This window comes from Erythrobacter sp. YT30, from assembly GCF_001542875.1.
Taxonomy (GTDB): domain Bacteria; phylum Pseudomonadota; class Alphaproteobacteria; order Sphingomonadales; family Sphingomonadaceae; genus Erythrobacter.
In genome coordinates this window covers 1-55,808 of record NZ_LMAF01000002.1, presented here as the reverse complement: position 1 = coordinate 55,808, position 55,808 = coordinate 1, and the positions used below count along the sequence as shown (strand labels likewise).

Genomic DNA, 55,808 nt, shown 5'->3' with positions numbered 1-55,808 from the left:
CTGATCATTGGTGACGACGGTCGCGCCGATTTCGTTGCGAGCCGTGTCCGCATCAGCACAACCGCGCAGGCCTTGCACGAATGCGCCGAATTGGTTGATCTTTGCTTCTGCCTGTTCTTGCGTGATGTTGGGTTCAAAGCCGATAGAAATCTGCTTGAGGCTGAGCACTGCATCATCAGGATTGGCCATCAGAACCTGGCGCTTGTTGCGCAGGTAGATGATCGAATAACCGCCGGGGATTTCAATCGGACCGTTGAGTTGGCCCGGCTGCATACGCTGCGCCGCGTTGGAGAGCGCCGCAGGTAGGAGGCCAAGCCGAACCCAGCCCAGATCGCCGCCGACAGCAGCGGTTGAGGCTTCAGAGAATTGGCGTGCATAAGCGACAAAGCTACCGCCTGCCTGCAATTGCTCCATGATCCGGGTCATGTTCTGCAAGACCGCTTCGCGATTTTCGCGCGTCGCGTTCATGTAAATCTCGCCGAGGTGATATTCATCCGTGCCGCGCGATTCTTCGAGACGGGCGAGATATTCCTCAACCTCTTCCTGGCTGACATTGATGAAAGGCGTCACATTACGCCGCAGCAGATTTTCCCACGCGATCTCGCCTTCGATCTGACGCTTGAGCGCATTGGATGACGAGCCGATCGATTCCAGATATTCGCCCATCTTTTCAGGTTCTGAGCCGAAATTCTGGGCTGCGAGCTGGTTGTACGTCTGATCGATTTCAGAGCGCTCAACCTTCATTTCGAGCGCTTCTGCCGCCTGAATCTTGAGCGTTTCGTCGATCAAATTGCGCAGCACCTGAAAACGCAGGCGCTGCAATTCCTGTTCGGACACTTCGTTCTGCGCCGCCGACGTGACGAGCGCCACGCGCTGTTCGATATCTGTGCCGGTGATCACATATCCGTTGACCACTGCTGTTGCGCTGCGCTGGTTTGGGTTTTCCGCACCGTAGATCGTGATGTTTTCCGGAATGCCGAGCGGATTATCGATGCTGGGTGTACCGGCTGTCTGCGCGCTGAGAGGCGCGGGCGAGACGGCCGCCGCAGCAAGTCCAGCCGCCATGCAGCCAGCCACAAGTCGCGAAGAAATCTTCTTAGAAAACACGTTCAAACTCACTGAAAACAATCCCGTTTTATTCCTCAAAGGCGCGGCATGACCCCTCATCACCGGCCAGATTTTGTCTTTGTTGCTGCGCATCTAAAATGCATCGCCTGAACCCGCGCTGAGCGCATTTTGGCGATTAGAATGCTGCGTTTACGTGCGTCTTTTAACCAGTTTCGTCTCGTGTGCCAATTGATCTGCCAATAATCTGTGCAGACCGCGTGCTCCGCAATAGGGCATCAAAATCCTAAATTACGCAGGGCAAAGAACAGCTGGTAGGAATTGCCGCGGGCAGCATCACCAGCGGTGATGAAGTCGCGGCGCCACGTGAGCCCGAATTCTATGCAATCATCCTGATACGCGATCCCCAACCGCGTGCGGATCGGTTCAAACCCGTCTGGCGAAAAGGTGGGGTCTTCTTCGGCCTTTGTGAGGTTGAATACTCCTGAACCAAAGGCTGACCAATTGCGAGCAAAGGCCACGCGGACGGCGGCGCGAACTTCCTCCCGGTCTTGCAAATCCTCAACCGTTTGAATGTCGCGATTGAGCCGCAGATAGCCGACTTCTGCATAAGTGCGCTGGTTTCCGACTGTGGCGTCAATTTCATTGCGGCGGATTGTGAAATTGTCTTTATCTAGCCGGAAACGGTGGGTTAACTTCACAAAATCGCGAAACCGAACCTGCGTTCGTCCAACAAAATCTGAAACCCTTTCAGATAGGCCGGTGCCATCGGGAAAGATGTCTCTCGCGGCATCCACGCGGTAGGATTGTCCGATATTGGTATCGACCCGCCAGCCGGGCTTTTGAAGCTGCCAATCCACGCCCCAGGTTATGCGCGTGCCATCTTCGACCCGGTCATATCCTGGAAAGCGATTGAGCGAGAACAGATTGGAATCCTCCAGATCAATCGCTCGCGCATCCTCATTGGGAACGGCGAGATTGCGGATAGAGGGGCTGGCAACGACTTGGACGCGCGGTGTCAACACCTGTGTTCCGCCAAAGGCCTCGCCAACGAAAGGCCATTCGATATCAATCGCTGCCAGGCCTATGGCGCGTCCGGTCCAACCTTCATTGCCGCGGTAAACCTCTGTGATTGTCGAGAGCGTGTCGCTGGTGTGGTAGACATCGCCGCGCACCAGAGCGCTTAACGTCACGACCTGGCCAAGATTGGTGAGCCGTCGCAGATCCCATTTCGCCCCGGCAAAGGCGCGCTGCGTGTCCTGCCCGTCGGTGCGCAGCAGGCTGAGTGTATTTGCCTGAAATTCAAGCGTGCCGCCAAGAAGCGGGTCATCAATCCGGTGGCGATAATCAATCGCAGGAATGGCAACCGGGATCTGCCCCTGATCGGCATTGATCCTTAGCGTCTGCGTCGCCCAACCAGCGATGGATAGATAGGAATCGTCGTCGATGCGCTCGGTGTTGATCGTCGAGCGCAGTCGATCATCGCGGCTTATATCATAACGGCGAAGGAATGTTCGGTCACTTGCGAGACGGACCGAGGCGGTCGTGCTCCATTCGGGGCTGAACTGGAACCGGCCATTGGCAAACAGATATCCACGCGCATCGCTTTGCGTATCGGGAACGCCGGTGAAGTCCGTGACGCGGCTGCTTTCGGTTAGGAATCCGGTAACCTGATATGCGCCTTTGTCCGTCAGATGGCGCCACTGCGCAGACACCATCGGTGACACTTCCGAAAAGACATAACCGCGCACGGTCAGGTCCTTGTTGTTCGCGAGCCGCCAATAGTATTCACCCGACAATTCGACGCCGTTCACATTGGTTACGCGAACATCGGGCACCAGAAATCCCGAAACGGCTTGCCCGTCGGTCCTGATGGAAAGACCCGGAAGCGGAAGGATGCGCGCGCCGAACAATTCGAGCATGGCACCACGAAAACGGACTTTGCTGTCGGTAGGATCATAGGTCACTCGGTCAGCGGTAATCCGCCAACTGGGATCCTTGTCGCATCCTTCTTCATCGCTGACAGCGCATGCTGTATACGCTGCATCGGTCAGAATGATTGTCTCATCCTCGCCGCGCTCGCCTGAACGTGCCGCCAATCGTCCGCCTGCACGTAAGGCGAGCAGCAATTCCGACATCGCGCCCGCCTCAAACTGGTCGGTCAACTCAATCGTTTCGGTGAAAAGCTGGTTTCCGCGATCATCGACTAGGCGGATCGAACCGCGCGCAAGTATCTGGCCTGTCTGGCGATTCCATTCGACTTCATCGGCGCGAACCGAGCGATCATCATTGCGTAAAACGACATTTCCGCGCGCCGTTACGACATCATTTTCGCTATCGTAGGAAAGCTGGTCGGCTTCAAAAGCAATGGCGCGGGCCGGGTCTGTCGCTTCTAGGATCGGGAGCGGGGTTTCAGTCGGTGCGTTTTCTTGTGCTGCCGCCTCTTCCTGAGCGTGAACGGGCGCGGTGATCGCAGCAGATAGCGCAGCACAAACGGCTATGGCGCTGCCCGCTTTCACGCATCGCACAGCGTGACCCCGTGCAGCGACCTTGAAACCTCCCGACATGGCTTGCCTATTGCACCGCTCGTGCGTAATCGCAATCGCCATTGCGAGAGCTTCCCATCATGCAGCGATAACTTGCGTGTTTGGCTAATAATTCAAGATCGATTGGCACTTATCGCTGCCTGATCGAAAGCAGGAGTATTCATGCATATCACCTTCACCCAGTCCGCACCGGAAAAGGTTCGCCTTCACGTGCGTATCGTCAATTCAGGCGCGGATCTGTCAGATCTGGATCCTGCCTTGATCGATGGCGCGAAAGCCGCCCGTTTTAAAGGCAGTCCGGGGCAGGTGTTTGAAGGTTTCGAAATGAATGAGGGAGTCCTGCAACGTACGGCTCTTTCGGGGGCAGGCGAAGTGGATGCTGACAAGCGCCGCTTGAATGTGGAGCGTGCAGGCGCTGCCTTGACTGCAAAGTACCTGACATCCGGCGAAAAAGAGTTGGTTCTTGATCTGAGCCATGCAGACCTTTCAGGCGAAGAGGCTGCTGCCGCTCTCTTGGGACTGCGGCTGCGCGCATTCCGTCATGATATGTATCGGACCAAGCTTGCCAAGGACAAACGCGCCACGCTCGAGAAAGTCCATGTGATTGGCGTGCCTGCAGAAACTGAAGCAATGTGGGCTGATAACGAAGCAATTGCGAAAGGCGTTGAGTTAAGCAAGCGACTTACCAGTGAGCCTGCGAATATCCTTTATCCTGAGACATTTGTCGAAGTGTGTGAAACTGCTTTCGAGGGGACGGGTGCCGAAATCACTGTCCTTGATGTTGAGCAGATGGAAGAGCTTGGCATGGGCGCGCTGCTCGGCGTTGGGCAGGGGTCCGTCCGGCCTTCGCGCATTCTTGCGATCAACTGGAAGGGCGGCAATCCGGGTGACAAGCCGACAGCAATTGTGGGTAAGGGCGTGACTTTCGATACAGGCGGTATCTCGCTTAAGCCGCCCGCTGGCATGGAAGACATGAAGTGGGATATGGGCGGCGCTGGTGCGGTTGCGGGCGGTATGCTTGCGATTGTTGGGCGAAAGGCGAAAGCCAATGTTGTCGCAGTGATGGGGCTTGTCGAGAACATGCCTGATGGCAACGCGCAACGCCCAGGCGATGTGGTCACGTCCATGAGCGGGCAAACCGTCGAAGTCATAAACACCGATGCCGAAGGGCGGCTGGTCTTGTGCGACGCGCTGCATTGGACTCAGGAAACCTTTGACCCTGCGCGCATTGTCGATCTGGCGACGCTGACTGGGGCAATGATTATCGCGCTCGGTCATGAACATGGCGGGCTGTTCGCAAACGATGATGAACTGGCTGATCAACTGCTCGAAGCAGGCGCTGCGACAGGTGACAAGCTGTGGCGGCTTCCATTGGCCCCTGCCTATGACAAGCTGATCGATTCGCCGATCGCCGACATCAAGAACGTAGGCCCGCGCGGTGCCGGCTCGATTACGGCCGCGCAGTTCCTTCAGCGCTTTATCCGCAAAGGCACGCCATGGGCGCATCTTGATATCGCGGGCATGGTCTGGGCGGATAAACCCGGCCACAGCTGGGACAAGGGCGCGACCGGATTTGGCGCGCGTCTGCTTGATCGGTTTGTTGCACGGTTCGAAAGCTAAGAAAGGGCGCTCACTATCCCCAAGATGCGCAAGAAATCGGACTTGCCCAGCAAGATCTGTGAGACTTGCGGGCTGCCTTTTACATGGCGCAAGAAATGGGCGCGCGATTGGGAAAACGTGCGATACTGTTCGGAGCGGTGTAAGAGAAACAAGAGTAAGGATGCTTAGTGCGCCGACGGAGCTATCACGAAAGAGATGAAACTCGATTTCTGGCAACTCTCACGCGATCCCGCTGACAAAGTCACCGCCTTGATTGCAGGGCGTGTGCTAGGCCAAGATGAGCGCCTTCTGGTCGTGAGTTCCGATGCCGAGCAGCGCGACATTATCGCCCGCAGTCTTTGGAGCGCTGGGCCGACAAGCTTTCTTGCCAATGGCGAAGCGGGAAGCGCTGGGGCTGAACGTCAGCCTATTCTGCTATCTGATACGCCGGAGCCCGCGAATGGGGCTACTCATGTGATCTTTGCCGATGGCAAATTCCGCGACACGACTGGATTTGAACGCGCGTTTCTCTTGTTTGACGATGCCACATTGCAAGCGGCCCGACAGACATGGAAAGCGCTCGAGGATCGCGATGGGCTTGAACGCTCGTTCTTCCGTCAGGATGGCGGTAAGTGGGTGAAGGTCGCCTGAGGAGCGACACCAAAATCGCCGCTTGCCCTCGGCAATCGAATGCGTGATGATCACGCGCGAGATTGGGAGGAACGTTTTGATGCGCGCACTTATAATAGCTGGACTTGCCGCGGTAACCCTTGGTGTTGGCGCATGCAGTTCGGAAAAGTCGGGCACCTTCACCGATGGCGATGGCAATACCGGCGAATACACCGTGGACAGCGAATCCGGCGAAACAGCAGTAACTGTCGAAACGGGTGAAGGCACTGCCACAATGCGTTCCGGCACAGATGTACCGGTTGATCTTCCTGGCGGTTTCACCATCTACCCTGGCGCGAAAGTCGCGTCGAATACCATCGTCAGCCACGGTGAGGGGGAGGGATCGATGGTGATACTCGAAACCGACGCAACGCCAGCCGAGCTTGCCGAATTCTATGGCGCACAAGCGAAAGATGCAGGCGTTGAGATCCAAATGGACATGACCACGGGCGACACGAAAATGCTGGCTGGCGAAACCGCGGAAGGTCTGGTTTTTTCATTGAACGCAACCCGGCAAGGCGATCTGACGACAGCTCAGGTCATGGTCGGCGACCAAATGGGTCGCTAGGCCCCACAAGCAAGCGCCGCAGCGCGTCCCCTCTTGCGATGAGGCTCGCAGGCGGCTAAGCGCGCGCCGCAATCACAACTTTCTGCCGTTCGTGCGCGCTTCGGTGCTCAATCGGCTTTTCATCTCAAGGAATTCACTATGGCGGTCACCCGCACCTTTTCGATCATCAAACCTGATGCCACCAAGCGCAACCTAACTGGCGCTGTCACCAAGATGCTGGAAGAAGCTGGTCTGCGTGTCGTTGCATCAAAGCGCATCCACATGAGCCGCGAACAGGCCGAGGGCTTTTACGCGGTGCACAAAGAGCGCCCTTTCTTTGGCGAACTGGTTGAATTCATGATGAGCGAGCCGGTTGTTGTGCAGGTTCTCGAAGGCGAAGACGCCGTAAAGCGCAACCGCGATGTGATGGGTGCAACCAATCCAGCCGAAGCTGAGGAAGGCACCATCCGCAAGGAACACGCTCTGTCGATCGGCGAAAACACCGTCCACGGATCGGACAGCGAAGAGAACGCAGCGATTGAAATCGCGTTCTTTTTCAACGACGACGAAATCGTCGGGTAAGTGGATTTGCCGCGCGGCTCCTAAGCGGCGCCGCGCGCCTCCATCAATTGTGCGTCGAACCGGCTAAGCTGTTCGGCGTGACCATGATGCGCGCTGCTTTCGCTCGATTGCATTGCTGCGCGCATGGCGGAGCGCGCCTCGGCAGAAAGCTCCATTCCGAGCTCTCGATAAGCGCGCGCAATCTCCCGTTCCCAATCAGCTGTCAGATCATCGAATGCGAGCCGGGCAATTGGACCGTTCCAGTTGTTAAGCGCTGCCTCACGTCGCTCATTCCGTAAAGCAATCTTGCGCTCGTAAAGCGCGGTGATCGCATCGAGATTACACTCATCTGATTGTATCGCCATTTGATTGGCAACGAGAGATACCGCGCTCTTAAGCACTGCCTCCTTGTCACGTTCTGCCACAACAACACGCGCATCGGGGAACAGTTTGAGCAGGCACGCCAAGTCTTCAGAGAATTGCGGTGCTTTCATTACGCGCGGGCGGTGCGCGCATTTCCTGTGCGCAGCATCGGTGCGCAAAACTCTTTCAAGCTCGCGATAGACTGGTTCCGGATCGCGTGCCTCGCTGAAGGCTGAGTAGCTTGGAATATGCCATTGCGATTCGTAAATGGAATGATTGAGCGCGCCTGCCAGCCACGCCAATTCCTCTTCCACTTCGCCGCTTGCCATGGGGTGGATCGATTGCAGCCAGGGATTAAGCGTCTCAAGCATGAAGAGATCAGCCCTGCTTTTGATCTGCCTCAGATCTGGAGTGCGGGGAACCGGATGCCAAGCGTCGCAATACCGCGTATGCGAATGCGCGGGATCGGCGGCCAGCAGCTTGTGAATACGGGTCGTTCCCGATCGCATATGGCCGATAATCAGTATCGGCGGCGCAATCTGAGTGTGCGCAAGATCGGGTTCGCGCTGCCAGAAATCACCGAACGACAGCCTCTGCGCGACCACTCGCGTAAGCTGGCCAAACGCCATTGCGCGGCCCAGGGGATTGAGTTTCGCCTCCGAATTGATCGCTTCGCAAAGCTTGCTGAGGCGGAGGCGAAAATCTTCGATTTCGCTTTCGCTTCGTTGCGCGGTCTCAGCATCGATTGCGCGCTCCGCGGTCTTGATCCCGGCGGATTTGGCCGCGGCGAGCCACACGGCTTCAGGCTCTACCGTGGCCTCGGGAAGCCAGCCTCGATCCCACGCCTTGCCCAGAAACCGGTTTGCACGGTCTGCGAACTTTCCGCGTGCCAGCAGATGATCTCTCGCGATCATTTTGCCCATGGACTCAGTCCCTCCTCATCCAAGAGGGTATTGAATCAGAACATGTCTGCCGCATCAAGCAGTTTTGTAAGCCGTTTTGGAGCGACCGAGCGCCAGCTGCGAGTGAGCCATTCTTCAACATGGCCCCAGTCTAGTCCGCTGCGGTTTAAGATAATGCCAACCCAGCCGCTTGCGCCATAAAAGGCCGGCTTGAAGTAGATGTCAGGCTGATTTTCGACGAGATTCAGCAATTCATCCATTCCGCTCGTTCTGACGAGAAGCGCAATGTGATCGCTGCCGTGATGCCGATCTGCGAAATAGGCGAAGAATTTGCCCGATTTATCGCCGCCCACTCTGAACCCGGGCGAGCCGTGGCTTTCGCGCTCGTGGGTTTCTGCCAGAGCAAGTGCCAGATTGCGGACTTTTTCTAGCAGGAAATCGGGATCATTCCCGCGTGATAGGTAATCGTTGACCGCGCGCGGAAATAGCTGGTGCTCAGCAATTCGCACCCGCATCGCAAGCGTGTCTGGCGTATCATCGGGCGCAATCGCGACCTTGACCTGCGCGATGACTTCGCCTGCGTCTAGCTCCGGCGTGACAACGTGGACGCTGGCCCCGCCATGGCCATCGCCCGCCTCAATCGCGCGCTGGTGCGTGTCGAGGCCCTTGTATTTCGGCAGAAGCGAGGGGTGGATGTTGAGGATGCGCCCCTGCCAACGCTCTACGAACCCATCCGACAGAATGCGCATGTAGCCAGCGAGGATGATCGCTTCAGCGCCCGCCTCCCTGGCCGCCTGCTCCATCGCGGCGTCTTGTTCTTCGCGCGAATGGCCCTTGTGTGAGTGGGCGAAGGTTTCAATTCCCTCGAGCGCCGCCAATTCAAGCCCCTTGGCATCGGACTTATTGCTGGCCACCAGCACAATTTCGAATGCCGAACTGTGCTGGCGACTGGCATAAAGGAGCGCTGCCATATTGGTCCCGGTGCCCGAAATGAACACCGCTACAGGCACGCGTTTCGCACCCTGATTAGCCATGGTGAACGGCTTCAAAAGCCTCGCGCGCTGACCATGTGCCACGTGATCCGCGAACGGTGCAGCCCGTCTTGCCCTGTGTGATCGAGCCGATGGCAAACACAGTTTCGCCTGCCTTTTCCAGCCGCTCCGTTACGGTGGCCGCATCATCGGCGGAAACCGAAATCACCATGCCAACGCCGCAATTGAATGTGCGCGCCATTTCCTCCGGCTCGATACCGCCTTGCCCTTGCAGAAATGCCATAAGGCGCGGCTGATCCCAGCTATCGGCATCCACTACGGCATGCGCGCCACCAGGAAGAATGCGCGGGATGTTTTCAAGCAGCCCGCCGCCCGTGATATGCGCAAGCCCATGTACGAGACCATCGCGGATAAGGGGCAAGAGGCTCGCGACGTAGATACGCGTGGGTTCGATCAACGCATCGATCAGCAAACGCTCTGGATCGAACAGTGCAGGGCGGTCCATTTTCCATCCAAAATCCTCAGCCAAGCGGCGCACCAGCGAATATCCGTTGGAATGCACGCCTGATGAGGCGAGGCCAAAGAGCACATCGCCGGGAGCCACCTTGTCTCCTGTCAATTGTTCTCCGCGCTCTACCGCGCCGACGCAAAATCCAGCTAGGTCATAATCGCCCGCCGCATACATGCCCGGCATTTCAGCCGTTTCTCCGCCTATCAGAGCGCATCCTGCCTGCTTGCAGCCATCGGCAATGCTGGCGACAACCCGCTCTGCAATCCCGTTTTCCAGCTTTCCGGTGGCGAAATAGTCTAGAAAAAACAGCGGCTCTGCGCCCTGGACGATCAGATCGTTTACACACATCGCGACGAGATCAATGCCGACCGTATCGTGCCGGTCATAATCAATCGCAAGCTTCAGCTTGGTGCCAACACCATCATTCGCGGCGACCAGTAGCGGGTCTTTGTACCCTGCCGCTTTCGGATCGAAAAACCCACCAAATCCGCCAAGCTCGCTCGTCGCTCCGGGGCGGGCGGTGGCTTTTACCAAGGGCCCGATTGCTTTCACCAAAGCGTTGCCAGAGGCGATCGAAACGCCTGCATCTTCGTAGGTATAACCAGTTTTTGAACCGCTCATGCGCAAGGCTTTACTCTTTCGCGCTTGGAATTCCACTTCGCATTGGGCAATAGAGCCACCGTTTCCCCAATGGCGACGTTTTTTTCCTTTTTTGCACCCGATGCACCCGCAGCGAAATCAGTATTTCGTGCGCCGCGTGTGAGCGCGCGTTGGATAGTCGCGACGCTTATCGCGCTTGGCCTTTTGGGCGGAGCCTACGCCATCGTGCTTGCTCAGGTGGGAGGGGAGCGGGGAATTGCACCCACTGCATCCAGTTCGGACATCGAAGTTCGCAATATCAAGGTGGATGAGCGCGGCGACGATGCCGAAGACGCTCGCTCCAAAGCGTGGCGCGATGCGCAAAGGCAGGCTTGGAAGCGCGTCAACGGTCCTCCGATCTCCGATGGACAATTGAGCTCCATGGTCTCGGCCATCGTTATCCAGCGCGAACGCGTAGGGCCAAAGCGGTATATCGCGACACTCGGCGTGATCTTTGATCGGCAAAGAGCTGGACGGTATCTGGGCCGGGGATCGCAAGCGCGTGCGTCTGCGCCGATGCTGCTGATCCCCGTTACTGCAAGCGCTGGGACTTACACAGCGTTTGAGCAGCGCAATCCCTGGCAACAGGCGTGGGCTGACTTCAACCCCGGCACCAGCCGCATCGATTACGTCCGTCCAAGCGGTGCGGGGAGCGATTCGCTTGTGCTGAATTTCGGCCAGACTGGCAGGCGCAGCCGGGCATGGTGGCGCAACACTCTCGATCAGTATTCTGCTGCGGATGTGCTGACGGCGATAGCACGGCTTGAGCACCAATATCCTGGCGGACCGATTTCAGGCACTTTCGTTGCACGCTACGGCCCCAACAATACTGTGTTGGAAAGCTTTCGACTGGAGTCAGAAGGGCCCGACGCTCTCCCTGATATGCTGGGCGAGGCAGTCGAACGTATGGACGGCATTTTCGAAGAAGCTCTAACAGCGGGCAAGCTGAGGCCGGATCCGACCTTGAGCTTTGGTGGGAGCGGTCAGGTGGATCCTGCCATCGCGCGTCTGGTCGAAATCGGCCGTGCGATCCGCGCCCGCGATGCCGCCGCACGCCGCGCTGCAGAAGGTGGCGAGGATACGCAAGGTAGTGAAGGGGGAGAAGGCACTCAGCCAGCCGGCCCGCCCGCCGCCGCGCCGAGCAGCTTCACCGTCCAATTCGCAACTCCTGATGCTGGAAGTTTTGACACAGCGATCTCGTCCGTTCGCGCAGCACCCGGTGTAGGCGGTTTGAGCGTCACGAGCACAGCGATCGGCGGCACTTCGGTAATGAGTGTTCGCTTTACTGGCAGCATCGATCAATTGGCAGCAGCGCTCCGCGCACGCGGTTTCAACGTGGTGCAAGGCGCAAACGCGCTCGCGATCAGCCGCTAGGGTGCTGGAAAGCCCCGATAATGGCCAAGGCTGCTCCTGACATTTCTCAAATTGCTCTCCCCTTGGAGATCGCCGCCAATGGCGCGGAACGGCGTATTGTCATCGGCAATGCAAACCAGGCTGTGATCGAAGCGTTGAGCGAGCCTTCACGATGGCCGTTCCACACCGCCGTGCTGACAGGGCCACCACGCTCGGGCAAATCCCTTCTTGGCCGATGGATGGCAGGGCAAGGCGTCACCGTGATCGAAGCCGCTGAAAAGCAGGATGAAACAGAGCTGTTCCATCGGTGGAATGCGAGCCAAGAGGGCGGATCCAAGGCGGGAGAGCCTTTACTGCTGATTGCTGACACTATGCCGTGGGAGATCAAATTGCCCGATCTAAAATCTCGGCTGGGCGGATCGATGCAACTTGAACTGGGCGAACCCGATGACGCCATGGCGGCAGATTTGATCGAGGCACTTGCAAGCCAGCGCGCGCTTACTCTCGCGCCGGGGGCAGCGGATTATCTGGTTCCACGGGCCAATCGCAGCATTGCAGAGCTGGAGCGATTGGTTGCGACAATCGATCGCATCAGCCTTGAACGCGCCGTGCCTGCCACCATGTCGGTGTGGAGGGCTGCACTAGAAGCCCTGCAAGGGCCAGAGCAGAAACGTCTGATTTAGCCCCTGAAAGAACATCGATATTTGCATTTCGATGCAATTGATGGGAGGAAAAGAGCATGTTTGACCGGCTCAAGAGTTATCTGGACTCTGTGCACGCTCGCGATCCTGCACCGCGTTCGCGCTGGGAAATCCTTTTATACCCAGGTGTTTGGGCTCTTGGACTGCACCGGATCGCGCATTGGCTGTTCGAGGCCAAACTCTATTTCCTCGCCCGCATGGTGAACCACACGTCACGGTTTTTGACCGCGATTGATATCCACCCGGGCGCGACCATCGGCAAAAACTTCTTTATTGACCATGGCTTTACCGTGATTGGAGAAACGGCTGAGATCGGTGATAATGTGACGATTTATCAATGTGTTACCTTGGGCGGAACCAACCCCACCAATGGTGAGGGCGGTAAACGTCACCCGACGCTAGAGGATAACGTGATCGTCGGATCAGGCGCGCAGATCATTGGACCCATCAAAGTCGGGGAACGCGCACGTATTGGTGCAAGCGCTGTCGTTACAGATGACGTGCCAGCGGGTGCCACCATGGTCGGCCTCAAAGCGCGATCAACGCTCGTCCCGGCTGAGGAATGGATCAAGGATTTCATTCCCTACGGTACGCCGAATTGCGAGGATGCCGAGGGCAACAAAGTCGATTGTATCGAAAAACTTGAAGGCGAACTCGCGGCTATGAAGGCTGAAATTGCGGCTTTGAAACAGGCGCAAGTCGCACCGACCGATCCGATTGTTGCATCCAAGAAAAGCGGGACGGCTGATTGATGGGGCCTAATCCGGGCGCATCGGGTCAAGTTGTTGCATTTCCTGCTGGCCGTTCAGGCCAAGTCGGATTTGAACGCGCCGAATTGCAACGCATCCTCGATCTCTATGGCCGCATGGTGGCAGCTGGCGAATGGCGCGATTATGCGATGGATTTCACCAAGCAGGCAGCCATTTTTGCTGCCTTTCGCCGGACATCCGAAAAGCCGCAAGCACAGCTCGAAAAACGTCCCGCCCTCCGCAATAAGCAAGGCATGTGGACGCTATTTGGTGAACACGGACAGGTGCTGAAACGAGGGCATGATCTTTCCAATGTGCTCGCACCCGTCGAGCGGCGCCTCTTGAAAGCGGTCGATCTGGATTAGGCCGGGTTAGCTTTGGATCAGCTCAATACGCCGCGATTTGGCTTGCGCGTTCGATCCGTTCTTTGTGCGCTAGGATACCGATCAGGCCGCCGCCGACGATCACATCAAAGCCCGCGCAAAGCGGAGGATACCAGTCTGCAACGCCCGTATGTGGGCCAACAAATGCATCATACAGGCTATGCAGGAAAATGGCTACGCCGATTGCGGGCAGCCAGCGGCGCATTGCCAAGAGCGCGCCGCCAAAGAACACGCCTGCGACCATAACTTCAAAGACTACATCGGTAAGGTCGCCTGAAACGAGGTGGGCGCCGATATAGATCGAAAGCATCGCGCACAGCACTATTACGCCCTGCGCTGCGATGATTCTGGATGACAGCCGTGCACAGATGGCAAGGAAGCTTGCTCCCAAAACCACTCCGATAAAGGCTGCCAACCAGTAATCCATCGTTAGGATGGTTAAGCGAAATTAACCACGAGCGCTAGACGGTCCTGTACCAGTTACTTCCTGCATGGCTTTTAGGATCGCGCCCGATTGTTCGCTGCCCGATTGTGGGGCGACGAGGTTGGTGAACGAGCTGATCTTGTCCCAGTTATCAGCAAAGCCTTCGACGGTGCGTTCGCCATCTGGCAACCACACTGCATCATTCATCACGACCCATGACGAGTGGAAACCGCCAGCACCGGCGCCAACGATTGCGTTGGTCGGGCTATCTTCGCTGACGAGGAAAAGCGCTGCCGGGACCACGTTTTCAGGGGCAAACAGTTTGAAAGCTTCTTCGGGGAAGAGATCTTCGGTCATACGTGTGCCGGCAACTGGCGACAGCGAATTGACGCGGATGTTGTACTTAGCGCCTTCGAGCTGAAGCGTCTTCGTTAGGCCAGCAAGGCCCAGTTTGGCAGCGCCGTAGTTAGCCTGACCGAAATTGCCGAAAAGACCCGTCGATGATGCTGTCATCAGGACACGGCCATAGCTTTGCTCACGGAAGGTTTCCCAGCACGCCTTTGTGACAAATGCAGAACCGGTAAGGTGCACTTTGAGAACGAATTCGAAGTCTTCCGGGCTCATCTTCGCGAAAGTCTTGTCACGAAGGACGCCCGCGTTGTTGATGAGGATGTGAACGCCGCCCCATTTTTGTTTGGCATCGGCGACCATTTTTTCCATTTGATCGTATTCGGTGACAGAGCCGCCGTTGGCCATTGCTTCGCCGCCAGCTGCTTCGATTTCGGCAACCACTTCGGCGGCTGCATCGGATGTGCCCGTGCCATCGCGCGAGCCGCCCAGATCATTGACGACGACTTTCGCGCCGCGTTTTGCGAGTTCAAGCGCATAAGCTTTGCCCAGACCGCCGCCTGCGCCGGTGACAATCGCGACCTTATCTTTGAAATCGATGCTCATGAGACAATCCTCTTCGTATTCTGAGTGGGGGTGCGCGCTTTACGCGAGCGTAAACGTAAACTGTGGGCGCTGCGTGGCACTTTTACATGAGCGATGCAACCGCGCGATTGCGCAATTCGCAATGCCGTAGGGTTAGTTGCCGCTGTGAAGCTTGAGAGCAGCAGGAATCAATTGATCCAGCGAATCGATCACTGCATCCGCGCCCAATTCTGACGGAGGCTTGTCACAATATCCATACGCCGCTGCGATGATCGGCACATTGGCTGCTTTGGCGGCTGCGACATCATAGGTGGAATCGCCGACAAACAGCATCGTTCCACCGCCACATCGTCTGTTGGCTTCAATCACGGGTTCGGGGTGAGGTTTTGACAGGAACCTGCCGTCCGCATTTTTGCCCATGCTGTCCCCGCCGATCACCGTTTCGAAGGGCTCGAGAAAATCGAGCTGGGAAAGGATGGAGCGTGCAAACTTTTCAAACTTGTTGGTGACGACTGCGACTTTGATCCCTTGAGCAGAGAGCTCAGCCACCACTTCGCGTGCGTGGCGATATGGCTTGGAGTGAACTGCGTTGTTCTCTGCGTAATAACGCAACATGCCTTTATAGAGTGCGCGAAAATCATCGCCTTCCAGCCCGCCAGGGATACCGCCTTGGGCCTGGACCGCCTGAGCAAGCATCGCTTTCGCGCCGCCGCCAATTAGATCTTTGGACGTGTCCACCGGAACTGGCCGATATGCGCCAAGGCTGAGCGCATGGTTCACCGCTTCACCCAAATCGCGGAACGTATCTAGCAGTGTGCCATCGAGATCAAAGCCGACACAATTGTATGGAAAATCAGTCATCGAAAATATGCGTGGGCTAACAGACTTAAGATCGCAAGCATTTGCTGCGGCGCGCTCGCTTCGATAGAACCGGCGCTAACAAATTGACGGACGGATTTGCCTTAATGACCGATTTTGCTGCCATCATTCTCGCCGCTGGCAAAGGCACGCGCATGAAAAGCGATCTGCACAAAGTGCTGCACCCCATAGCGGGTAAGCCGATGCTGCATCATCTGCTCGATAGCTTTGCTGCTTTGGATCCGCAGCGCACGGTTGTTGTGGTGGGTGATCGGCGCGAACAGATTGATGCCGCGCTGGAAGAGCGGGATGTGGTGACGGCCCTGCAAGATCCGCAACACGGCACCGCGCATGCGGCACTGCAGGCGAAGGAGGCCCTCCGGGGGTTTTCGGGCAACATCCTTGTGACATTTGGCGATGTGCCGATGGTAACAGGGGAGACGGTGCAGCAGCTCGTCGATGCGCTTTCCGGCGGTGCAAAGGTGGCGGTGCTCGGTTTCCGCCCCGAAGATCCGCTAGCCTACGGCCGCATTATTGCAGATGATAATGGGCTCGTTCGCAAGATGGTCGAATTCAAGGATGCAAGCGATGAAGAGCGCGGGGTAAACCTCTGCAATTCCGGACTGCTGGTTGCGCATTCGGACGATATGTGGCCGCTCCTCGATGCGGTTGATAACAACAATGCGCAAGGCGAGTATTATCTTCCCGATGTCGCAACCGGCGCGATTGCGCGCGGCGACAAAGTTGTTGTGGTCGAATGCGAACCGGACGAGGTGGCTGGCATTAACAGCCGATCAGAACTCGCTGCGGTTGAACGGCGTTGGCAGGCGGCGCGGCGAGAAAAGGCAATGGCGGATGGCGCTAGCCTGCGCGCGCCGGAAACGGTGTTCTTTAGCCATGACACCGTGCTGGGACGTGACGTCACCGTCGAACCGCACGTAGTGTTTGGTCCCGGTGTGACCGTTGCTGATGGTACCCATATCAAGGCCTATAGCCATATTGAAGGAGCGACCCTTGCTGCCGGCGTTCAGGTCGGCCCGTTTGCGAGGCTACGCCCCGGCGCTGTCATGGAAGAAGGCAGCTTTGTCGGCAATTTCGTCGAGATGAAAAAGGCGACTTTGGGCCCGGGAGCAAAGGCAAGCCATCTCTCCTACATTGGAGATGCGAAAGTTGGCGCGAATGCCAATATCGGTGCGGGTACTATCACGTGCAATTACGACGGCTATTTCAAATACCAAACGGTTATCGGCGAGCGTGCATTTATCGGTTCGAACTCGGCCCTTATAGCCCCTGTAAACATCGGAGCGGATTCCATCGTTGCTGCCGGATCGACAGTTAGCCGCGATGTGGGCGATGGTGAACTGCGCATGGTGCGCGCAGAGCAGCTTGTAAAACAGGGCTGGGCCGATCGCTTTCACGACACCATGAAGCGCAAGAAGGCTGCGCAGGCGAAAGAGACTAAGAAGGACGCGTGAGCGATCCTGACGATCTCACCTGCTGGCTTTGCGGGCGACCGTTTGAAACGCTAATCCAGTGGCATCACACCGTTCCGAAGTCGAAGAGGGGAGGCGAGACAGTTCCAGTCCACCCCATCTGCCACAAGGCAATTCATACGAACTACACCAATGCTGAGCTTGCCCGGATTGGCGATGATCCAGAGCTTGTCCGCGCGCATCCAGCGATTGCGAAGTTCGTGAAGTGGGTCGCCAGTAAGCCGCCCGATTTCCATGCGCCAACGCGGCGATAGCCAGAATTCCGGGAACCAATCCGTCGCGTAGCTGCTCATAAATAGAATAGCAGGAGTGCGCGCAATGGGTGTGAAGACATGGATCGGTTTGGGATTGGGCGCAATCGCGCTGGGCGTTGCTGCTGTCGCCTATGCGCAATATCGGGATATTGAAGTGCTTGACCACACAGTCGTAAAATCGGAAGATGAGTTCGAACTGCGTGAATACGAACCCATGATCGTTGCTGAAGTCACGCATTCCGGATCGCGACAGGAGGCCAGCTCGCGCAGCTTTCGAAGGCTTGCTGCGTATATCTTCGCTCAGGATCGGCCCGAGGGCGGGGAGAAAATCGAAATGACATCTCCCGTTTTGCAGGATCGCGTCGATCAGAACGAGAAAATCGCGATGACATCGCCTGTTCTCCAGAATGAAACCGAGGTAGACACATGGCGCATGCGCTTCGTCATGCCATCCAAATTCACGATGGAGACCCTGCCAACGCCGCCCGAGGATATAACTCTAAGTAGTGTTCCCGCTCGGCGCGTTGCGGCGGTGCAATTCAGTGGCAATGGAAGTGCCAATGATCTGGCAGATATGGAAAAGCTGCTTTCCGATTGGATCTCGAGCCAGAACCTGACGCCCAAAGGCGATTTCGAATACGCTTTTTACGATGCGCCCATGGTGCCTGGGCCGCTTCGCCGCAATGAAGTGCTTATCGAAGTTGCTGAGGACGCGGCTGACTGATTGGACCTACCAGGAAGGCCAATATAGGGGGTAGCCAGCCGCGCTGTGCCTCAGGCGCGCTCGAGGGTGTTAGCGCGATCTGTTGTTTCGATGTTGGCAACGCCGCATTCGCGTTCCCATTGTTCGAACTCACTACGGCTCAAGAGATACCGGTCACGCGCTTCGTGAAAGCTGATGGCGCGATCGTGAACTGCACGCACGACGTCTGCTTTACGCGTTTTTGACCAGTGGACCTTGTGGCTTTTTGGCAGGCCATAGCTTTTGATGACTTCAGCCATCGACATGTGATTGGGGTACGTCATTTCATATTCTCCTTCGTTGGCCCCCGTGCCGTGAACGATTTCGTGGGAACGCATTTAACCAGAGCCTGCCAAACATGGTTAATTTCGCTTTAATGACGCCCCCCGTGCTTTGCCTGCGATGAAGTGAGGGTAAACTGTCGAATAATTTTACATCTGAACGAAAAAGGCCCCGGCGCGCGTAACGCCGAGGCCCGATTTTTCGTTGTTATCTTAGGAAGTTAACCGCCCTCACGCGCATCCATAAGACGCCGCATCAAGTATACATATTGCAATGCCTGAAGCTTTGCGCGCTGCTCATTATCAACCCCGCCAGAGTGTCCTCCGGTCATATCTTCAAAGTAAAAATAGGGCTGGCCAAGTTCCTTAAGACGCGCGGCCCCTTTGCGGGCGTGAGCGGGGTGTGTGCGGTCGTCAGCGGTGGATGCCCAGAGGAACGGCGTGGGGTAGTCAACGCCTTCCACAATCTTCTGATATGGCGAATATCCTTCAATCCATGCACGCTGTTCCGGGATGCGCGGATCACCGTATTCACCAATCCACGATGCGCCTCTGCCGATCAGGTGGTAGCGCAGCATATCGAACAGCGGGATCTGCACAATGGCAGCGCCAAACAGATCAGGACGCTGGGTAAATGCGGTGCCGACCAACAGTCCGCCTTGAGACCCCCCTTGAATGCCTAGGTGTTCTGGAGAGGTGAATCCTCGCTCAACCAGATCCTCACCCACAGCGATAAAGTCATCCCAAGTGCGCTGCTTGTTCTCACGGATGGCTGTTTGGTGCCATTCAGGACCGAATTCACCGCCACCACGTAGGTTTGCGAGGACATAGGCACCGCCCCGCTCCAGCCAAAGCTTGCCCGTTGTGCCAAGATAGCCGGGGAGGCGCGGTATCTGGAAACCGCCGTACCCGCTCATAAGGACGGCGGTGTCGCCAGTCATCTCCATGCCGGCAGGCTTGACGATGAAATAAGGGATCTTGGTCCCATCCTTGCTCACCGCTTCGTGCTGTTCGACATCCATACCCGCCGCGTCAAAATAGGATGGCGATGTCTTCAGCACCGCCGGAGCATCGCTCCCATCGGTGTAATAAAGCGTGGTGGGGTTGAGGAAATCCGTCACCGTGAACATGATCTGCTCGCTCTCAGTGGAGCTTGCTGCAATCCCTACGGTTGCGTTGCTTGGCAGGTCCACTTCCTCACTTACCCACGCGCCGTCTTCGAAGTTGAATTTCAAGACCTTGCCGACGACATTGTCGAGCATTCCCACATACAAGGCGCCCGCTGTGATCGCGCCGCCGCGTTTCGTCTGCCGCTCGCCCGGTGCCCAGACGAGTGTTTTTGCCGCTGCATTGGGGTCCTTTTTCCATTCGGCGAGATCAGCCGCGATTAGGCTGTCGGCAGGGAATGTCTGATCGCCCACGGTCCAATCGACATCAGTCGTGAACAGCATGTGATCATCGACAATGCCGTAAAGCGAAGCCTTCAATGGCATGTCGAGCTTCACCCACTCAAAGTTTTCAGGATTGAGCCAGTAATTCTCACGCTCATGGAAACTGGTGCCGCGAAAGGCTGTGGTCGCGTGAATTTCTCCCGTTGCATCGCGCACCAGCGTTGCACTGGCCCATACATCGCTTGGTTCGCCGCGATAGATCTCCTTGGCCTCGGAAAGATCGGTACCACGCTTCCAGGCGCGCGTGGTGAAAGGGTATTCGCTGTCCGTCAGCGTGCCTTCACCGAAATCACGGCTTACGAATAGCGTGTCTTCATCGACCCATTGGATGCCGCCCTGGCTTTTTTCAGGCAGTTCAAATCCGCCTTCGACGAATTCGCCGGTGCTCGTATCAAACTCACGCATGATGGTCGCGTCTTCACCGCCATCGCTCAATGCGATCATGCATTTATTTAGAGCAGGCGGCAGACAGGTTGAACCCTTGTAAACCCATTCCTTGCCGTCCTTTTCGGCAAGCGCGTCGACATCGAGCAGGATTTCCCATTCAGGATCATCAGTCTGGTAGCTTTCAAGCGTCGTGCGTCGCAGCAAGCCCTTGGGATTTTCTTTGTCCTGCCAGAAATTATAGAGGCCATCGGGGCGAAAGCTGACATAGGGAATGCGATCTTCGCTGTCGTAGATCGCGAGCGCTTCAGCTTTCAGTTCTTCAAAGCGCGGATCCGCTTCGAGCACGCCGAGCGTGCGCTCGTTTTCCGATTCAACCCAGGCGAGCGCTTCATCGCTGCGCGCTTCTTCTAGCCAGATAAACGGGTCTTGTTCAGGCCCAGGAACGCCATCATCCGCGGCTGCTTCCAATTCGGTTTTGTCAGAGTGATTGTCGGCGGCGCTAGCGGCGCTCGTTGCGGTAATGCTCATGGCGGCTGCCAGAGCGATTTTGGACGTGAAGTTCAAGTGGTCTCTCCCCGGAGGATGGAATAGTTGCGTTTTGCCGGGGAAGGGGGCGTTTGTGAAGGCGCTTTTGTGGCGGACGGGAGTGAGTTTTTCTCAAGGTTCAACGCCAGGAAATAACGCAAAGTATTCTCTGTGTGGATCGGGCTGCTCAATCGCATAAAACGCTCCGCCATAGGCCGCAACGATAAGCGCACCGGCGATGGGGCCGATGGCAAGAGCATAGCCGTGCCAGCGGCGCGCGCCTCGAAAGTGAAGAGCTGAAATCAGATGGGTCACGAGCGCGATCACTGCAAACATGTAGTAGGGCGCAAACCCAAATCGCAGAGGGTCAAGGACGAGCGTTCCTGCCGCCCAGTAGAAATTCGTATCAAGGGCGGTGCCGGTGACAATACCTAGCCGGGTGGATAAGGCAGCGCTGGTGTGCATGACGATGAAAAACGCCAGATAACAAGCGCTGAGAAACTGCGCGCGGTGCCAGAAATCCTTGCGTTTACGTCGTCTGATCTGTCCGAGCAGCTTGAACCCGACCGCTACTTGCGCTGCCAGCGCTACTACAAGGGCGATCTCGACCGCAGGAATGCGATACACCGCGCGGCCCCATCGCAGCACTTGGTCCTGCGCGTCGATCCCGGCGATTGCGGCAAGGTGTGCCGAGAAATGAACGGCCAGGAAAACTCCGATCAGGATAGCGATCCTTTTGTGCGCTTGCTTCGCCGCGAGGGACATGGCAGTTCTCCTTAATCGGATATATATTATCCGGATAAAGAATGTCCGATTAAGGAGTCAAGCGTGCAGATCGCGAAAGGCGTAGAATGGACCACTCACATCTGCACAGTGATTGCCCTGCTACCGCCGGGTAGGGGCCTTGCTGTGGATGTACTTGCTGACTTTTTCGAGGTTCCTTCGGCCTACCTGTCAAAGCAGATGCAATTGCTCCGCCGGGCAGGAGTGGTGGAATCGGTGCGAGGGAAGAGCGGGGGATACCGCCTAGCAAAGACACCTGATGATATCACCCTGCTCGACATCGTGCTGGCGATTGAAGGACCTAAGCCGGCTTTCCGCTGTACTGAAATTCGCCAAAACGGCCCGTGTGGTTTGAAGCGGACAGACTGCAAACGCCCATGCGAGATAGCTGCCGCTTTTGCAGAAGCGGAACGTGTCTATCGCGATGCACTCAAAGTGAAGACCCTAGCCTCCATCATGCAAGAAGCGGCTGTGAATGCGAAACCCGAACACTTGAACGACATTGGCAATTGGGTGCAACAACAATTGCCGTAGCGTGTGAAAACCCGATGGTTGGCCAGGGGCGTTATGAGCTACCTACCATTTTCGCCGACTTGATCATCACGGATGAGCGCCTTCACGCTAAACCAGATAATGGGCACGAGCGCAGAGGATACCAATCCATCAACCGCATAATGCCAAGCCAGATGCACTGAGCCGACCAGCGTGACGGCATGGTAGGCCAGCGCTGCCAAAAACACGATCCCAAAACCGCGCCGCTCCCAAGCGAGGATCACAATCAGCATCGTCATCGCGCAGTGAATGGACGGCATTGCGCTGATGCCAGTGCCGATCATTTCATCGCCAGTGCTGGATAGCAGAAAATCCTGTATCCTAAGCGCCTTCAGATCGTAGGTGTTCAAACGCTCCATAAGCGGCGCGAACTGCGGATCGCCGAAGAAATGCTCGTAATAAACCGGGCCTGCACTCGACCACACAACTGCGAGTAGATTGCCGAGCAGGATCCACACAAGCAGATAAGTGAAGGTGGCGCGCAATTGAAAAACGCGATCCGCGGAAAACGCAGCAAGCACATAGACCAGCAGAATGACGAGGAACCAGGACGAATAGGCGACATCGATGAATTCGGTGCCCGTCTGCCCGATAAGGGTATGCGTAATGGTCCATGGATCAGTGCCAAAGATCGCCCTGTCCCATTCGGCAAACATAGGGTCCGCCCAAAAATCCTCGATCCGCGGGATGCCGACTTTGATGGCCCGATATGAACGGTTGACCAGAGCATAGCAGCCAAACAGGACTGCTGCCGTCATAAAGCGCCTGCGATCGCGCATGAATGCTTCCGCGATGTACCCAAACGGGCTGGGTGCTTTGCGCTGGATGGCTTCGAAGACCTTGAACAAAAACCAAAGCGTAAATGGTATCATGAGGAACGCGAATATCTCGATGATCCAGCTCGTCGTGATGTATGACGATATTGGGCGCCGTCCGATGTTCAGAGCAGCGATAAAATGGATGAGTGCAGCGCACACGATCAAGCTTAACCCGAAACTGGGCATCGCGATCGCGCTACGCTGGCTTGGCTGGCTAAGAGTTGTTGTCGTCACGACAGAGTCCAAGGCTTTCACTCAGAAAGCCTTAACCATAATCGCGTTAGTATTTCCCTAATTCGGAAAGAGTGAGAACAAGCGCCTTTGTGACGCGATGTCCCATGCGTGGCGAGAGCGCTTAACCCTCAACATGCTCCGCAAGCACAGTCAGGCCATTCTCGCCGACTTCGGCAAAGCCGCCCTTTACAGCAATCGTTTCGGGCGCAGCGCCCTCGGATTTGAAAACCTGCACGTCGCCGTCACGGATCGTGCTCATGAAGGGCGCATGGCCTTCGAGCACGCCGAATTCGCCGTCACTGCCGGGCACGACGACCATGTGGACGTCTTCTGAGCGGACCAGCTTAGCGGGCGTTACGAGTTCGAAGTGGAGAGCCATCTTCAGTTTCCTTGCATAGCCGCATCGAATTGCGCGGCGGCTTTTTCAAATTTGTCGCGGCAGCCTGGATTGCAAAAACCAACCACCTTGCCGCGATAGATCGTCAGGCTGTCTGCTGACACCGGATCACCCGACCAGGGGCAGTGCGTGTTGACGCAGTCTGCCAGGTCGAGCGTATCCGTCATTGTCTTTTAGGCGTCCTCAGCCAGTTTTGCAGCTTTCTCAACCACCATGTCGATGCCGCCGACCATGTAGAAGGCTTGCTCGGGCAGGTGATCGTATTCGCCGTCGACAACCGCTTTGAACGACTTAACAGTGTCTTCGAGCTGGACGAAGAGACCAGGGATGCCGGTGAAGACCTCGGCCACGTGGAAGGGCTGCGACAGAAACTTCTGGATCTTGCGTGCACGGGCAACGGTGAGCTTATCTTCTTCAGAAAGCTCGTCCATGCCGAGAATTGCGATGATGTCTTGCAGCGACTTGTACTTCTGCAGCGTTTCCTGAACGCGGCGAGCGGTGTCGTAGTGGTCTTGACCAACAACCGAGGGCTCAAGCACGCGTGACGTCGAATCGAGCGGGTCAACAGCAGGGTAGATGCCCAGCTCTGAAATCGCGCGGCTCAGTGTGGTCGTTGCGTCCAAGTGAGCGAATGAGGTCGCAGGCGCAGGGTCGGTCAAGTCATCGGCAGGCACGTAAATGGCCTGCACCGAAGTGATCGAGCCCTTGTTGGTCGAGGTGATGCGCTCTTGCAGGTTGCCCATGTCGGTTGAAAGGGTGGGCTGATAACCCACAGCTGACGGAATACGGCCGAGTAGCGCGGAGACTTCCGAACCTGCTTGGGTGAAGCGGAAGATGTTGTCGACGAAGAACAGAACGTCTTGGCCTTCCTGGTCGCGGAAGTATTCCGCCATCGTAAGACCAGATAGAGCTACGCGCGCGCGGGCTCCCGGAGGCTCGTTCATCTGGCCGAAGACGAGGGCCACTTTCGAGCCTTCCGAAACGGCATTGCCGTCTTCGTCCTTAGCGATAACGCCAGCGTCGAGGAATTCGTGGTAGAGATCGTTCCCTTCACGGGTCCGCTCACCAACGCCTGCAAACACGGACACGCCGCCATGACCTTTCGCGATGTTGTTGATAAGTTCCTGAATAAGAACAGTTTTACCAACGCCAGCACCGCCGAACAGGCCAATCTTACCGCCCTTTGCGTAAGGCGCGAGAAGATCGATCACTTTGATGCCGGTCACAAGAATGCTTGCCTCGGTAGACTGGTCCACAAAGGCAGGCGCATCGGCGTGAATTGGAGCGGTGAGGTCTGCGCCAACAGGGCCGCGCTCATCAATCGCTTCGCCAACCACGTTCATGATCCGGCCGAGAGTTTTCGGGCCTACGGGCACACTGATCTGCTTGCCGGTGTTGATCACTTCCGCGCCGCGAACGAGGCCTTCGGTTGAGTCCATCGCGATGGTGCGAACGGTGTTTTCACCAAGATGCTGCGCAACTTCAAGAACGAGCGTCTTGCCATCGTTCTTGGTTTCGAGCGCGGTCAAAATTGCGGGCAGCTCGCCTTCGAACTGCACGTCGACGACAGCGCCGATGACCTGGCTGATGGTGCCATTGGTTGTTTGGTTGAGAACAGGTGCGGTGGCCATTTTCTTTGTCCTTAGCCTTGATTACAGCGCTTCTGCGCCAGCAATAATTTCGATAAGTTCGGTGGTGATCGCGGCCTGACGGCTGCGGTTGTATTGGATCGTCAGCTTGTTGATGAGATCGCCTGCGTTGCGCGTGGCGTTGTCCATCGCTGTCATCGAAGCGCCTTGCTCTGATGCTTCACGCTCCAGCAGCGCTCCGAAGATTTGCGTCTTCACATAGCGTGGCAGCAATTCTTCGAGGATTTCCTCTTCGCCCGGCTCGTATTCGACAACCGCGTCGCTTTCTTCGGCCACGTCAGCAGAAGGGACGGGGATCAGCTGGTTGATAGTCGGATCCTGAGCGAGTGCGGATTTGAATGTCGGGAAAACAAGGTGCGCGACATCGAACGCGCCGTTTTCAAACATCTCAATGAGTTCAGCGGCAATCGCATCGGCTTCGTCAAAGCCGGGGGTTTTGACATTCGACGTATCGTATCCGCCGGTGATCTCATCCGCGTAATCGCGCTTCAGCGGTGCGCGGCCTTTTTTACCGACTAGGTAAAATTCGACCGATTTTCCTTCAGCGAGAAGTTCCTGCGCCTTGGCTTTTGCGGCCTTGACGAGGTTGGAGTTCAAACCGCCGCACAGGCCCTTGTCGGTATTGACGACAACCAGCAAATTGCGCTTGTCCGATCCGGTTCCAGCAAGCAGCTTTGGCGCGCTGTCGCCTGAAACCTTGCCCGCGAGCGAGGCCATGACAGCTGCCAGACGCTCCTGATATGGACGCGCGGCTTCAGCGGCAGCCTGCGCACGGCGCAATTTGGCCGCGGCAACCATCTGCTTTGCCTTGGTGATCTTCTGGGTCGATTTGACCGACCCGATCCGATCCTTGAGTTCCTTGAGTGAGGGCACCCAATTTTCTCCAATTCGTCATCCCAGCGAAAGCTGGGATCTGGTTCTGCCAGGTCCGACCCGGCGGTTAGCGATCCCAGCTTTCGCTGGGATGACGGCTAGTTCAGGCGAACTGCTTAGCGAAGGCTTCCAGGCCAGCAACAACGCTTGCCTTGGTGTCGTCTTCGAACTTGCCGCTGTCACGGATCGCCGCGAGCACGTCGCCATGTTCAGCGCGGAAGAAGGCAAGCATTTGCTCTTCATATTCGTTCACGCGGTCCACTGCGATGTCATCGATAAAGCCGTTGGTGCCGGCAAAGATCGACACGGTCTGCTCTTCAAACGGCATGGGTGAGAACTGCTTTTGCTTCAGCAGCTCTGTGAGGCGAGCACCGCGATTGAGCAGTTTCTGCGTTGCGGCATCGAGGTCCGATCCGAACTGAGCAAACGCTGCCATTTCGCGATATTGTGCAAGGTCGAGCTTCATCGAGCCCGATACCTTCTTCATCGCCTTGGTCTGGGCGGCACCGCCCACACGGCTAACCGAGAGACCAACGTTAATCGCGGGACGGATGCCCTGATAGAAGAGATCGGTTTCAAGGAAAATCTGACCATCAGTGATCGAAATCACGTTGGTTGGAATATAGGCCGAAACGTCACCAGCCTGCGTTTCAATGATCGGCAGAGCGGTCAAAGAACCAGAGCCATTGTCGGGGTTCATCTTCGCAGCACGCTCAAGCAGGCGTGAGTGGAGATAAAACACGTCACCCGGATACGCTTCACGGCCCGGAGGACGACGAAGCAGCAGCGACATCTGACGATAAGCTACAGCCTGCTTGGAAAGATCGTCATACACGATGACGGCGTGCATGCCGTTGTCGCGGAAGAACTCACCCATTGCGCAGCCAGTGTAAGGCGCGAGGTACTGAAGCGGTGCAGGCTCAGATGCGGTTGCAGCGACAACAATGGAATATTCCATCGCGCCGTTTTCTTCGAGCTGCTTTACGATCTGGGCAACAGTTGAACGCTTTTGGCCGACCGCAACATAGACGCAGTAAAGTTTTTTGCCTTCGTCATCGCCATCATTGACCGTTTTCTGGTTGATGAAGGTGTCGATGGCGACAGCGGTCTTACCGGTCTGGCGGTCACCAATGATGAGTTCGCGCTGACCACGGCCAACGGGAACCAGCGCGTCAACGGCTTTAAGGCCGGTTTGCACAGGCTCGGAAACCGATTCGCGCGGGATGATGCCGGGAGCTTTCACTTCAACACGCTGGCGAGTTGCACCTTCGATCGGGCCCTTGCCGTCGATCGGGTTGCCAAGCGCATCAACCACGCGGCCAAGCAGACCCTTGCCAACTGGAACGTCCACAATGGTTTCGGTCCGTTTGACGGTGTCGCCTTCTTTAATCTCAGCATCAGAGCCGAAGATCACGACGCCGACATTGTCGCTTTCAAGGTTCAGCGCCATGCCTTTTACGCCATTGGCAAACTCGACCATTTCACCAGCCTGCACTTTATCGAGGCCGTGAATACGGGCGATGCCGTCACCCACAGAAAGCACGGTGCCAACTTCGCTGACTTGTGCTTCGGTGCCGAAATTGGCAATCTGGTCTTTGATGACCTTGGAGATTTCTGCTGCGCGGATTTCCATGTTCAGTAGTCCTTTAAGCCTTCATGGCCAAAACGAATGATCAGGCTTTCATAGCCTGCGAAAGAGAATTGAGGCGGGTGCGGATCGAGGCGTCAATGCGCTCTGATCCGATGGTAACAACGAGCCCGCCCAACAGGTCGGGATCAACGTGTGATGTCAGCATAACAGTGCGACCCTGGCGGGCCGTCAGCTTGTCTTTGAGCGTGCTGAGCTGCTTGTCAGACAAAGGGTGCGCGCTGGTGACAGTCGCGGTCACTTCGCCGCGCTGATTGGCGGCAATTGTCTTGAACGCCTTGATCATGCTCGATAGCGCGCCGAGGCGGCGATTGCCGGCAAGCACGCCGAGGAAATTGGTGGTGAGTTCTGAAAGGCCAAGATGCGAAGCGAGGGCAGCAATCGCGCTGCCTTGTTCATCGCGTGACAATTGCGGGTTGGTTGTGACCGTTTCGAGTTCGGCGGATTCGGAAAGGGCTGCATCCAGCGTATCGAGATCACTCTCGACAGCGGTGACGGTGCCATTCTCACTCGCCAAATCGAAGAGGGCTGAGGCGTAACGCCCTGGCAGGCTTGCCTGAATACCGGCGGAATTATCCACTCGCTGTGTGTCCTTTGCGGGAACGCTTGAGAAAATACGGTACCTTGATTGAGCAGGTTATCCGGACAAGCAGAAACGAGCCCTGTTCAAAGCTGGCGCGCGCCTAGCAAGACAATGCATATTACGCAAGCGCAGCAAACTGTCTTGAAGAGGGGCACGCGCGTTTGAATCGCGGCAATTCTTGAATTGCGCGGAAAACTGCATCAGAACGTAGCGTAATGGCAAAAGCCAAGGGGAGAGGAAAACCATGAAAACCACAGCAATGGCGCCCGAATGCGGCGTGGAAATTGAAGGGGTTTCGCTTCGTTCGTGCTCGGATTCGGAGATGGATGCGATCAAGCATGCAATTTACGAACACGGCGTTGCGGTTTTTCGAAATCAGGAATTTTCGCCCGAAGATCACATTAAATTCGGCCGTCGCTGGGGCGGGATCGATGTGAACAATTATTTCCCGCTGCAGGAAGATTTCAACGAAATCGCGGTGGTGAAGAAAGAGCCTGACGAGCAGACCAATATCGGCGGGGCATGGCATACCGATCATTCCTATGACCAGATCCCGGCGATGGGCTCAATCCTGGTGGCGCGCGAACTCCCGCCCAGTGGCGGCGATACGATGTGGGCGCATATGGGTGCAGCTTACGATGCGCTCTCGGATGATCTGAAAGCGCGGATTGAAGGGTTGGAAGCGTTCCACACCGCCGATCACGTCTACAAGGCGGATGGCCTTTATGCGCAAACCGATATGGGCAAGAACCTTCGCGGGCAGGATCTGAAGACGGGCGCTGTCCATCCGGTGGTGATCCGCCACCCGCACACGGGGCGCAAGCTGCTGTATGTGAACAACGCCTTCACCATCAATTTCGTCGGCCAGACACGCGAGGAAAGCCTGCCGCTCTTGAACGAGCTATGTGATGCAGCGCTTACCGACACGAACCAGTGTCGCCTCAAATGGGAGCCGGGCACGATTGCCATCTGGGACAACCGAACAAGCTGGCACAATGCTATGAACGATTATCAGGGCCATCGACGCGAAATGCACCGGATCACGCTATCAGGCGAGGCGCTGGCGGCTTGATCGCAGCGCAATTAGAGGGCCCGCGTCAGCCAGGCGGCAACCACAAGACCCATAGCTGCAAAGCCGATAGCAACGTGCGACCAGCGCTTTGCGAAAATCATCGCCGCGACGACAGTCATCGGCAAAAGCTCGGTTGCGAGATACGGTAGGATGTCCCAAAAATCCTCTGACCGTCGAAAGCCCACAATGATCCAATTGATCCCAAGCGGTGCTACAATCAGGAAATAGAGACCCCACAGGTATCGCCGGTTTTCCTGATAATACTTCGCTAGATCTATTCCGCCTTCGGGTACGTGGTCAGGTAGGGATGCTGCAGCGAGTAGATTGAGCAGCACCAGAACCCACATGATCGGCAGAAAAGCAGCCAACGTTACTTCGCCTCGATCGTCGCTGCTGGCGAGCATCCACCAGAATGACATGATTGTCATCAGCACAAGAAGCGCAAACAGAGGCTGAGCCCAGTGCCACTTGACGTTGCCGGCCCGCAGCAATTTGTTGAGATGCTCAAGCTCAAAAGCCACGGCAACTCCCAGCACTATTGAAACGAAAACGAGTGCCTGTTCCATCGCTATCCTTTGCTAAGGGTGCTGCTTGAAGAAGGCTTGTCGCCGCTTCAATTGCTATCGCAGTTATAGATTAGCCGTTCATTGGGCTGATCGGGCAGCATGGATAGAACGCCCTCCTGCATATCGGACAGGCGCTGCGATGCGTTGGGCGCGCCGCATGATGGCGGTTGATAGCTCATCCGCGCATCGCGTGCTTTTTGCCAATCAACCTTGGGCAGCAGATAGCGCTCGTTTCGAAATTCGCCCTTGGCCAAATCAATTGTGGCCACACGCACCATGTAATCTTCTTGCGGCACAAACACCCGCGACCATACGCCGTCGCGCATTTGATATTGCGTTTCTTCATGGCAGCCATCGGCTTTCCACTCGAATTCGACATAGCGAGGAGGGGCAGTGGTCACTCGGCTGCGATCGGTATCAAGAGTGCAGCTGAACATGCCCGGTTGCAGGCCGCTGATCCCTTCGTCCCCGCCAAGCAAGCTGCTGGCATCAGCATTGTCGGCCAGTCGATCATCAACATCTTCGAGACTTGGGCGCGTAATCCAGACATAGGCCGCGCTGATTGCAGCAAGGCCGGCAATGCCTCCAAAGATCACAGCTCGGTTTTTGCCGCCTTCTGCCTGCGACGCCTGATATGCAAGCGCCCCGCCGCCTGCTGCCACCACCAGCAGAATTGCGGCAAGGGCCATCATGTTTTCGCGCTCTTCCTGAATTTGCCGCTCTATCCGCTCGCGCTCTTGCTGTTCGGCCTGCTCACGCGCGCGCTGCTCTTCTTCGGCGACCTTCTGCTCAGCTTCAGTTCGAGCGGCTTCTTCCGCCTCGATCTCGGCCATGGTGCGGCATGCGATATCGCTCGTTTTTGGCCTGACATCATTGCTGCGCAGAAACGCGATTGTTTCAGAGTTTGCCACAGCGAAAAGAAACTCGCCCTCGCTGGCGATCGAATTGGCCCCGAACGTGTTGACGCCGACAATCCGACCACATTCATCAAGCAGCGGCCCGCCGGAATTGCCGCGTCCTATAGGAGCGCTGTGGAGGACATGGTCCACCCCGCGCACCGCGCGCTGCTGGGAGACTTTACCGCGAGAGACGGTGGGTTCGTAACCGCGCCCGACAACATCATCGACAACGCCCGGAAAACCCACGGCCACCACATCGGCATTTTCGGACGTAAAATTGGAAACGAAAGTCAGCGGCGGCAAACGCAAGCTGTCGGGCACTTCAATGAGCGCCAGATCGCGGCTGCGGCTGTAATTTACGAGCTTGGCGACAACAGGTTCATCACCCCTTGGCGGAATGACCCCCACGAACACATTGCGATACTGCGCGGCCTCTCTGATCACGTGCGCATTTGTCACGAATTTATCAGCCGCAACGGCAAAGCCGGTCCCGTGGCTACGAAAGCGGACGCTCCCATCCCGGCCGACAGAAAAGATCACGACCCTGACGACACCGCGCGATGCTGCATCGATATCCGCCTCGCTTGCGCTTGCGCCCGTTGGTGAAAGCAACATTGCCGCGATGACAAGCAACCAAAGCCGGTGAAACATTCTGCCCCCTGAACACTTGACCCCGATCCAGCGCTAACGCGCCAGAGGCTCAAAGATGCCTAATTTGTAAACAAACTCAAGAGCTATTGTTTGCCGGTAACAGAGTTGATCACTCTTCAGCTTCCGCGACAGCGGGATTGCCGCTGGCGGGCTTTGGTTCGCAGGAATAGACCAGCCGTTCGTTCTCGCGCTCTGGCAGTTGCGCGATCACAGCGGACTGGCGCTCTCCAAGCAAGCGCGCTGCATCGGTCACGCCGCATGCAGGTGGAGAATAGCTGCGGCGCGCTTCGCGGGCGGCTTCCATGTCGGCGCGGCCCAAGAGGTAGCGATCGGTGCGGAAAGTGCGGCTTTCAGGATCATAGGAATTCACTGAAACGGCGGCTTCATCATTGGGCACAAACACGCGTGACCATGTGCCGCCGTCCATTCCGTATTGCGTTCGGCCATTGACGCATCCGGTCGCCGACCAATCGAACTCTATGTCATCCGTGCGGGCACCAGTGACCCGGCTGCGTTCAGGGACGAGAGTGCAAATGAGCGTTCCATCGCCTGCTGCGGAGAGATCCGGAGTTGTTGCGCCGTCTTCTCCGTCTCCGTTTTCCTTCAGGATCGCAGCCACACGGTCTTCAATATCGGCAGAGCTGGGCCGCGCCAGCCAGACGAGGATGCAGGCGATGAATGCAGCGCCGGCAGCACCAGCGGCCATGATTGCGAATTTGCGGCGGCTTTCATCCTTGCGCAATTGTGCCGCCGTGTATGCGGCTATCAGTCCTGCGATAAGCAGCAGCATCGTGGTGACAATCGCGTTTTCGCGCTCTTCCATCATTTGCATTTGCGCTTTGATCCAGGCCTGCTGGCGCGCCTCCCGCAATTCCTCTTCACGCGCATCGATGCGGGCCTGCGCGTCGGCACGCTCAGCTTCAAACCGTGCAAGCTCAGCTGCGTTCAATTCGTCAATCGACCGGCATGGGGAGGCATTGGTGCGCGGATCGATATTGTTGTCACGAAGGAAGGGCAGGAGCTCTCGCAACGACACGGCGAAGTAGAATTCGGCATCTGACCCATCCGAATCTGCACCAAACGAATTGACGCCCAGAACGCGGCCACATCCATCGAGCAATGGACCACCCGAATTGCCGCGCGCGATGGGCGCGGTGTGAAGGATCGTATCGAATTGGCGCGAGGGGCGTTCGCCTGAGAGAAAGCCCCGGCTTTTCACAGGTGGTTGCGGCCGGAATATATCGTCGATTTCGAGGCCTTGAGCGAGATCCACATTCATCGGATATCCGACAGCGGAAACCTCGCCCATATTGCCCGCGACCCCGCCAGCGAACGTGACGGGAGGCAGTTTCAGACTTCCTTCTGCGATTTCGATAAGCGCCAGATCATTGCGCGGGCTGACCGCGACGATCCTGCCAAATGCACCCGGTTCGCCATTGCGCGCCTGTTCGCTGGGCACGATCCCAATGCGCAACGTGTCATCGAGCACTGCATCGCGCACGACGTGCGCGTTGGTGACAATCATGTTGGGCGTTACGGCAAACCCGCTGCCATGGCTGCTGGGCCTTACGTTTCCCTCCTCATCGCGCACCAGCACAACGCGCACAACGCCGCGCGCCGCTGCATCGATATCGGCCGCATCGGCAAGTGCGGGTGCAGGAAGCAGCGCTGCAAAAAAGAGCGCAAACAAGGCGGCCAAGCGATAAAACATGCAAATGGCATGGCGCAGGGCGATCTTGCTCGCAAGTCCCATGATCGCGCGATGCGCATATCATTGAGCGCAAGGTTCGGGATGCGCTCGGCAGATGACTTCGATAAACAGCAGGGCATGGAAAAGATGAAAGCTCTTACCGACGATGAACGCTGGCAAATCGCACTTGCAAAGGATCGCCGATTTGACGGCGCGTTTGTCACTGGCGTGCATTCGACGGGCATCTATTGCCGCCCAAGCTGCCCGGCTCGCGCGCCGATGCGCAAGAATGTGCGTTTCTATGCCGATTGGCAGGCTGCAGAGGCTGCCGGGTTGAGAGCCTGCAAACGCTGCTCTCCCAAAACACAATCAGCCGAAGAAGCCTGCGTGCTCGCTGCGATCGCAGCGATCCGTACAGAAGGCGCGAAAACACTGGATGAGCTTGCGGATTTAACGGGCTATTCCCCCACGCATTTCCAACGCCTGTTCAAACGCACTGTAGGCCTGTCTCCATCGGCTTTCGCACGAGCTTTGCGGGAGGAGCGAGTGCGTGATGCGTTGTCGCGCGGCGATGGGGTGGCGCATGCGCTGTACGAGGCGGGCTATTCCGCGCCGTCGAGGTTTTATGCGGACGTAGAAGGAAAGCTGGGCATGGCGGCAAAGGACATCAAAGAGGGCGCAGCAGGCGCTCGCATTCACTGGGACGTGATCGATACCTCGCTTGGCACAATGCTGGTCGCCGCGACCGAGAAAGGCGTTTGCTGCCTATCCTTCAACGAAGGCGAAAAGGAGTTGGCTGCGCGCTTTCCCAAAGCGGAGCTGGTTAAGGCGAGCCCTGAATTTCGCGCTCTGTTCGAAGAGGTCACCGCCATCGTCGAAGACCCCACATTGGACAGCGCGCATATCCCTCTCGATGTCAAAGGGACTGCATTCCAGCAACGCTGTTGGGAGGCCTTGCGCAAAATTCCGCCCGGCGAAACGCGCAGCTATGGCGAACAGGCAGCCATGCTCGGCAATCCCAAAGCTAGCAGGGCCGTTGGAAGCGCCAACGGGGCAAACAACATCGCAGTCCTTATCCCGTGCCACCGGGTTGTCCCGGCAAGCGGCGGCGTGGGCGGATACGCCTATGGCCCAGAAATAAAGGCCGAACTGCTAAAGCGCGAGGGCGCTGACGATCAATCTGACGAACCGGAGCTTTTCTGAAATGACGAAAGACGAATTTGCAGCGCTTCATTCAAGCGCTGACCCGCTGATCCTGTACAATATCTGGGATGCTGGCAGCGCAGCGGCGGTCGCGCGGTCCGGAGCAAAGGCAATCGCGACGGGCAGCCAATCGGTTGCCGGGGCGCAAGGATATTCCGATGGTCAGGAGCTTCCATTTGAAGCGCTTTTGACAACCGTCCGCCAGATCAAGGCAGTGATTAATCTACCGCTAACGGTCGACTTCGAAGCGGGCTTTGCCGAGGATGTGGGCGAACTATCAGAAAACGCCCGCGCGATTGTCGATGCTGGCGCTGTGGGCTGCAACTTTGAAGATCAGCTGATCGGGAGCGGCGGCTTGCGCATCACATCCGATCAAGCCGAACGCATTGCTGCGGTCGGGGAAGCGGGCCTGTTCGTAAACGCGCGAACCGACACCTTCTTGGAAGCTTTGCGAGCGGGCGAGGATCCAAACCAGCAGGCGCTCGTCGATGAGGCGATTGATCGCGCGGCGGCATATGCAGAGGCAGGCGCGGGGAGCTTTTTCATTCCGGGGCTCAGCAATCCTGACATGATTGCGCGTGTCTGCCAGTCGGTTTTGCTTCCGGTGAATGTCATGCGTCTCCCGGGCATGGTGAGCAACACGGAATTAGCCAGATTGGGCGTTGCCCGCATCAGCTATGGGCCAGGCCCGTGGAATGACGCGATGGCTCGTGTCGAAGAGCAGGCCAGGGCAGCGCTTTCTGGTTGAGATGGAATGAGTATCTCTTGACTTGGGAACAAAAATGAACTGGTGCGTTCATTAAGTCGGTGCGCATGGTGCGCGCTGGCAATGAAAGACGCATCCGGCATGACCGACTACCCTCTCGACACCGCAACCCAGCTTGAAACCCTTTCCGAAAGTCGCCTTCGGTCAGGTGGCGGTGCGGCCTACTGGAACTTCACCTCTGCTTTTGGCGGTTGGGCACTGGCGTTGGGCTATAGCGCCGTGCAGCAGGCGAACCCGCAATCAGCCATGCTTGCAAGCGCAACAGCAACATTCCTGAAACCGCTTCCCAAAGAAGAGATGGACGTTGAGGTGCGCACCTTGAGAGAGGGCAGGCGCACCAATTTCGTCCGTTCTGAATTCAGCGATCCTGCAGCGCCCGATGCGCTGGTTTTCACAGCGGACTTTGTCTTCAGCGATATCAAGGACAAAGCGCTCGATTACACCGATCCCATGCCGAGGGTCCTCGCAATTGATGATGCGGAGCGGTTGCCAGATACGCCCGGGCCAAAATTCCTCACCCGGTATGAACAGCGCGTCGCATTGGGCAAACCCTTCAGCGCGCAGGAAAAGCCGCAATCCGCGTTCTGGGTGCGCGATGCCGCCGATCGGCCTTGGGATGCGAAAGCCTTGCTTGCGCTGTCCGATACCCCGATGCCGCGCACTTTCTTCCTTGATACAACCCCGCGATTTGGCGCGACTGTTCAGTACGATTTGCACATCATGTGCAGCAGCGAAGACTTGGCCAAATGCGGCTGCGATTTCCTGCTGGTCGAGGCGACAAGTGATCGCGTTTTTTCCGGCCGATTTTCCCAGCGTACGCGCATCTGGTCGCGCGAGGGACAGCTGCTCGCAATTTCCAACCAGTTGGCGTTTTACTGAGCGGACCGAAAGCTAGGCCGCAGCCCGCTTCGCTTCCTTAAAGCTCACTAATTTTCGTCGATCCTCATCCCACAGCGTCAAAAGCAGCGGTTTGAACGTCTGCTTGAATGTGTAGCGATTGACGTTCGCGAGATCGGGATGCGCTTTCAGCACTTCAGGCAGACGGTAAAACGGGATGCGGCTGGCGAGGTGATGGACGTGATGTATGCCGATATTGGCGGTGAACCATCGCAGAATAATGGGCAGGTCCAAATGCGTGCTGCCAAGCAAGGCTGCTTCGTGAAAGGTCCAGTTGTCGCTGTAATCCCAGTGCGCGCTTTCAAATTGGTGCTGAATGTAAAATAGCCACACGCCAACAGATGCGGCAAACATCAGCACGGGCAGAAACACGATTGCGGTCGTCGCGATGCCGAAAGTGTAGATGAGGCCGAACAGGATGAGAGCTGTGACCGCATTGGTCGCCATGCTGCTGACCCAATAGACTGATCCGGCCTTCATCAGGCCAATTGGCAGTCGGTGCCGAAGCAGGAACAGATAGGCAGGGCCCAGACCCAGCAGAACGGCAGGATGGCGATACAGGCGATATCCCAGCCGCCCGACCCATGATCGCTCTTCAAATTCGCGAATGGTCAGCGTGTCGACATCGCCAAAGCCGCGCAGGTCAAGGTTTCCAGTGCCGGCATGATGCAGAGCGTGCGAGCGTTTCCACGGGTCGTAGGGCGTCAGGGTAAACACACCTATGGCTCTACCCAGCCAATCATTGCCCGCGCGGCTGGGCAAGAATGCGCCATGGCCGCAATCATGCTGGATAATGAACATGCGCAAAAGCAGGAGACCGGCGACTGGCGTCAAAAGGACTGCCGCGTAATACCCAGCTTCGATTGCATAGAGCATGGCTGCAAACACAGCCGCGAAGGGGATTATGGTGATGGCGACTTCCCACAAGCTGCGCGTCATCCGAGGATCGCGAAATGCGCTGAGTTCACGGGTCAGCTTTTTTGGATCGAGCTTCGAAGGTTTGTCCGAACTCACAGTTTTATCGGTAGGGATATCAAGCACTCAATTCTCGGATGTTGGGCACTAACAAACATTAGGGCGCGTGTGGGCATGAGGCAAATGCGAAGGCGGATTTCTTGATCCAAGATCGACGAAACAGGCTCCGCGTACTGCCGAAATGCTACGCGTTCTTGACGGTCAGGCCGCCATCGACCGGAATGACCGCTCCTGTGATGTAGCTTGCAGCGGGAAGGACGAGTGCCAGAGTGATATGCGCGACTTCTTCAGGAATGCCATATCGACCCAGTGGTACGCGGCGTTTTGCATAGATCTGCTTGTGTTCATCCGGGATGCCATCGGTGATGCCGGTGTGAATTGGGCCCGGACAGATGCAATTCACCGTGATCCCATCGCGTCCAAGATCGACAGCAAGCCCGCGCGTCAGCCCAATCACGCCGTGTTTTGCCGCAACATAGGGTGAATTCGTCGGGGTCGCGCCGAGCCCTTCGGTCGATGCGATGTTCACGATCCGGGGGTGTTTGCTTTTGCGAAGAAACGGCATGCTCGCACGAATGATGCGCTGGTGCGAGGTCAGCATTCCCTCGATGCTGGCGCTCCATGCGTCGGGATAGCTTTCGTCCTCGATCTTTGATGGAATACAGAACCCGGCATTGTTGATGATAATGTCGAGCCCGCCCAGATCGCTCACGATTTGGGGAATACGCGCCGCGATCATTTCGGGGTTGAGCACATCCAATGCCCATCCCTGCGCCGATCCCGAAGCGTCTGATTGGACAATTTCCTGAACCACGGCATCGCATTTGTCCTGATCAAGATCAGTGACGGCGACACTCGCGCCTTCGCGAGCGAAAAGATGCGCGGTTGCGCGGCCCATCCCACTTGCCGCGCCCGTGATCAGAACACGCGATCCGGCAATGGAGCGGCTGAGTTCGCGATAGTCTTCCATCGAGGCTTCAATCGAGTTTGGGAGGAAAGCCCGGCTCTGCTTTGGCCATCGCGCGCTGATAGGCATCGCGCGCGCCAATGCGTTGCAGGTACGCTTTCAAGTGGGGCATGTGATCGATGCTCATATCGTTAAAGGCGCGCGCAGTTGTGAGCGAGAAGCCGAGCATGACGTCGGCTGTCGTCAGCGCTGATCCGCCAAAGTAATCCGCTTCGCCCAGTGCCGTTTCGATATGCGCCCATGCGTTGGTAATCCGCTTTGCGAGCGGAGGCGGCATTTCTGCGCCAACGGCGCCCACTGCGATGCTCATCATCCCGTTCGTCATCAGCGTCGCATTGGCGAAGTGATACCAGTAGAGGTGCCGGGCAAAATCGGGATGGTCAGGGGAGGGGACCAGATCGGTGTCAGGCGCATACTTGCCCACGATGTAATCCATGATCGCGCCGCTTTCACCAAGAACCAGATCACTGTCGGTAATCACTGGAGCAATCTCCATTGGGTGCAGCGCTTTCAATTCAGGCGGGGCCAGCCGCGTTTCGGGATCGCGATTGTAGAGTTTGAGATCGTATTCGAGGCCCAGTTCTTCCATCAGCCAGACGATCCGTTCGGATTGCGAAATGCGAAGATGGTGGATGGTGATCATGGGCTTTGTCCTCTGCTATTGTCCTTTGGCAAACCCCATCGCGCGGCGCGGCTGCCAAGTCGAGACAATTCATGCCAGAATTTCGAAGCATCGCTTGAATTGCGAGCCATTCGCATTAATTGACTGCGCATGGCTCAGGTATTCTGCGATCTCACCGTGCTGAATAGTCAGCGCATCTCACCCAGCATGCATCAGGTGACGATTGGCGGACCCGATCTTGATCATTTTCCGAGCGGCCAGGCCGGCGGATACTTCAAGCTGATCCTTGAGCCGGGCAGTGAAGGCAAGAAAGCGCTGATGCGGACCTACACGATCCGCCGCCAGCGCGAGCGTGAACTGGATGTGTTGTTTGCGCTTCACGGCGGAAATGCGGCTGGCCCTGCGACATCGTGGGCGCTGGATGCAAAACATGGTGACCCGATGACCATTCGTGGACCGGGCGCGCCGAAGCCTCTGCCCCCTGGTTTCGACTTCTATCTGATCGCAGGAGACATGGCGGCGCTACCAGCGATCAGCGCCAACCTAGAGCAGATGGATCGCCGAGCAAAAGGCGTTGCCGTGCTTGAGATTCAACATGAAGACGATGCGGTCGCGATTGATGCCCCTGAAGGCATTGAGCTGCGCTATCTCATCAATCCGCTACCCGGCACCCGGCCGACGCTGCTTTCCGATGCTTTACGGCAAGTCGAGCGACCGGCCGGCACTCTTGCCGCATGGGCTGCATGTGAGTTTTCAGGAATGCGCCAACTGCGCGGATTTCTGCGCGATGAGTTGGCTCTGACCCCGCGCGAGCTCTACATTTCGAGTTACTGGAAGCACGGCCTCAGCGAAACCGAACACAAGGTTGTGAAGCGTGAAGATGCTGACGCGCAAGGTGCTCCGATCCAATAGCCAGATACAAAAAGAGAGAGCCCACCGCTCTCCCTTCAAGATGCCAAATTTTTTGTGGTGAGGTTCTTTGCCGCCTCACCCAATACGCTGTCGGCTTATTGTGCTGCCGAGTTCTCGCTTTGCAGATCGCGCAAAGCAGCAGCGGCTGCATCAAGTGCAGTGATGGCCTGGCCCAGCCGATCCGCTTCGGGCTCTGGCGCGGGAGCGGCCGGTTCAGGCTCTGCCATCGCTACGGTCTCTAGCGGGGCAGGCGCGCTTGCTGGCGGCGCATCGGCAGTGGTGTAAGTTGGAATACCATCGACGATTTTAGGCGCTGATGCAGATGGCGCTGCCGGAGCAGGTTCAGCCACAGGTGCGGGTGCAGGCCGCGAGAACGCGACGTTCGATTCCGGCACCAGGCACGAATTGATCGCACGGTTGGTCACCAGTTTGGAAAGCATCTCCATTTCTTCATAATCCGCACGGCCTGCGAGTTTGATGAAGGAATTCACATCCTCGCATTGTTCGCGGCTTGGCTGCACGTTGGAATGGTAATTGCTCATCTGGGTCTCATAGCGATCAAACGCCATTTCGCCCTGACGCTCACCATAGCGACCGACCATGTCGGCCATGACACGTTCGCCATGATAGGTCAGCTCGTCACCGCGGGCATCAAGCAAGCGACCATAGCTACGCAAGGTAGCCGGCGAATTGGCACGGCATTTAAGCGCGTTCACCATCAGCATGATGCGCAAATCATGGATGCGCGCCGATTGCATCGCAGTCTCATCAAAGCATGGAAAGGATGCAGATTGGGCTTGAGCAGCAGATGGCATTGCGGTGGCGCAAAGAGCCGCCGCAGCGAGGCCAAAACCTGCTCGGTTGTGTAAGGAAGGCACGATATTACTCCTACAATTTAGGTGGGTAGAGTAGGAGCGCTCCGCAAAAACAATTACCACAAAAGCCTCCGTGCGGAAACAAGCGGTTACTTCATCACATTCTTAAGAAATTCCCGGAAACCCGTAGCTTTGCCTGAACCGCAGATTTACGGCTTGTCAGGCGACAGTCAGGCATGCGCGCCGGGCCGTTCTCGGGGCGCTATGAGCCGCGCCGAGTCGTTTCCGTAACGTTAGCTGCCGGCGGGATACTTTTGGTAGGCTAGGGCCAGCCTATTCAGCCGCTTCACGCGCCTCAGAACCGCGTGCCCAGCCATCTTGCGCGGGCTCCAGACTATCGAGAAACGCATCAGCAGTGTCGAGATAGTCGCGCTTCTTTTCGTCGTCCATCCGATCCCAAGTCGAATAGATGCGCCCGATGCGATGATTGCTGGACAGACGATCGCGATGGCGATCCATGAAATGCCAGTAGAGCGGATTGAAAGGGCAAGCCCCTTCGCCTGTTTTCTTGGATACCGAGTAGCTGCATTCCTTGCAGTAATTGGACATCTTGTTGATGTAATTGCCGCTCGCTGCATAGGGCTTTGTCGCAAGGTTGCCGCCATCGGCATAAAGGATCATTGCAGAGACGTTGGGCAATTCCACCCATTCATAGGCATCGGCGTAAACTGCCAGATACCAATCCTGAACATCGCGCGGATTGATGCCTGCAAGCAGACAGAAATTTCCAAGCACCATCAGGCGCTGAATGTGGTGTGCGTGTGCGTTGTTGTGTGTGGATCGGATGGAATCGGCGAGGCACCGCATATCGGTCACACCTGTCCAGAAAAACTCTGGCAGAGCGCGCTGCGCGTTCAGTTTGTTGTCGCTTTCCAGCCCAGGCATGAAATGCCAGTAAAACCCGCGCACATATTCCCGCCAGCCGATGATCTGGCGGATGAACCCTTCGACCGAGTTGATGGGGGCTTTGCCATCGTCATACGCTTTTTCTGCGCGCTTACACAGGTCGAGCGGATCCAGCAGGCCGCAATTGATGCTGGTTGAAAGCATGGAGTGGTAAAGGTCATCCGACCCGTGCACCATCGCATCCTGATAGGGCCCGAATTTCTCGATCCGCTCGGCAAAAAAAGCATCCGCGGCTTTCTCCGCCTCATCGCGGGTTACCGGCCATTCAAAGCTATCGAGATTGCCGAAGTGATCGCCAAATTCCGCCTCGACCAGTCCCATGACTTCGCGCGTCACATCGTCAGGCTCGAATTTCGGGACGGGCGGCGGATCCATGTTCTTGTCAGGGCTCTCACGGTTCTCGCTGTCGTAATTCCAGTCACCGCCAGCAGGCTTGCCATCTTCGCGCATCAGGAGGCCGGTTTCCTTGCGCATTTCGCGATAGAAATGCTCCATGGTCAGATGCTTGCGCCCATCCGCCCAATCGCGGAATTTTTGGTGCGAGCATAAAAAGCGATCATCGGGCAGGATTTCGACCGGACAGGGGAACTTGTCCGCCCATTCCTCCAACGCCTGCTGCACGCGCCACTCGCTTGCCTCGGTCACGTGAATTTCGCGGGGGGAATGCCGTTCGACAGCGCGCGCCACTTCGCCGGTAAAACTGCCTGCGTTGTCCTTGTCTTTAAGCTTGACGTAGTCGACGCTCCAACCCGCATCTTCGAGTTCGGCTGCGAAGTGACGCATGGCGGAAAAAATCAGGACTATCTTTTGCTTGTGGTGTTTGACGTAAGTCGCCTCATCCCAAACCTCCATCATCAGGATGACAGTGTCGTCTTTGGTGCGGCCTCTTAAGGAGGAGAGCGTACGAGTAAGCTGATCGCCAAGGATCGGAACGAGGATGGGATTGTCTGACATGCCTTCCCAACTCAGAGCCCGCCAAATTGTGCCGGACTAAAGCCTCATCACACGAAAGAATAAGGATCGATATCTATCCCGATCCGGATGCCGGGGGGGAATTGGACCCCGCTCACCCAGTGATTGAGCATGTCCTGAAGATCTGCGCTGCGCTTTGCATTCACAAGGAAGCGATAACGATAGCGTCCTCTCAACAAAGCAAGAGGGGCAGGGGCAGGGCCTAGGATGTAGAGATCATCGCGGTGGGGGCGTGTGTCGCCCAACCGCACTGCTGCCTCGCGTGCTTCTTTCTCGTCTTCTGAAGACAGGATTATCGCGGCCCACCGTCCGAATGGCGGCGCGCCGGCATCGCGCCTCGCATCGGTCTCAGCCTCGTAAAAGGCATCGCGGTCGCCATTGGCGAGTGCCGCTATCACAGGCGCGTCTGGGTGACGCGTCTGGATCAGAACCTCGCCCGGTTTTGCTCCGCGTCCAGCGCGGCCCGCGACTTGTGCGACCTGCTGATAAGTACGCTCTGCTGCGCGCAAATCGCCTCCTTCAAGTCCGAGATCGGCATCGACAACGCCAACAAGGGTCAATTCCGGAAAGTGAAAGCCCTTCGTCACAAGCTGCGTGCCGACGATGACATCAATCGCCTTGGCTTCAGCCTGCGCGATAAATTCGGCCGCCTTTTCGGGATTGCCCAAAGTGTCAGATGTGGCGACGGCAACGCGCGCTTCGGGGAAGAGCGCGGCGACTTCATCGGCGATCCGTTCTACGCCAGGACCGCATGCGACGAGGCAATCAGGTTCGCCGCATTCGTCACACTCGGACGGCACCTTCGTTTCATACCCGCAATGATGGCAGGCGAGGCGCGCAGACAGGCGATGTTCGACCAGCCATGCGCTGCAATGCGGGCATTGGAAACGGTGGCCACAATTACGGCACAGCGTCAGCGGTGCATAGCCGCGGCGATTGAGGAACAGCAATGATTGTTCGCCCCGCTCCAGCCGTTCTGTGAGGCCATCGATCAGGGGTTTGGCAAGCCATTGGCCATTACCCGGCTTTTCGACCGTCAGATCGACAAGCTGAATGTCGGGCAGTTGCGCGCCGCCAAAACGGCTGGGAAGGTCAAGCTTTTCGTAAATTCCGGTGCTCGCCATGTGCAAGCTTTCTAGCGCAGGCGTGGCGCTGGCGAGAACAACCGGGATTTCCTCAAACCGTGCGCGCATGACCGAGACATCGCGGGCATTGTACCGCACGCCGTCATCCTGCTTGAAGCTTACCTCATGCGCTTCGTCGACCACGATCAGGCCGAGGTCGGCATAGGGCAGAAAGAGCGCGGAGCGCGCCCCGACGATGACTTGCGCTCCGCCATCATCAGCGCCTTTGGCAATGGCCCGCCAAGCGCGGCGGCGCTCGGTTGATTTCAGCGACGAATGCCACAGCACTGGCGGCGTTCCAAAGCGCTGTTCAAACCGGACGAGGAAGTTTTCAGTGAGCGCGATTTCCGGGAGCAGGACAAGCACTTGCCGCCCGGCACGAATGGCTTGGGCAACGGGTTCAAAATAAGTTTCGGTCTTGCCTGACCCGGTGACGCCGTCGAGCAGAAATGGGGCATATTCGCGCGCCTTCACTGCATCCACCAGCCGATCTGCAACGCGGCGTTGATCCTGTGACAATTCGGGTTGGTGAAAATCGGGATCAGCGGGCGGGTAGGGGCGGTCAATCGCGACGCTGACAGGCTCGATCAGGCCCGCACCTGCCATGCCGCGCAGCACCCCTTCGCTAACCTCGGCAATAGCGGCGAGTTCGCGCATTGTGCCTTGCTCGCCTGAGAGGCGCTCCAAAGCTTGTTTGCGCTGCGCAGTTAGCCGCCCGGACACTTCATTCCCCGTGAGCCGATATTCGGTTGTCGTCGTGGGCCCGCCTAATGCTCCCCCGCTCGACAAAACCATTCGCGCCACGCTTGCCAGATTTGCGCAGTAATAGTGTGCGGTCCATTCGATCAGCCTGCGCAGGGGTTTGGCGATCGGCGGCACATCCACAACCTCGCGGATAGCGCGCAGCTTTTCGGCCGGCACTTCTGTGCCAGGCAATCGCCCTTCGTCCCAGACAATTCCTGTGACCGTGCGCGGTCCCAATGGCGCGATGACAACGCTTCCTACCGGGATAGCTTCGCGATCGCCTAGCTTGTAATCGAGCACGCCAAGTGCTGCATTAAGGACGAGGAGGCGGACGCGTTTCATGGGCACTCCCATTATGGGAGGGGGTGTGTGCAGTCTGCAAGGTGAGGGGAGCCAACAATGAACGAGATAAATGAGAAAAGCCCGCTCAATCGAGTGACCGGGCGACGCGGTTTCATGAGAGCAGGAATGCTTGGCGCGGCGGCTTTGGCAATGCCCGCCTGCTCAACCGTCCCCGGTTTCAGCCTCGTCGATGCAGTGCGACGCATTCTGTTGCTTTCGAGCGAAAATGCCTTTGCGAGGCTCACTGCTGATGGCGGTTTCTGGGACAGTCAGGTGGGCCAGCTGGGTGTCGATCAATTGCTGGGTCTTTCAGGCAATTCGCTCACGAGCCTGCTCACATCGGCCGTATTCAAAAGACAGGTCGAAGAGGCTTTTGCTGATCTTGCCGAAGAAGGCGCGGAAAAGGCCGCTCCATTGGTAATCGACGCCGTCCGCACGGTAGGAATCGCGAACGCTTCGGCGATAATCAGCGGCGGCCCTCAGGCTGCCACGGACTTCCTGCGCGGCGAACTTGGTAACAGCCTTATCGAAGCGATGGTGCCTGAGTTGGGAGACGCCATCCGGATCGCACAGGACCCAATTATCGGTCAGGTGATCAACTCCCTCTCTGGGGTCGATGCTGGCGGTATCGCTTCCCAGCTCTCCAACACTGTGAACGATGCAATCTGGCGCGAAATCGGTGTTGAAGAGGCTGCCATCAGAGCCAATCCCCGCGCAACAGGTGATCCTCTTTTGATTGGTGTCTTTGGCCTCGGCAACCAGCTGTGAGCTTTGGTGGCGCGATTGGATCCACGCTCAGAATCGCCTCGTCAGATAGATCTGCGGGACGTGATTAATTCTATCGGCGCCGACAGGGCGTGGCGTGTAAATCATCATATACGCGCCGCCGATCGAGACGCCATCGCCCATGTCACGCGTGATAAGCCCGCGCACTCTGATTTGATCTCGCGCGCTCATTGAATTGCGGTTGCGCCGCTGCGCCAAATAGAGAAACTCACCATCGACGCTGGCGCTCCAATCCCTCCCAATTGGCTCGGTGTATCGCACTCTTTGGCGCAGGCGCAGTTCCATCCGATCAGCACCATCGAAGAATCGCCCTTCAATCCGCGTCCGCGCTGAAAAACGCCCGAGAGAGATGTTCATTTGTTGGAACGGGCGAAGTTCTGTTTGCCCGCCTTCGGCCTCGAACACTCCAAAGCCTCCGCCCAATGCGACCGCATCGCTGATTTTTGGAGTGATAGTGAGACGAAGTGTCTGTTGCTCATCTCCGCGGGCCTCTTCGCGAAAGCGCAGGGACCCGTCGAGCGCCCAAGGTGTCCCGCCTCCGGTCTCCCCTTCCGCCGTGGCGTAGACCCACAATTGCACGTCTTCTTCCTGAGCAGTGGCAGCGCCAGCTTGACCAAAGACCAAGAGCGCCAAGGATGCGCTCAGTATGCGATGGAGGCGGGCTTGCATGGCTGTCAGCTAGGAAGGCGGTTGGCGAATTACCACTCAAGCTGCCACTTGCTTTACCCCACGCATCAATCCTGCGTGCTGGCCACGTGCCCGCCGCTATGCCAACGGTTGCAGGAACGATTCGACCGATACTTGGAAGAGGCCCGACATGAAATTCTTCGTCGACACCGCTGAAATTGAAGACATCAAGGAACTGGCTGCAACAGGCCTGCTTGATGGCGTCACCACTAATCCCTCACTTATCGCCAAATCCGGGCGCGATTTTATGGAGGTGACGAAAGAGATATGCGGGATCGTTGATGGTCCCGTCTCCGCCGAAGTGGTCGCTCTCGATCACGAATCCATGATGAAAGAGGCTGAGATCCTTCGCAAGATCGCGGACAATGTCTGCATCAAGGTGCCACTGACAGTCGATGGATTGAAAACCTGCAAGGCGCTTACCGAAGATGGCACAATGGTGAATGTGACGCTGTGTTTCTCGGCCAATCAGGCGCTTCTCGCGGCCAAGGCAGGGGCGACCTTCATCTCGCCTTTCGTGGGCCGACACGATGACAATGGGTTTGATGGGATGGACCTTATCGAAGACATCCGGCTCATCTACGACAATTACGGTTTTGAAACCGAGATCCTTGTCGCCAGCGTCCGCCACGTCACCCACGTGCTAGAATCGGCAAAGATCGGCGCTGACGTCATGACCGCGCCGCCCAAGGTGATCCATGGGCTTTTCAAGCATGTCCTCACAGATAAGGGGATTGAAGGCTTCCTCGCGGACTGGGAAAAGACGGGGCAAAGCATTACCTGACCCAAGCATATGGCCGAAGAATCCCCCCTAGACATTTTCAAGCAAGCGCTGACGGGTGCCAGCCGTGCGATTTCGCGCGATCCCGAAGTCGAAGTCGCATGGAGCGCAGATGTGCCCGGTGCCTCGGGGAATCGCTTCCGCGTGCCTTTGCCGGGGCGTGATTTGCCCGCTGAACAAGTGCAGGAAGCGCGCGGGTTTGCTGACAGCTTCTCGCTCAAATTGCGCCACCATGATGCAGGTCTTCACGCTGTAAATGCTCCGCCTGAACCGGTCGCGCGCGCTTGTTATGATGCGGTGGAAATGGTCCGGTATGAGGCGCTTGGCACCAACAATTTTGCCGGCATGGCAGACAATCTCGATGCGGCGCAATCCGTTAGGCTGACGAGTGACCCGATCGTGCGCGCGCAAAAGGCTGATGAAGTGCCTTTGCAGGGCGCGCTCGCACTGATGCTCCGCGAAAAGCTAACCGGCCAGCCGATCCCGGATGCTGCAAAAGCGGGCGTTTCGATGGTGCGCGACTGGATCGAAGATACAGTTGGCGAGGGGTTGGATAGCCTCGTCGATAGTGTCGGCGATCAGCAGACTTTCCAGGATCTCGCGCTTGATATGCTGCGCGAACTTGATCTTACGCGGCCAACCGATGCGCCCGATGAAGCCGACAATGATGACGGCGAAGATGAAGAAGGCGCTGACGAGGATCAATCCGGTGATGAGCAGCAGGAAGGCGATGCCGATCCGCAATCCGCCGAAGTCGCAGGCGACATGGCCGAAGGCGATGGCGAGGGCGATGCCGACAGCGAAATGTCGGCAGAAGAAGAGATGCAGGATGGTGAGCCGGGCGAAGAAGGCGATGCCTCCAACGCTCCTGTCCGCCCCAATCGACCGCAGGCCGACATCCCGGAAGGATTGGAATATCAGTCCTTTACTGAGCGTTTCGACGAAGAAATTGAAGCACCTGAACTGTGCGACTCCGAAGAGTTGGACCGTCTGCGTGCCTATCTCGATAGCCAGCTAACGGGATTACAGGGCGTGGTGACGCGGCTTGCCAATCGCTTGCAGCGCCGCTTGATGGCGCAGCAAAATCGCAGCTGGGATTTCGACCAAGAAGAGGGCGTTCTGGATGCCGCGCGGCTTTCCCGCGTGATCGTTTCGCCCGGCACAGCCTTAAGCTACAAGGTTGAGCGCGATGTCGAGTTCAAGGACACAATCGTCACACTCTTGATCGACAATTCCGGCTCAATGCGCGGCCGCCCAATTTCGATTGCGGCGATCAGCGCCGACATCCTTGCGCGCACTCTAGAGCGCTGCGGGGTAAAGACCGAGATCCTCGGCTTCACCACCCGCGCTTGGAAAGGCGGCCAATCGCGCGAGGCATGGCTTGCTGATGGCAAGCCGCAAAATCCCGGTCGCCTCAACGATTTGCGCCATATCATCTACAAGCAAGCCGACGAGCCATGGCGCCGCGCGCGCCGCAATCTCGGCCTGATGATGCGGGAGGGATTGCTCAAGGAAAATATCGATGGCGAGGCGCTCCTCTGGGCGCATTCTCGCCTCGTCCACCGTCCCGAAGAACGCCGCATTCTGATGGTTATCTCGGACGGCGCGCCGGTTGATGACAGCACATTGTCGGTAAACTCGGCAGGCTATCTTGAAGCGCACCTGCGCGGCGTGATCGAATGGATCGAAAACCGCTCGCCTGTGCAATTGGTCGCCATCGGCATTGGCCACGATGTGACCCGATACTATCGACGCGCGGTAACGATCATGGATGTGGAACAATTGGGCGGCACGATTATGGAGCAGCTTGCGGAATTGTTTGAGGATGAGAAGGGCATAAGGCGTTGATTCCCAGAGTATCTGGTTTTTCGATTGCTGAACTTGAGTTGCGCGAGCCTGACAGCGGATGGGGACTCTTCGAAATCGGACAAGTCAACTGGAGCACCGAGAGTGGCCGCCTTGACGTAGTGATGAGCGACAACTTGGGAGAGCTTTGTTTATCTTTCGTCGAGCCCATATCATTTCGGTCTCAGGACGAAGGGGACATGATCGATTATTGGGCCGTGAGACAGGACGAGGACATCGATGTGGCACCTCTCTACTCAATCGAAAAAAGCGCTTACCTTGCTGGTCTGTCCGGTAATGCGGTGAGTTCTTTCAACGGAAAACTGTCGCACTGGTTGGTTGCAGGGAACAACCAGTGCGTTGAAGTCATCACTTACGCGGAAAACTGCCCCACAGTAGTTGAGACTGAGAGATACTAAAGAAAATGAACGTAACCGAAGCCGTCACCAGCCGCCGCTCTGTTCGGCAATTCCTCGACAAACCTGTCGATCTCGAAACCATCCAGCGCGTGATGGACAAAGCACGCTGGGCCGCGTCGGGGTGCAATTATCAGCCTTGGGAAGCCTCGATCCTTACAGGCGAACCTTTGAAAGAGCTTCAGGCGAAAATCACGTCCACGCCTCCGCAAGAGCTCGAATATGATTGGAACGCGCCGCTGGCTGAGGACGAATACAAGTCCCGCCTTCATGGAATTTCGAAAGGCATGTTCGAAGCACTCGGCATTGCGCGCGATGATGGCGCGGCGCGTATCGCGGCGATGGGGCGCAACGCGACCAGCTTTGATGCACCGGCTGTCATGTTCGTCTATTTCCCAAGGATGATGAAAGAGCCGCAATGGTCTGACACCGGCATGTGGCTGCAAACCGTTGCGCTGCTGCTGCGCGAGGAAGGTCTCGACAGCTGTTTCCAGGAATTCATGGCGTATTACGCGAATGTGATCCGCGATCACCTTGGGCTCGATCATGATCGCTACATGCTCTTTTGCGGGATGGCGATTGGCTATCGCGACGAAGCTGCACCCGTGAATGCGTTTGAGCGTGAGCGTGTGCCGCTTGAAAATCAGGTGCAGTTTCTGGGTTGGGATTGACCTTCCGCCCCAGCGTGTCAAAGCGCACCTGCTATGACTGACGCGCCGCTCAAGCTGTTCAACTCGCTCACCCGAGAGCTCGAAACCTTCACCCCCGTCCACCCCGGTGAAGCGCGCGTCTACACTTGCGGCCCAACGGTCTACAATTACCCCCATATCGGGAATATGCGCGCCTATGTGTTCGCCGATGTGCTGGGGCGTATGCTCAGCCATCAGGGGCTGAAGCTTACCCACATCATCAACATCACCGATGTCGGGCATCTCACCGATGATGCGGATGAAGGTGAGGACAAGATGGAAAAGATGGCTGCGGAAAAAGCGCAGTCAATCTGGGACATCGCGAAGCATTACACCGAGGCGTACTGGGCCGATGTAAAAGCGCTCAACATTCGCGAGCCTGCGAAATGGTCGGTCGCGACCGACTACATCGATGAGATGATCGAGTTTGCCAAAGGGATCGCGGACAAGCACTGCTATGAATGCGAGACCGGTCTCTACTTCGATACAACTACGGTTGAAGACTACGGCCGCCTCGCGCGTGCTGTCACCGAAGAGGGTGAAGGCAGAATCGACACCGTCGAAGGCAAGCGTAATGCCGCTGACTTCGCAATCTGGCGCAAGACTCCGCCGGGTGAGAAACGTCAGATGGAATGGGATTCGCCGTGGGGCAAAGGCGCTCCTGGCTGGCACCTTGAATGCTCGGTTATGGGCGAGAAGCTTTTGGGCTTTCCCTTCGACATTCACACAGGCGGGATCGACCACCGCGAAATCCATCACCCCAATGAAATCGCTCAGAACCAGGCGTTTTGTGGCTGCGGGGGTTTGAGCGAGGCGCGCAATTCCGGTGCCAACATCTGGATGCACAACAACTTTCTGGTTGAGCGTTCCGGCAAAATGTCCAAATCCTCAGGCGAGTTTCTGCGGCTGCAATTGCTGATCGACAAGGGCTTCCACCCGCTCGCCTATCGGATGATGTGTCTTCAGGCGCATTACCGATCAGAGCTGGAATTCAGCTGGGAAGTGCTCGAAGCGGCTCTTACGCGGTTGAAGCGCATGGTCATGCAGGCAGAGCGCCTCAAGGATGCAGAAGCGCAACCGCAAGCTGAGCATCCCAAATTCGCGGGCGCCCTTGCAAAGTTCGATGAAGCGATGAGCGATGACCTCAACACCGCAATCGCGCTCACCGCAATGGAAGATGCGCTCGCGACCAAGAAGGTCGATGCCGGGATCAAGCGAGCCGTGATCGAATATATGGATAGCGTTCTGGGCTTCGGATTGTTCGATCTGACACGCGAGGCTTTGCGCATCCGGCCCAAATCAGCGTCAATCACCGAAGATGAAATCGAGGACGCACTCGCCCGTCGCAAGGCCGCTCGTGCCGAGAAGGATTTCGCAGCATCCGATGCGATCCGCGATGAACTTGCGAGCAAGGGCGTTGACGTGATGGACGGCGATCCATTGGGCTGGGACTGGAAGCTGTCTTGACCAATACCGTCAAGAAGATGCGATTTATCGCTCCATCCGATGCCGGAACCAACATCTGGCTTGAGCCGTGGTGCTGGGAGTATGAGATGCCGGCGGGAAGAGAACTTGTGGTCACATACGAGCCGCCGCCCGACCGCGAAGACTGTACGTCTGTGTCTACCTATTCCGACGGCATAGTCCTTTGGTGCGAAGGCGATAACTGCAAAGTCTGGCGAGAAGGAACAGAAATCACGTTATGACAACCCTCGCAATTTCCGGACTGATCCGCCCGCTGCTTGAACCGCAACTTCCCGACGATCTCGACGTGCGCTGGTTCATGACCCATGATGAAGCGCTGGAGGCGGTAAAGGGGGCGGAGATCGGTTGGTTCGATTCCAACAATCCGCAGGACATGGTCAAGACGTTGAACGCTGCGACTGATCTCAAATGGCTGAATTCAATCTATGCCGGGCTCGATTTTCTGCCGATGGATGTGCTGATTGACCGCGGAATTACCGTTACAAACGGTGCTGGTATCAACGCGATCACGATCGCCGAATATGTCGTGATGGGAATGCTCAACATCGCGAAAGGGTATCGCGACGTCGTCCGAGCGCAGGAACGTCGCGAATGGCTGCTTGATAGCCCGGGCAAACGCGAACTGGCAGGTTCGAAGGCATTGCTGCTTGGTTATGGCGCGATAGGAAAGCTGATCCAGCCGCGCCTTGAGGCATTCGATGTCGAAGTGAGCGTGGTGCGCCGAAGCGGAGGCGAAGGTGTGCTGACACCTGATGAATGGCGCGCCAAGCTTGGCGAATTTGACTGGGTGATTTTGGCCGTTCCAGCAACCCCAGAAACCGAAGGGATGATCGGTGCAGATGAACTTGCCGCGATGAAATCTGATGCGGTGCTGGTAAATATCGCGCGTGGCACGGTGGTTGACCAAGCTGCATTAATCGAAGCGCTCGAAGCGAAGTCCATCGGCGGTGCTTTTTTGGATGTCACCACGCCCGAGCCGCTGCCGTCCGATGATCCGCTCTGGGCGCTCGACAACGCGCACATCACCATGCACCTGTCAGGTCGCGCGCAGGACAAGATGTTCATCCGATCTGCTGACCGTTTCCTCGATAATCTTGAGAAATATCGCCGCGGAGAGGCTGTGGCGCCAATATTTGATCCCTCTCGCGGATATTAGTGGCCCGTAACGCATTGGCAGAATGACACGAACACGAAAGCGTTGACGGCCAGCCGTTTGTTCAGGCGAGCGGATTACAGGAGAACACCCCCGATGAGCGACACTCAAAAAGCATCTGACCTTTTTGTCGAATGCCTAGAAGCGGAGGGTGTTGAATACATCTTTGGCGTGCCTGGCGAGGAGAACCTAGACCTTCTCGAAAGCCTGTCCCATTCAAAGCAGATCAAATTGGTGCTTACCCGCCACGAACAGGGTGCGGCATTTATGGCGGCGACGTATGGACGCCATACCGGGAAGACCGGCGTGTGCATGGCGACGCTTGGCCCGGGGGCGACCAACCTGGTGACGGGTGCAGCCTATGCGCAATTGGGCGGGATGCCGATCCTCATGATTACAGGTCAAAAACCGATCAAGCATTCCAAGCAAGGCCGCTTTCAGATTTTGGATGTCGTCGACATGATGGGTCCAATCACCAAGTTTACACACCAGCTTCATTCCGGTGACAATATCCCCAGCCGCGTGCGCGAGGCTTTCCGTCTTGCAGAAGAAGAAAAGCCCGGCGCAACGCATCTTGAACTGCCAGAGGACATAGCGGCGGAACAAACCGATGCACGCCCGATCAAACGCAGTGTTGCCCGGCGACCATCGGCGGAAGTCAAGGCGGTCAAATTCGCGGTGAAAGCGCTGGAAGAGGCGAAATCGCCGGTGCTCGTCATTGGGGCTGGCGCAAACCGCACCATGGCGAGCCGGATGCTGTGCGAGCTGATTGAGAAAACCGGTATTCCGTTCGTCACGACCCAGATGGGCAAGGGCGTGATCGATGAACGTCACCCTCTCTTTCTTGGATGCGCAGCCTTGTCATCGGGCGATTTCTGCCACCGCGCGATTGAGGATGCGGATTGCATTATCAATGTCGGCCATGACGTGATCGAAAAGCCGCCATTCTTTATGCGCGATGCCTTTGATGATCCCAAAAATGGCGGCACCAAAGTCATCCATGTCTCGAACAAGACAGCCGAGGTTGACCCTGTCTACTTCCCGCAAATCGAAGTTATCGGCGACATCGCCAACGCCATCTGGCAGATTAAGGAGGGCGTAACGCCGCAGGATCATTGGAGCTTTGATCGCCTGCTTTGCTATCGCCGCGCTGAGGTTTCGCACACACAGCCAATTGCCGAGGATGAGCGTTTCCCGATCTTCCCGCCGCATCTGGTCAGCGAAGTCCGCCGCGCCATGCCCGAAGATGGCATCATCTGCCTCGACAACGGCATCTACAAGATCTGGTTTGCGAGAAACTACACCGCATACCTTCCGAACACGGTTCTACTCGACAACGCGCTTGCAAGCATGGGCGCTGGCCTTCCTTCAGCCATGATGAGCGCGATGCAGTATCCGGATCGCAAGGTGATGGCGATTTGCGGCGATGGTGGGTTCATGATGAACTCTCAGGAGATGGAGACTGCGGTACGCCTCGGCCTCAACCTGACCGTTCTGATCCTGCGCGATGACGCTTACGGGATGATCCGCTGGAAGCAGGCGAATATGGGCTTTGCAGATTATGGTCTCACATATGGCAATCCCGATTTTGTTGAATATGCAAAAAGCTATGGTGCGCACGGCCACCGCGTGACTTCTGCCGCGCATCTCACCGACGTGCTCGCCCAAACGCTCGATACGCCGGGCGTGCATGTGATTGATTGCCCGGTCGATTATTCCGAAAACGACCGCATTCTCAATCATGAAATAAAGGAACTCAGCGCCGAGTTGTAAGGTTAGAGAGGCAAAGGAGGCGATCTTGCCAACACTAAAAGACACATACCCGCTCTATCTCAACAACAAGCCCGCTCAGCCGAACACCGATCTAGCGGTGACGGAGAAATATACGGGCGAGGTCGCATTCCGCACTGCGCTGGCATCGCCTGAAATCATTGACGAAGCGATTGCAGGTGCCGTCCATGCTGCAGAGCCAATGGCGCGCCTCGCAAGCTATGAGAAACAAGATGTGCTGATGCACTGTGTCAGCCGTTTCAAGGAACGCTTTGACGAGCTTGCCTATGCTTTGTGCGTCGAGGCGGGGAAGCCGATTTCGGATTCCGAAGGCGAAGTCACTCGTCTGATCGACACTTTCCGGATCGCCGGCGAAGAGGCCGTCCGTAATTACGGTGAGGTCATGCCACTCGATATCTCGGAGCGCGCAAGGGGCTATTCCTCGATGTGGAAGCGTGTGCCTATCGGGCCGTGCAGCTTCATTGCGCCCTTTAACTTCCCGCTGAATCTTGCCGCGCACAAGATAGCGCCCGCCATCGCAATTGGCTGTCCTTTTGTAATGAAGCCCGCTTCCAAGACGCCTCTGGGAGCACTTATCATGGGGGAGGTTCTGGCCGAATGCGATGTGCTGCCGGAAGGCGCGTTCTCGATCCTTCCTGCAAGCCGTGATGGGGCGGACCTCTTCACCGAGGATGAGCGTTTGAAGCTTTTGAGTTTCACTGGCTCCCCGGCTGTCGGTTGGGCCTTGAAAGCAAGAGCGGGCAAGAAACCCGTGGTCTTGGAACTGGGCGGAAACGCTGCTGTGGTAGTCGATCACGATGCCGATCTTGAAGACGCGCTTGAGCGAATTGTGTTCGGAGCGTTCTATCAGTCGGGTCAGTCCTGCATCGGCGTGCAGCGCGTTTTGATCCACGCAGATGTGTATGATCGTTTCAAAGATATGCTGGTCGAAAAGACCAAGAGCCTCGTCGCAGGCGATCCCAAAGACCGCAACACATTTATCGGCCCGATGATTTCGGAAGGCGAAGCAACGCGCCTGAAAGGCTGGATTGATGAGGCTGTCGAAGGCGGTGCAACCCTGCTGACAGGCGGCGGCCTGTCTCGCGGCAATATGCTGGAAGCGACTCTGCTGGAAAACGTCCACCGCGATGCGAAAGCGATGAACGAAGAGGCTTTCGGTCCGCTAGCGATTCTCATGAAATTCGACAATTTTGACGATGCTCTCGATGAAGTGAACCGCTCAGAATTCGGGCTTCAAGCGGGTATCTTCACGCGCGATTTGTTCAAGATGTACGACGCATGGGACAGGCTTCACGTCGGCGGTGTCGTCATCAACGATGTGCCGAGCTACCGTGTGGACAATATGCCTTATGGCGGCGTTAAAGAGTCTGGTCTTGGACGCGAAGGCATCCGGTTTGCCATGGAAGATATGAGCGAAATCCGGAACCTCGTGGTGCGGCGCAATTGAGAAAGTGCCTCGGCCGCCCGCTCCCTCCGCCCTTCCACCCGGATCATCTTTCCGGAGTACAATCCGAGTGGAAGGGCGGA

General features: G+C 57.0%; 57 protein-coding genes (1 of these 57 running past the window's edge). 29 read left to right on the top strand and 28 right to left on the bottom strand.

The window, feature by feature from the left end; all coding sequences use genetic code 11:
• Together AUC45_RS04955 and AUC45_RS04950 are read right to left on the bottom strand one after the other, a co-directional pair.
• A protein-coding gene (locus tag AUC45_RS04955; RefSeq protein ID WP_156423760.1) for a peptidylprolyl isomerase crosses the window boundary here: on the bottom strand, positions 1-1,065 show its 5' portion. 255 nt of this gene lie to the left of the window's left edge; only the first 1,065 of its 1,320 coding nucleotides appear in the window; the start codon lies at positions 1,063-1,065; its stop codon lies beyond the left edge, outside the window.
• 278 nt (positions 1,066-1,343) lie between these two features.
• Complete coding sequence (locus tag AUC45_RS04950) at positions 1,344-3,632, bottom strand: LPS-assembly protein LptD (protein WP_067599241.1); 2,289 nt, start codon at positions 3,630-3,632, stop codon at positions 1,344-1,346.
• Positions 3,633-3,773: 141 nt separating this feature from the next.
• Here AUC45_RS04950 and AUC45_RS04945 point away from each other — a divergent pair, with 141 nt between their 5' ends.
• The 5 genes from AUC45_RS04945 (at position 3,774) to ndk (ending at position 7,008) form a co-directional block, all read left to right on the top strand.
• On the top strand, positions 3,774-5,231 hold the full coding sequence (locus AUC45_RS04945) for a leucyl aminopeptidase (protein WP_067599239.1): 1,458 nt from the start codon (positions 3,774-3,776) through the stop codon (positions 5,229-5,231).
• 15 nt (positions 5,232-5,246) lie between these two features.
• Complete coding sequence (locus AUC45_RS15480; protein WP_082700973.1) at positions 5,247-5,399, top strand: DUF2256 domain-containing protein; 153 nt, start codon at positions 5,247-5,249, stop codon at positions 5,397-5,399.
• 27 nt (positions 5,400-5,426) lie between these two features.
• Complete coding sequence (locus AUC45_RS04940) at positions 5,427-5,861, top strand: DNA polymerase III subunit chi (protein ID WP_067599237.1); 435 nt, start codon at positions 5,427-5,429, stop codon at positions 5,859-5,861.
• A 79-nt stretch (positions 5,862-5,940) separates the two neighbouring features.
• Positions 5,941-6,447: a hypothetical protein gene (locus tag AUC45_RS04935; RefSeq protein ID WP_156423759.1), complete on the top strand. Its 507-nt coding sequence runs from the start codon at positions 5,941-5,943 to the stop codon at positions 6,445-6,447.
• A gap of 138 nt (positions 6,448-6,585) precedes the next feature.
• Positions 6,586-7,008 (top strand): nucleoside-diphosphate kinase, encoded by a 423-nt coding sequence (ndk, locus tag AUC45_RS04930; RefSeq protein WP_067599231.1) that lies wholly within the window; start codon positions 6,586-6,588, stop codon positions 7,006-7,008.
• Between the two features lie 20 nt (positions 7,009-7,028).
• Here ndk and AUC45_RS04925 read toward each other — a convergent pair whose 3' ends face one another.
• The 3 genes from AUC45_RS04925 to purM are packed head-to-tail and all read right to left on the bottom strand — an operon-like array spanning position 7,029 to position 10,376.
• Positions 7,029-8,273 carry a sulfotransferase gene (locus AUC45_RS04925; RefSeq protein WP_233998534.1) on the bottom strand — a complete coding sequence of 415 codons (1,245 nt, stop codon included), beginning with the start codon at positions 8,271-8,273 and terminating at the stop codon, positions 7,029-7,031.
• A 35-nt stretch (positions 8,274-8,308) separates the two neighbouring features.
• Positions 8,309-9,286, bottom strand: coding sequence for a phosphoribosylglycinamide formyltransferase (gene purN, locus AUC45_RS04920; protein WP_067599227.1), 978 nt, complete (start codon positions 9,284-9,286; stop codon positions 8,309-8,311).
• The gene (gene purM, locus AUC45_RS04915) at positions 9,279-10,376 is read right to left on the bottom strand and encodes a phosphoribosylformylglycinamidine cyclo-ligase (RefSeq protein WP_067599224.1); all 1,098 of its coding nucleotides are present in this window, start codon (positions 10,374-10,376) and stop codon (positions 9,279-9,281) included. The genes purN and purM overlap by 8 nt, the downstream gene beginning before the upstream one ends.
• Before the next feature lie 69 nt (positions 10,377-10,445).
• On the opposite strand from purM, the gene AUC45_RS04910 reads away from it, so the two are divergent.
• From AUC45_RS04910 to AUC45_RS04895, 4 genes are read left to right on the top strand one after another with little or no spacing between them, the layout of a single operon-like run.
• Positions 10,446-11,768 (top strand): hypothetical protein, encoded by a 1,323-nt coding sequence (locus AUC45_RS04910; protein ID WP_082700972.1) that lies wholly within the window; start codon positions 10,446-10,448, stop codon positions 11,766-11,768.
• A gap of 20 nt (positions 11,769-11,788) precedes the next feature.
• The gene (locus AUC45_RS04905) at positions 11,789-12,430 is read left to right on the top strand and encodes an ATPase (protein ID WP_233998533.1); all 642 of its coding nucleotides are present in this window, start codon (positions 11,789-11,791) and stop codon (positions 12,428-12,430) included.
• 56 nt (positions 12,431-12,486) lie between these two features.
• A complete protein-coding gene (epsC, locus tag AUC45_RS04900) occupies positions 12,487-13,200 on the top strand; it encodes a serine O-acetyltransferase EpsC (RefSeq protein WP_067599222.1) in 714 nt (237 codons plus the stop codon).
• On the top strand, positions 13,200-13,562 hold the full coding sequence (locus AUC45_RS04895) for a DUF2794 domain-containing protein (RefSeq protein WP_067599219.1): 363 nt from the start codon (positions 13,200-13,202) through the stop codon (positions 13,560-13,562). Before epsC ends, AUC45_RS04895 begins: the two co-directional genes overlap by 1 nt.
• Positions 13,563-13,584: 22 nt before the next feature.
• On the opposite strand, the gene AUC45_RS04890 is transcribed toward AUC45_RS04895, so the two are convergent.
• The 3 genes from AUC45_RS04890 to AUC45_RS04880 all read right to left on the bottom strand — a co-directional run bounded on the left by AUC45_RS04890 (position 13,585) and on the right by AUC45_RS04880 (position 15,798).
• On the bottom strand, positions 13,585-14,007 hold the full coding sequence (locus AUC45_RS04890; protein WP_067599216.1) for a hypothetical protein: 423 nt from the start codon (positions 14,005-14,007) through the stop codon (positions 13,585-13,587).
• A gap of 21 nt (positions 14,008-14,028) precedes the next feature.
• Positions 14,029-14,958, bottom strand: a complete 930-nt coding sequence (locus tag AUC45_RS04885) for an SDR family NAD(P)-dependent oxidoreductase (protein WP_067599212.1) — start codon at positions 14,956-14,958, stop codon at positions 14,029-14,031.
• Between the two features lie 132 nt (positions 14,959-15,090).
• Positions 15,091-15,798: an HAD-IA family hydrolase gene (locus tag AUC45_RS04880; RefSeq protein WP_067599209.1), complete on the bottom strand. Its 708-nt coding sequence runs from the start codon at positions 15,796-15,798 to the stop codon at positions 15,091-15,093.
• 104 nt (positions 15,799-15,902) lie between these two features.
• Here AUC45_RS04880 and glmU point away from each other — a divergent pair, with 104 nt between their 5' ends.
• The 3 genes from glmU (at position 15,903) to AUC45_RS04865 (ending at position 18,266) form a co-directional block, all read left to right on the top strand.
• A complete protein-coding gene (glmU, locus tag AUC45_RS04875; RefSeq protein WP_067599206.1) occupies positions 15,903-17,270 on the top strand; it encodes a bifunctional UDP-N-acetylglucosamine diphosphorylase/glucosamine-1-phosphate N-acetyltransferase GlmU in 1,368 nt (455 codons plus the stop codon).
• Complete coding sequence (locus tag AUC45_RS15475; RefSeq protein ID WP_082700971.1) at positions 17,267-17,542, top strand: HNH endonuclease; 276 nt, start codon at positions 17,267-17,269, stop codon at positions 17,540-17,542. The genes glmU and AUC45_RS15475 overlap by 4 nt, the downstream gene beginning before the upstream one ends.
• 64 nt (positions 17,543-17,606) lie before the next feature.
• Positions 17,607-18,266 carry a heme-binding protein gene (locus tag AUC45_RS04865; RefSeq protein ID WP_067599199.1) on the top strand — a complete coding sequence of 220 codons (660 nt, stop codon included), beginning with the start codon at positions 17,607-17,609 and terminating at the stop codon, positions 18,264-18,266.
• Positions 18,267-18,316: 50 nt separating this feature from the next.
• Here the strand turns inward: AUC45_RS04865 and AUC45_RS04860 are convergent, their stop codons facing one another.
• From AUC45_RS04860 to AUC45_RS04850, 3 genes are all read right to left on the bottom strand, one after another.
• Positions 18,317-18,568, bottom strand: a complete 252-nt coding sequence (locus AUC45_RS04860) for a DUF1153 domain-containing protein (RefSeq protein ID WP_067603528.1) — start codon at positions 18,566-18,568, stop codon at positions 18,317-18,319.
• Positions 18,569-18,786: 218 nt separating this feature from the next.
• The gene (locus AUC45_RS04855; protein ID WP_067599196.1) at positions 18,787-20,931 is read right to left on the bottom strand and encodes a prolyl oligopeptidase family protein; all 2,145 of its coding nucleotides are present in this window, start codon (positions 20,929-20,931) and stop codon (positions 18,787-18,789) included.
• Between the two features lie 129 nt (positions 20,932-21,060).
• Positions 21,061-21,693 (bottom strand): hypothetical protein, encoded by a 633-nt coding sequence (locus AUC45_RS04850; RefSeq protein WP_067599193.1) that lies wholly within the window; start codon positions 21,691-21,693, stop codon positions 21,061-21,063.
• Between the two features lie 63 nt (positions 21,694-21,756).
• Here AUC45_RS04850 and AUC45_RS04845 point away from each other — a divergent pair, with 63 nt between their 5' ends.
• Positions 21,757-22,245: an Rrf2 family transcriptional regulator gene (locus AUC45_RS04845; protein ID WP_067599190.1), complete on the top strand. Its 489-nt coding sequence runs from the start codon at positions 21,757-21,759 to the stop codon at positions 22,243-22,245.
• Between the two features lie 38 nt (positions 22,246-22,283).
• Here AUC45_RS04845 and AUC45_RS04840 read toward each other — a convergent pair whose 3' ends face one another.
• A complete protein-coding gene (locus tag AUC45_RS04840) occupies positions 22,284-23,135 on the bottom strand; it encodes a phosphatase PAP2 family protein (RefSeq protein WP_067599187.1) in 852 nt (283 codons plus the stop codon).
• Between AUC45_RS04840 and AUC45_RS15845 the strand changes: the two genes are divergently transcribed.
• Positions 23,134-23,376 carry a hypothetical protein gene (locus AUC45_RS15845; RefSeq protein WP_067599184.1) on the top strand — a complete coding sequence of 81 codons (243 nt, stop codon included), beginning with the start codon at positions 23,134-23,136 and terminating at the stop codon, positions 23,374-23,376. The two genes, AUC45_RS04840 and AUC45_RS15845, sit on opposite strands and share 2 nt — an antisense overlap.
• A gap of 60 nt (positions 23,377-23,436) precedes the next feature.
• Here the strand turns inward: AUC45_RS15845 and AUC45_RS04830 are convergent, their stop codons facing one another.
• From AUC45_RS04830 to AUC45_RS04805, 6 genes are all read right to left on the bottom strand, one after another.
• On the bottom strand, positions 23,437-23,694 hold the full coding sequence (locus AUC45_RS04830; protein ID WP_067599181.1) for an ATP synthase F1 subunit epsilon: 258 nt from the start codon (positions 23,692-23,694) through the stop codon (positions 23,437-23,439).
• A 2-nt stretch (positions 23,695-23,696) separates the two neighbouring features.
• Positions 23,697-23,879: a glutathione S-transferase gene (locus AUC45_RS04825; protein ID WP_067599178.1), complete on the bottom strand. Its 183-nt coding sequence runs from the start codon at positions 23,877-23,879 to the stop codon at positions 23,697-23,699.
• 6 nt (positions 23,880-23,885) lie between these two features.
• Positions 23,886-25,343, bottom strand: a complete 1,458-nt coding sequence (gene atpD, locus AUC45_RS04820) for a F0F1 ATP synthase subunit beta (RefSeq protein ID WP_067599175.1) — start codon at positions 25,341-25,343, stop codon at positions 23,886-23,888.
• A 21-nt stretch (positions 25,344-25,364) separates the two neighbouring features.
• Positions 25,365-26,234 (bottom strand): F0F1 ATP synthase subunit gamma, encoded by an 870-nt coding sequence (locus AUC45_RS04815; RefSeq protein WP_067599172.1) that lies wholly within the window; start codon positions 26,232-26,234, stop codon positions 25,365-25,367.
• 103 nt (positions 26,235-26,337) lie between these two features.
• Positions 26,338-27,867: a F0F1 ATP synthase subunit alpha gene (atpA, locus tag AUC45_RS04810; protein ID WP_067599169.1), complete on the bottom strand. Its 1,530-nt coding sequence runs from the start codon at positions 27,865-27,867 to the stop codon at positions 26,338-26,340.
• Between the two features lie 40 nt (positions 27,868-27,907).
• Positions 27,908-28,462, bottom strand: a complete 555-nt coding sequence (locus tag AUC45_RS04805; RefSeq protein WP_067599166.1) for a F0F1 ATP synthase subunit delta — start codon at positions 28,460-28,462, stop codon at positions 27,908-27,910.
• 247 nt (positions 28,463-28,709) lie between these two features.
• Between AUC45_RS04805 and AUC45_RS04800 the strand changes: the two genes are divergently transcribed.
• Positions 28,710-29,537 (top strand): TauD/TfdA family dioxygenase, encoded by an 828-nt coding sequence (locus AUC45_RS04800; protein ID WP_067599163.1) that lies wholly within the window; start codon positions 28,710-28,712, stop codon positions 29,535-29,537.
• 11 nt (positions 29,538-29,548) lie between these two features.
• On the opposite strand, the gene AUC45_RS04795 is transcribed toward AUC45_RS04800, so the two are convergent.
• The 3 genes from AUC45_RS04795 to AUC45_RS04785 all read right to left on the bottom strand — a co-directional run bounded on the left by AUC45_RS04795 (position 29,549) and on the right by AUC45_RS04785 (position 33,406).
• Positions 29,549-30,103, bottom strand: a complete 555-nt coding sequence (locus AUC45_RS04795; RefSeq protein ID WP_067599161.1) for a hypothetical protein — start codon at positions 30,101-30,103, stop codon at positions 29,549-29,551.
• Positions 30,104-30,150: 47 nt separating this feature from the next.
• Entirely contained in the window at positions 30,151-31,653 is a 1,503-nt protein-coding gene (locus tag AUC45_RS04790) for a serine protease (RefSeq protein WP_067599158.1), read from the bottom strand.
• Between the two features lie 109 nt (positions 31,654-31,762).
• A complete protein-coding gene (locus tag AUC45_RS04785) occupies positions 31,763-33,406 on the bottom strand; it encodes a serine protease (RefSeq protein WP_082700969.1) in 1,644 nt (547 codons plus the stop codon).
• A gap of 75 nt (positions 33,407-33,481) precedes the next feature.
• On the opposite strand from AUC45_RS04785, the gene AUC45_RS04780 reads away from it, so the two are divergent.
• The 3 genes from AUC45_RS04780 to AUC45_RS04770 all read left to right on the top strand — a co-directional run bounded on the left by AUC45_RS04780 (position 33,482) and on the right by AUC45_RS04770 (position 36,191).
• Complete coding sequence (locus AUC45_RS04780; protein ID WP_067603524.1) at positions 33,482-34,546, top strand: bifunctional transcriptional activator/DNA repair enzyme AdaA; 1,065 nt, start codon at positions 33,482-33,484, stop codon at positions 34,544-34,546.
• Between the two features lies 1 nt (position 34,547).
• Positions 34,548-35,294 carry an isocitrate lyase/phosphoenolpyruvate mutase family protein gene (locus tag AUC45_RS04775; RefSeq protein ID WP_067599155.1) on the top strand — a complete coding sequence of 249 codons (747 nt, stop codon included), beginning with the start codon at positions 34,548-34,550 and terminating at the stop codon, positions 35,292-35,294.
• A gap of 81 nt (positions 35,295-35,375) precedes the next feature.
• Positions 35,376-36,191, top strand: a complete 816-nt coding sequence (locus AUC45_RS04770) for an acyl-CoA thioesterase II (RefSeq protein ID WP_067599152.1) — start codon at positions 35,376-35,378, stop codon at positions 36,189-36,191.
• A 12-nt stretch (positions 36,192-36,203) separates the two neighbouring features.
• On the opposite strand, the gene AUC45_RS04765 is transcribed toward AUC45_RS04770, so the two are convergent.
• The 3 genes from AUC45_RS04765 to AUC45_RS04755 all read right to left on the bottom strand — a co-directional run bounded on the left by AUC45_RS04765 (position 36,204) and on the right by AUC45_RS04755 (position 38,794).
• Positions 36,204-37,250, bottom strand: coding sequence for a fatty acid desaturase (locus AUC45_RS04765; RefSeq protein WP_233998532.1), 1,047 nt, complete (start codon positions 37,248-37,250; stop codon positions 36,204-36,206).
• A gap of 118 nt (positions 37,251-37,368) precedes the next feature.
• Positions 37,369-38,220 (bottom strand): SDR family NAD(P)-dependent oxidoreductase, encoded by an 852-nt coding sequence (locus tag AUC45_RS04760; protein ID WP_233998531.1) that lies wholly within the window; start codon positions 38,218-38,220, stop codon positions 37,369-37,371.
• Positions 38,162-38,794 carry a glutathione S-transferase family protein gene (locus tag AUC45_RS04755; protein ID WP_067599143.1) on the bottom strand — a complete coding sequence of 211 codons (633 nt, stop codon included), beginning with the start codon at positions 38,792-38,794 and terminating at the stop codon, positions 38,162-38,164. Before AUC45_RS04755 ends, AUC45_RS04760 begins: the two co-directional genes overlap by 59 nt.
• A gap of 129 nt (positions 38,795-38,923) precedes the next feature.
• On the opposite strand from AUC45_RS04755, the gene AUC45_RS04750 reads away from it, so the two are divergent.
• Positions 38,924-39,685 (top strand): siderophore-interacting protein, encoded by a 762-nt coding sequence (locus tag AUC45_RS04750; protein WP_067599140.1) that lies wholly within the window; start codon positions 38,924-38,926, stop codon positions 39,683-39,685.
• Positions 39,686-39,780: 95 nt separating this feature from the next.
• Here AUC45_RS04750 and AUC45_RS04745 read toward each other — a convergent pair whose 3' ends face one another.
• The 3 genes from AUC45_RS04745 to AUC45_RS04735 form a co-directional block, all read right to left on the bottom strand.
• Positions 39,781-40,563: a hypothetical protein gene (locus AUC45_RS04745; RefSeq protein ID WP_156423757.1), complete on the bottom strand. Its 783-nt coding sequence runs from the start codon at positions 40,561-40,563 to the stop codon at positions 39,781-39,783.
• A gap of 270 nt (positions 40,564-40,833) precedes the next feature.
• Positions 40,834-42,420: a cryptochrome/photolyase family protein gene (locus tag AUC45_RS04740; protein ID WP_067599134.1), complete on the bottom strand. Its 1,587-nt coding sequence runs from the start codon at positions 42,418-42,420 to the stop codon at positions 40,834-40,836.
• Positions 42,421-42,467: 47 nt separating this feature from the next.
• Positions 42,468-44,648 carry a primosomal protein N' gene (locus AUC45_RS04735; protein WP_067603522.1) on the bottom strand — a complete coding sequence of 727 codons (2,181 nt, stop codon included), beginning with the start codon at positions 44,646-44,648 and terminating at the stop codon, positions 42,468-42,470.
• Between the two features lie 57 nt (positions 44,649-44,705).
• Between AUC45_RS04735 and AUC45_RS04730 the strand changes: the two genes are divergently transcribed.
• Positions 44,706-45,416: a DUF4197 domain-containing protein gene (locus AUC45_RS04730; protein WP_067599131.1), complete on the top strand. Its 711-nt coding sequence runs from the start codon at positions 44,706-44,708 to the stop codon at positions 45,414-45,416.
• Positions 45,417-45,443: 27 nt separating this feature from the next.
• Here the strand turns inward: AUC45_RS04730 and AUC45_RS04725 are convergent, their stop codons facing one another.
• Complete coding sequence (locus tag AUC45_RS04725; protein ID WP_067599128.1) at positions 45,444-46,103, bottom strand: DUF2490 domain-containing protein; 660 nt, start codon at positions 46,101-46,103, stop codon at positions 45,444-45,446.
• A gap of 148 nt (positions 46,104-46,251) precedes the next feature.
• Between AUC45_RS04725 and fsa the strand changes: the two genes are divergently transcribed.
• The 9 genes from fsa to AUC45_RS04685 all read left to right on the top strand — a co-directional run bounded on the left by fsa (position 46,252) and on the right by AUC45_RS04685 (position 55,728).
• A complete protein-coding gene (gene fsa, locus AUC45_RS04720) occupies positions 46,252-46,905 on the top strand; it encodes a fructose-6-phosphate aldolase (RefSeq protein WP_067599125.1) in 654 nt (217 codons plus the stop codon).
• Between the two features lie 9 nt (positions 46,906-46,914).
• The gene (gene cobT / locus AUC45_RS04715) at positions 46,915-48,750 is read left to right on the top strand and encodes a cobaltochelatase subunit CobT (protein WP_067599122.1); all 1,836 of its coding nucleotides are present in this window, start codon (positions 46,915-46,917) and stop codon (positions 48,748-48,750) included.
• A 197-nt stretch (positions 48,751-48,947) separates the two neighbouring features.
• The gene (locus tag AUC45_RS15690; RefSeq protein WP_156423756.1) at positions 48,948-49,166 is read left to right on the top strand and encodes a hypothetical protein; all 219 of its coding nucleotides are present in this window, start codon (positions 48,948-48,950) and stop codon (positions 49,164-49,166) included.
• A gap of 5 nt (positions 49,167-49,171) precedes the next feature.
• On the top strand, positions 49,172-49,834 hold the full coding sequence (locus AUC45_RS04705; protein ID WP_067599116.1) for a nitroreductase: 663 nt from the start codon (positions 49,172-49,174) through the stop codon (positions 49,832-49,834).
• 33 nt (positions 49,835-49,867) lie between these two features.
• The gene (cysS, locus tag AUC45_RS04700; RefSeq protein WP_067599113.1) at positions 49,868-51,319 is read left to right on the top strand and encodes a cysteine--tRNA ligase; all 1,452 of its coding nucleotides are present in this window, start codon (positions 49,868-49,870) and stop codon (positions 51,317-51,319) included.
• Positions 51,316-51,558, top strand: coding sequence for a hypothetical protein (locus AUC45_RS15685; RefSeq protein ID WP_156423755.1), 243 nt, complete (start codon positions 51,316-51,318; stop codon positions 51,556-51,558). Before cysS ends, AUC45_RS15685 begins: the two co-directional genes overlap by 4 nt.
• The gene (locus AUC45_RS04695; RefSeq protein ID WP_067599111.1) at positions 51,555-52,493 is read left to right on the top strand and encodes a D-2-hydroxyacid dehydrogenase; all 939 of its coding nucleotides are present in this window, start codon (positions 51,555-51,557) and stop codon (positions 52,491-52,493) included. Before AUC45_RS15685 ends, AUC45_RS04695 begins: the two co-directional genes overlap by 4 nt.
• A gap of 93 nt (positions 52,494-52,586) precedes the next feature.
• Positions 52,587-54,263 carry an acetolactate synthase large subunit gene (locus tag AUC45_RS04690; protein ID WP_067599108.1) on the top strand — a complete coding sequence of 559 codons (1,677 nt, stop codon included), beginning with the start codon at positions 52,587-52,589 and terminating at the stop codon, positions 54,261-54,263.
• A 25-nt stretch (positions 54,264-54,288) separates the two neighbouring features.
• Complete coding sequence (locus AUC45_RS04685) at positions 54,289-55,728, top strand: aldehyde dehydrogenase family protein (RefSeq protein ID WP_067599106.1); 1,440 nt, start codon at positions 54,289-54,291, stop codon at positions 55,726-55,728.
• The last annotated feature ends 80 nt before the right edge of the window (positions 55,729-55,808 follow it).

Bases quoted from the DNA above. Each gene is read 5' to 3' on its own strand.
- AUC45_RS04730 (WP_067599131.1), top strand. From the start codon at position 44,706: ATGAACGAGATAAATGAGAAAAGCCCGCTCAATCGAGTGACCGGGCGA.
- AUC45_RS04850 (WP_067599193.1), bottom strand. From the start codon at position 21,693: ATGTCCCTCGCGGCGAAGCAAGCGCACAAAAGGATCGCTATCCTGATC.
- AUC45_RS04800 (WP_067599163.1), top strand. From the start codon at position 28,710: ATGAAAACCACAGCAATGGCGCCCGAATGCGGCGTGGAAATTGAAGGG.
- AUC45_RS04725 (WP_067599128.1), bottom strand. From the start codon at position 46,103: ATGCAAGCCCGCCTCCATCGCATACTGAGCGCATCCTTGGCGCTCTTG.
- AUC45_RS04790 (WP_067599158.1), bottom strand. From the start codon at position 31,653: ATGTTTCACCGGCTTTGGTTGCTTGTCATCGCGGCAATGTTGCTTTCA.
- AUC45_RS04750 (WP_067599140.1), top strand. From the start codon at position 38,924: ATGGCTCAGGTATTCTGCGATCTCACCGTGCTGAATAGTCAGCGCATC.
- AUC45_RS04760 (WP_233998531.1), bottom strand. From the start codon at position 38,220: ATGCCTATCAGCGCGCGATGGCCAAAGCAGAGCCGGGCTTTCCTCCCA.
- glmU (WP_067599206.1), top strand. From the start codon at position 15,903: ATGACCGATTTTGCTGCCATCATTCTCGCCGCTGGCAAAGGCACGCGC.
- AUC45_RS04855 (WP_067599196.1), bottom strand. From the start codon at position 20,931: ATGAGCATTACCGCAACGAGCGCCGCTAGCGCCGCCGACAATCACTCT.
- AUC45_RS04905 (WP_233998533.1), top strand. From the start codon at position 11,789: ATGGCCAAGGCTGCTCCTGACATTTCTCAAATTGCTCTCCCCTTGGAG.
- epsC (WP_067599222.1), top strand. From the start codon at position 12,487: ATGTTTGACCGGCTCAAGAGTTATCTGGACTCTGTGCACGCTCGCGAT.
- purN (WP_067599227.1), bottom strand. From the start codon at position 9,286: ATGGCTAATCAGGGTGCGAAACGCGTGCCTGTAGCGGTGTTCATTTCG.
- AUC45_RS04935 (WP_156423759.1), top strand. From the start codon at position 5,941: ATGCGCGCACTTATAATAGCTGGACTTGCCGCGGTAACCCTTGGTGTT.
- AUC45_RS04695 (WP_067599111.1), top strand. From the start codon at position 51,555: ATGACAACCCTCGCAATTTCCGGACTGATCCGCCCGCTGCTTGAACCG.
- AUC45_RS04785 (WP_082700969.1), bottom strand. From the start codon at position 33,406: ATGGGACTTGCGAGCAAGATCGCCCTGCGCCATGCCATTTGCATGTTT.
- AUC45_RS04880 (WP_067599209.1), bottom strand. From the start codon at position 15,798: ATGACTGATTTTCCATACAATTGTGTCGGCTTTGATCTCGATGGCACA.
- AUC45_RS04795 (WP_067599161.1), bottom strand. From the start codon at position 30,103: ATGGAACAGGCACTCGTTTTCGTTTCAATAGTGCTGGGAGTTGCCGTG.
- AUC45_RS04705 (WP_067599116.1), top strand. From the start codon at position 49,172: ATGAACGTAACCGAAGCCGTCACCAGCCGCCGCTCTGTTCGGCAATTC.
- AUC45_RS04950 (WP_067599241.1), bottom strand. From the start codon at position 3,632: ATGTCGGGAGGTTTCAAGGTCGCTGCACGGGGTCACGCTGTGCGATGC.
- atpA (WP_067599169.1), bottom strand. From the start codon at position 27,867: ATGGAAATCCGCGCAGCAGAAATCTCCAAGGTCATCAAAGACCAGATT.
- AUC45_RS04885 (WP_067599212.1), bottom strand. From the start codon at position 14,958: ATGAGCATCGATTTCAAAGATAAGGTCGCGATTGTCACCGGCGCAGGC.
- AUC45_RS04830 (WP_067599181.1), bottom strand. From the start codon at position 23,694: ATGGCTCTCCACTTCGAACTCGTAACGCCCGCTAAGCTGGTCCGCTCA.
- AUC45_RS15690 (WP_156423756.1), top strand. From the start codon at position 48,948: ATGATCGATTATTGGGCCGTGAGACAGGACGAGGACATCGATGTGGCA.
- AUC45_RS04780 (WP_067603524.1), top strand. From the start codon at position 33,482: ATGGAAAAGATGAAAGCTCTTACCGACGATGAACGCTGGCAAATCGCA.
- ndk (WP_067599231.1), top strand. From the start codon at position 6,586: ATGGCGGTCACCCGCACCTTTTCGATCATCAAACCTGATGCCACCAAG.
- AUC45_RS04895 (WP_067599219.1), top strand. From the start codon at position 13,200: ATGGGGCCTAATCCGGGCGCATCGGGTCAAGTTGTTGCATTTCCTGCT.
- AUC45_RS04940 (WP_067599237.1), top strand. From the start codon at position 5,427: ATGAAACTCGATTTCTGGCAACTCTCACGCGATCCCGCTGACAAAGTC.
- cysS (WP_067599113.1), top strand. From the start codon at position 49,868: ATGACTGACGCGCCGCTCAAGCTGTTCAACTCGCTCACCCGAGAGCTC.
- AUC45_RS04825 (WP_067599178.1), bottom strand. From the start codon at position 23,879: ATGACGGATACGCTCGACCTGGCAGACTGCGTCAACACGCACTGCCCC.
- AUC45_RS04775 (WP_067599155.1), top strand. From the start codon at position 34,548: ATGACGAAAGACGAATTTGCAGCGCTTCATTCAAGCGCTGACCCGCTG.
- AUC45_RS04740 (WP_067599134.1), bottom strand. From the start codon at position 42,420: ATGTCAGACAATCCCATCCTCGTTCCGATCCTTGGCGATCAGCTTACT.
- fsa (WP_067599125.1), top strand. From the start codon at position 46,252: ATGAAATTCTTCGTCGACACCGCTGAAATTGAAGACATCAAGGAACTG.
- AUC45_RS04690 (WP_067599108.1), top strand. From the start codon at position 52,587: ATGAGCGACACTCAAAAAGCATCTGACCTTTTTGTCGAATGCCTAGAA.
- AUC45_RS04945 (WP_067599239.1), top strand. From the start codon at position 3,774: ATGCATATCACCTTCACCCAGTCCGCACCGGAAAAGGTTCGCCTTCAC.
- AUC45_RS04755 (WP_067599143.1), bottom strand. From the start codon at position 38,794: ATGATCACCATCCACCATCTTCGCATTTCGCAATCCGAACGGATCGTC.
- cobT (WP_067599122.1), top strand. From the start codon at position 46,915: ATGGCCGAAGAATCCCCCCTAGACATTTTCAAGCAAGCGCTGACGGGT.
- AUC45_RS04840 (WP_067599187.1), bottom strand. From the start codon at position 23,135: ATGATACCATTTACGCTTTGGTTTTTGTTCAAGGTCTTCGAAGCCATC.
- purM (WP_067599224.1), bottom strand. From the start codon at position 10,376: ATGAGCGGTTCAAAAACTGGTTATACCTACGAAGATGCAGGCGTTTCG.
- AUC45_RS04925 (WP_233998534.1), bottom strand. From the start codon at position 8,273: ATGGGCAAAATGATCGCGAGAGATCATCTGCTGGCACGCGGAAAGTTC.
- AUC45_RS15845 (WP_067599184.1), top strand. From the start codon at position 23,134: ATGAGGAACGCGAATATCTCGATGATCCAGCTCGTCGTGATGTATGAC.
- atpD (WP_067599175.1), bottom strand. From the start codon at position 25,343: ATGGCCACCGCACCTGTTCTCAACCAAACAACCAATGGCACCATCAGC.
- AUC45_RS04910 (WP_082700972.1), top strand. From the start codon at position 10,446: ATGGCGACGTTTTTTTCCTTTTTTGCACCCGATGCACCCGCAGCGAAA.
- AUC45_RS04735 (WP_067603522.1), bottom strand. From the start codon at position 44,648: ATGAAACGCGTCCGCCTCCTCGTCCTTAATGCAGCACTTGGCGTGCTC.
- AUC45_RS04860 (WP_067603528.1), bottom strand. From the start codon at position 18,568: ATGACGTACCCCAATCACATGTCGATGGCTGAAGTCATCAAAAGCTAT.
- AUC45_RS04865 (WP_067599199.1), top strand. From the start codon at position 17,607: ATGGGTGTGAAGACATGGATCGGTTTGGGATTGGGCGCAATCGCGCTG.
- AUC45_RS04770 (WP_067599152.1), top strand. From the start codon at position 35,376: ATGAAAGACGCATCCGGCATGACCGACTACCCTCTCGACACCGCAACC.
- AUC45_RS04890 (WP_067599216.1), bottom strand. From the start codon at position 14,007: ATGGATTACTGGTTGGCAGCCTTTATCGGAGTGGTTTTGGGAGCAAGC.